Genomic DNA, 57,671 nt, shown 5'->3' on the forward strand with positions numbered 1-57,671 from the left:
TTTCTGTGATAACTTTAATGTTCTTACCGTTAACGCTACTGTCAGAAAATAAAGCGGTTTTTACTTTTGATGTTAACCAAATATCATTTGTTTGCGTAGTTACCGAGGTAATGCTGCCAATACGAATTTGATTATGCACACGCACAACACCTTCAACTTCGTTAATGATTTTGATTGCTTGGTCTTTAAGATAAGTGGTTGGCGCTTGGCCAATAATTAATACTGAGCCGTTAACACTTGTAAGATGTAAATTTGTATTGTCGCTTAAGGCTTTATTTTTAGCTATGCGATTATAAGCATCCACTTGAATAGTTTGATCATCAATTTGATTACCTATGCTACGGCGATCCGTTGCCATGCTTGCACCCGCTGTAATAGCGACCACAGTGACAGCAGCACACCCTTGTAAAATACTTAATAGGATAAGTACGCTAGCAATTTTTGCCGGTTGATTTTTTGTGATTTTAGATAAAATAGCCATGGTCAATCAAAACTCCGATTGTGGGAATAGGGTTGTATCGATTATCTCGCACAAACAGTGCAGCACAATGAGATGAACTTCATTGATGCGAGCAGTTCTAGATGAAGGTACTCTAATTTCAACATCACCTTCACCCAACAAACCTGCGATATCACCACCGTCGTGCCCTGTTAATGCAATGATAGGCATATCCCTAGATACCGCACTTTCAACAGCTTTAATCACGTTCTGAGAGTTTCCGCTGGTTGAAATAGCAATTAAAATGTCCCCGTTATTACCTATTGCACGAATTTGTTTGGAGAATACTTCATTATATTGCCCGTCGTTGGCGATAGATGTTATTACTACACTACCTGACACGAGTGATATAGCAGGCAAACTTGGTCGCTCTGCTTCAAAACGATTTAATAATTGAGAACAAAAGTGTTGAGCATGCCCAGCCGAGCCACCATTACCACAGGCGAGCATTTTATTACCCGCTAATAAGCATTGCACCATCATCATGCCAGCTTGCTCTATAGCGCTAGAAATAGCCTCTGTTGCTGCTATTTGGGTTTGAATGCTTTCGGTAAAATTATTTTGGATCTGTTCTAACATGTGGGCTAAATAACTCCAATATTTTGGTATTGCTTAAACACGACTAAAAAGCATTCTTCAGCCAAGTAACTTGTGGTTGATTAATATCACCTTCTAAGGCAACAACGTCAAACCTACAAGGGGTATTATATTCATTTAAGTTGGCTTTATGCAGAAAAAATGCAACACAATGTTTAATTTTTTGTTGTTTTGACTGGGAAACGGCCGAAATAGCACCGCCATAATAGTTGTTTTTACGATATTTTACTTCAACAAAGACGAGTGTATCACCATCTTTCATAATAAGATCTATTTCTCCCTGTCGGGAGTGAACGTTTTTATCTATAAAAAGCAAACCTTGTTGGATTAAATACTGTTGAGCAAATGCTTCTGTTGCTTTGCCCTTACTTTGACTTGTTGGCGCTTTATTCCATGCCAATTTGTGTCACCATGTTATTTTTATACTGTCCCCAAATTAGGCTGCGGGTAATTATGTTTTCATTGTTTAATGTAAGTTCACCTGTTTGACCAAAATGACGAATATAAGGTGCTTGTTTCATTAGCGGTATTTTAGTTAAGAGTTGATAACTATCAAATCCCATAGCAAAGATTCTAGATAAACTATCAGAACGTTTAGGCCATAATGTATCGCTAAGTTGACTTAGTGTTTTATCTTGTTCATTTGAGGTTAATAGCCAAGGTATTTGAGTAAAAGTAAGGCCATGTAGATCATTAGTGCTGCTAGCATTATATTTGTCATTAAAATTACTATGGCTTCTAGAGCTTGCATATACAGGGATAATTTCAGCAAATGGACTTATATTTACATCTATATAAGGTTTAATTAAACGGGTTTGAGCTGCACTACCAATAAGGTAAATCATGTCAATATCACGACGATTTCTAGCTTCTGATTTTATGCTGTTTTTCAGGCTGCTACTTAATTGCTTTATACGATCCTGACTGGCATTAATGTCTAGGTTTTCTTTAAGACTTGCCTGCATTTGTTTACCTTGAGTAAAGTAAACTATAGCTAATGATTTTCCTGTGGAGGTTAACCATTGCTGTCTAAAGGCGTGAGCGATACGTTTTGAAACTCTATCATTATGGCTTAATATCATTGGGTTATGATAATCTTGTTGGCTAAGTGTTGCAGCTGCTTGAATTGCTTCATCTTCTGGGCGCATTGATAAGGCTACTTGCACTTCAGATAGTTGATGTTCAGAAGGTAAATTCAATAATAGCGTAGGAACTTGCAGTACCGGGTGTTGTGTACTTAGTTCTAAGAACAGTTCAACATTTGGCTTTAGTAAAGGGCCAATAACTTGATTGATATTGTGTTCAGAAAATTGTGCCGCTAAGCTTTCCCAGTCAACTTTGTTAGTGTCAATGAAGTAAATATTACTTTCTATATTACTTTCTATATTACTTTCTATATTACTTTCTATATTACTTTCATAAGCCGCTAATATACCTTGTTGGGCAGCTAAGCCTGCTTTTTGTTGACTACCACTAAGCGGTAATAAAATCGCGATATTCTTACTCTTATCAGTAATAACTTCATCTGTTTTTTCATATAAATTTTCATATAAATTTTCAGATGACTTTTCATTATTACCTTCAAAATCACCTCTAGATAAGCCTTCAATGCTATTTTCAATTGTGTTTATCGGGTTATGTATTGCTAAATTTGTTTCTTTTAATTTTTCTATTATGTTTACCGCAGGATGATCAGGGTTCTGTTGTTGCCATAAATTTAAATAACGAGAAAATTGTTCTGCATTAGCGCCAAATTGATGGCTATAATTTAGTAATGTTGCCCAGCCTTTAATTAAAGGAGGTTTATTATTAATAAGTTGTTTTAATTGCCATTGTGGTAAAACTTCAAGGTTATGCCAAATGGCTTGAATATCATCATTGGAAGGTATTGTGTTTAAAGAAAAAGCATTCAACTGTGCAGTAAGCGCTGATACATTATGTCCTTTTTGCGCTAATATTTGACTTAAGACTTGATGGTATTCGAAGGACAGCTGAAGTGATGTGATTTTGCTTTCACTAATGGTGTAGTCCACTAATTCATTAGCCAGTTGTAATTGTTGCAGAGCTTCTGGTAAATAGTTTAATCCGAATAAGCTACGTGCCTTTATTACTAATAATGTGTAAGTGTTTTGATAGTCTTCTTGGTAAAACGTTGTAATTTCATTTGCTAATAAAAGCGCCTTAGTATAATTCTGCTGCTGAACAAAAAGCTCACTTGCTTCAATTAATAATTTATTAACGGTTGCTTGTTGTGCAAGTAATGATTGTTCATCACGTGGTGATTTAGCATTTAGTGATTTTGCCTCAGCGAGTTTTTCTTCCGCTGTTTCCGTTATTTTGACTTCGCTAGGCGTAGCTTTGTTGATCGGTGTGCTTTCTTTTTGGGTTGTAGGTTTAGAGCTACAAGCAGAAATAAATAACGTTATCAATATCAATAGTATAAAAGATACATTGGCGTGCTTTTGTTTAAATAAATTAAACACTAGAAAATTAGTTTGACTCAAGTGGAAAAATCCATGCATTTTTAACTCTGTGTAGGGTTATAATAAACGCCATTGCAGTGAGTCTCAACTAAATCCTGCACCTTAATAAGTATCAATGAAAGAAGTAAGTTGAAATGAGTGAAAACATAATAAATCCCGGTACTTTGTATATAGTGGCTACACCTATTGGAAACTTAGGTGATATCAGTTCAAGAGCGTTATCGGTATTAACTCAAGTTGATATTATTGCCTGTGAAGATACCCGACATACACAAAGACTATTGTCTGCTCATGCTATTAAGAATAAAACATTATCAATGCATGATCATAACGAACGCCAACGACAAGATTATATCGCGCAGTTATTGCAAGAAGGAAAAAGTATTGCTTTAGTGTCTGATGCGGGAACGCCGTTAATTAGTGATCCAGGCTTCCATTTAGTACGACATTGTCGCAGCTTGAATTTACCTGTGTCTCCCATTCCTGGAGCTTGTGCTGCTATTGCTGCGTTAAGTGTTGCTGGACTACCTACGGATAGATTTTCGTTTGAAGGTTTTTTACCTTCAAAGGCAGGTGCAAGACAAAGTACGTTATTATCATTAATTAATGAACCTAGAACGATGGTTTTTTATGATGCCCCTAGGCGTGCTATTGATACAGTAAAAGACATAGTGGCTACTTTAGGTGGCGAACGTTATGTGGTTATTGCTCGAGAATTAACAAAAACTTTTGAAACTATCCATTCAGATACCGCTGAGAATTTTCTTGCTTGGCTTGAGCAAGACGCTAACCAACTTAAAGGTGAAATGGTTTTAATTATTGAAGGTTATAAGGCTGATCCGGATGAGATTTCTGCAGAAGTCATTAAAACCCTAAAGCTATTGTTAGTTGAAATGAAGCCGAAAAAAGCCTGTGCCATTGTTGCTGAAATTTATGGTGTAAAAAAGAATGCACTTTATGATATTGCGCTAAGCTTAAAAGTATAGAGCATCACATCGTTGCTTTGAGTGTTCATTATTATACTTCTTTACCGTTATCAGTGTGTTTAGAGAAACAGATCCTTGCTCATTAGAATACTAACAGGTAAAATGCGCTCGAGTTGACTAGACAATCGCTGCTTGCTGAATTTATTTAGTGGGGGGAGGAAAGTCCGGGCTCCGATGAGCAGGGTGCCAGGTAACGCCTGGGCGGCGCAAGCCGACGACAAGTGCAGCAGAGAGAAGACCGCCGATGGCTATCTTAATTTATTAATATAGAACAGGTAAGGCTGAAAGGGTGCGGTAAGAGCGCACCGGATTGCTGGTAACAGTAATTGCAGGGTAAACTCCACCTGGAGCAAGACCAAATAGGGTTTCATGATTATTAAAACGCAAGTTTTGGTAATATAAGCGTGGCTCGCGTGGAAACCGGGTAGGTTGCTTGAGCCTTAGAGCGATTTAAGGCCTAGACGAATGATTGTCACTTCCTATGGAAGATACAAAACCCGGCTTATGTGTCATCTCACAAATTTAGTAGCCGCTTGATTTATTTATAATAATTCAAGCGGTTTTCTAAAACTCTTCTTTATATTATTATTCTCAATCAAAATGGTACACGGTTAGCTACACAGTACTCATTTATATAGTCATCATTTATATATTCAGAACTTCTATACTCAGAATTTCAATCTGACATTTCACTCAATTTCTTATTGAGAAATATATTGCCGCTAAAATATCCTGTTTTCTATCTATTGTAATTACTTTGCATATTAATACCAATCTCACTAGCTATGTGATCATTTCTACTTGCTAAAATCACCAACTACATCTTTATTTATTTAATAATTAGAACAAATAGTTATTGAAATAAAAGCCTTGTATTTGGCAATTTTTTCTACGTATTTAATTGTTCACTTAATTAATGAAACTGGTATAAGCGCTAAACTATAAGTAGATTTATGGAGCTTTAATTAAGTTGATGGACTTGAATCTAGCAGTATATTTACTAATCCCCTCTTTTTAGGTAGGGGATAATATCAAAGCTGAGTTAATGCTAATTTTATGGTGGGAGATAGTTGTGCACCATCATTAGCAGCATACTTTAGTATGTTTTCTTTCATTGATCGTGCCCAAAACCTTTTTACATGATTAGCTACGACTTTTGCCGTTTCTTCATCTGTTTTTTTGTAATTATTATTATTAGCAATTTGGTTAAGCATACTAACTAGGTTTTCAATTTGAGAACTACTCATGACTATATCTTCCTATTTTTTAGCTATTTATTTATCAAATTTGGTATAAAAAGTGTGTCTACCTGGGCGAGCAAAGCCAATCAAGTTAAGATTAGCTTGGTTTGCTAAGGTAATGGCTAACCCTGTTGGTGCCGAAACTGCTACCAAGGTAGCTATATTGACACTTGTCACTTTTTGTACCATTTCATAACTTGCTCTGCTTGAAATCACAACAAAGCCACTTTGGGTATTGATTTTACGTAGTGCTAAACTACCAATTAACTTGTCTAAAGCATTGTGTCGACCCACATCTTCACATAATAAAGTTATTTTCCCCGCTGCGTCACACCAGGCTGCACCATGAACTGCGCCAGTTAGCGCTTGTAGTTTTTGATGTTCACTTAATTGTGACAGGGCATATTGAATAACTTGGGAAGAAGGTAACGGTTGTGGTGTTACACTCTTAATAGGCCGAATAGCTGTTTCCAGTGATTCACTCCCACATAAACCGCAGCCTGTTCGGCCGGTAAGATTACGTCGGTGTGATTTCAAAGACATCATACGTTCAGAACTAATTTCAATACGTACTTCTATCCCTTTTTCACTGGTTACAAGCTCAATATCATACATTTCTGCTACGTTATTGATAATGCCTTCAGATAAGCTAAAACCTAAAGAAAATTCATGTAAATTAGCAGGCGAGGCCATCATAACTGCGTGAGAAATTCCATTGTAAACCATTGCAATAGGGACTTCTTCGGCGATACAGTCAAGATTTACTTGCTCTTGCCCACTACCTTGCTTCCAATAAGTTACCGGTAGTGTTAAATAGCTCGCTTGTAATTTTGGTTCATCTTCCAGTGTCACACTTAACTTCCTATGCTAGCTTTTTGTTTTTTAGGTGAACGTTTAAAGTGCTCTTTTTGTTGGGCACTAAACTTTTTGTAACGCGTCTGCCAATCTGATGGAGAGGTGACTTTTTCAACCTGTACAGGGGTAACTTTATATTCAGGACAATTTGTTGCCCAATCTGAACTGTCGGTGGTAATAACGTTAGCGCCACTTATTGGGTGATGGAAAGTAGTGAATACTACACCACTTTGCATACGTTCACTGACTTTAGCTCTTAATACAGTATCACCAGCGCGACTAGTAATACCTAACCAGTCACCGTCATTAATACCTCTTTCTTCGGCATCATTAGGGTGTATTTCGAGTACATCTTCTTTGTGCCATGTTTGATTGGCGGTACGTCGTGTTTGTGCACCTACATTATACTGACTGAGTATTCTCCCAGTAGTGAGTAATAGCGGGAATCGTTTATTAGCACGGTCTTCGCTGGCAAGGTATGGCGTGATCGCAAAACGTCCTTTCCCAATTGGAAAGTTGTCCACATGCATGATGGGTGAGCCATCAGGAAACTCTTCGTTACAAGGCCATTGAATGCTACCTTGCTCGTCCAGTTTCTCATAACTAACCTTACTGAACGTAGGTACTAATGATGCGATTTCATCCATTATTTCAGAAGGATGTTGATAATTCATCGGGTAACCTAATGCATTAGATAGCTTTTGAGTGACTTCCCAGTCAGCAAATTCAGCCAATGGCTTCATTACTTTACGCACTCGATTGATACGTCGTTCTGCATTGGTAAAAGTACCATCTTTTTCTAAAAATGAAGAGCCAGGTAAAAATACATGAGCATATAATGCTGTTTCATTTAGGAAAATATCTTGAACAATTAAGCACTCTAATGATGATAATGCGGCTTGTACATGTTGAGTATTAGGATCTGATTGTAAAATATCTTCCCCTTGTACATACATAGCTTTGAAGGTTCCTTCAATGGCTGCATCAAACATGTTTGGGATACGAAAGCCGGGTTCGTTATCTAAGGTTACTCCCCAACTTTTCTCAAATTTTGCGCGTAATACATCATCACTAACATGCTGATAACCTGGCAACTCTTGTGGGAATGACCCCATATCACAAGAGCCTTGAACATTATTTTGACCACGTAAAGGGTTAATACCCACGCCTTCTCGGCCGATATTGCCCGTAGCTAATGCTAAGTTCGCAATGCCCATTACCATGGTTGAACCTTGGCTGTGTTCAGTAACACCTAAACCATAATAGATAGCACCATTTTTTGCCTTCGCAAAAGCACGAGCGGCAATGCGAATTTGTTCAGCACTTACGGTGGTAATACTTTCCATTGCTTCGGGAGAATTGATCTCATCAAGAATAAATTCACGCCACTCGTTATATTCATCGGTACGTTGTTCAATGAAGTTTTTGTCTTCTAAACCTTCACTAAGTATTACGTGTGCTATGGCATTGATCATGGCAACGTTTGTACCTGGTTTTAGCGGCAGGTGATGATTAGCACTTATGTGAGCGGTATTAAGTAAATCAATTGTTCTTGGGTCTACTACAATTAACTCGGCTCCTTGGCGTAAACGTTTACGTAGTTGTGAAGCAAATACTGGATGGGCGTCAGTTGGATTTGCGCCAATAACCATGACAACATCAGACTTCATCACTGAATCAAAGGTTTGTGTTCCCGCTGCTTCACCAATGGTTGCTTTTAATCCATAACCGGTAGGTGAATGACAAACACGTGCGCAGGTGTCGGTATTATTATTACCAAAAGCAGCGCGAATAAGCTTTTGTACTAAATAGGTTTCTTCATTGGTACAGCGTGATGAAGTAATACCGCCAACACTTTCGCGGCCATATTTAGTTTGAATGTTTTTAATTTTATTAGCTGAAAACGCTAAAGCTTCGTCCCAGCTAACAACTTTCCAAGGTTGATCAATGCTGTCACGGATCATAGGTTCGGTGACGCGATCTTTATGCGTAGCGTAACCAAAAGCAAAACGACCTTTCACACAAGAATGACCTTGGTTAGCTTTACCGCCTTTGTAGGGCACCATGCGTATAACTTCTTCGCCTTTCATTTCAGCTTTAAATGAACAACCAACACCACAATATGCACATGTTGTAATAATGCTATGTTCTGGCTGGCCTTTTTCAATAACTGATTTTTCTGTGAGTGTGGCAGTAGGGCAAGCTTGTACACAGGCACCACAAGAGACACAATCAGAAGACAAGAAGTCGTTTTCGCTAGTACCAGCACTCACTTTTGAAGCAAAACCTCGACCTTCAATAGTTAAGGCAAAGGTACCCTGGACTTCTTCACAGGCTCTAACGCAACGAGAACAGGTGATACATTTACTCGGTTCGAAAGTGAAATAAGGGTTCGACTCATCAATTTTAGCGTCAAGATGATTATCACCATCAAAGCCATAACGTACCTCACGTAAGCCGACCGCTCCGGCCATATCTTGTAATTCACAATCTCCATTACTTGAGCAGGTTAAGCAGTCAAGTGGGTGATCAGATATGTATAGCTCCATAATGTTACGTCGCAGTTTAGCAATGTCATTATTTTCAGTAGACACTACCATGCCTTCTTTTACTGGTGTTGTACAAGATGTTGGGTAGCCTCGCATACCTTCAATTTGTACGGCACATAAACGACATGAGCCAAACGCTTCAATGTTATCTGTAGCACAAAGTTTAGGAATATTAATATCAGCCATTGCCGCAGCACGCATAACTGAAGTACCAGCAGGTACTGTTATTGTTACCCCATCAATTTCGATAGACACTTTTTGAGTTGAAGTGCTGGCAGGAGTGCCATAATCTTTATTAAAATCGATTGGCTTATTAGATGTTGTGTTTGTTGCCGGATCAAAATAATTAATCATGATTGTTTACCTGTGTCGTTAAATAGAAATCTTGAGGGAAATCAGTGAAAGCACTACGTACTGGTATTGGAGTCATACTGCCCATTGCACATAAAGATCCATCAACCATGGTGTCGCAAAGGTCGTTAAGTAAAGCCATATTCTCAGCGCGGCGCTCATCGTTTTTTATACGATCAATGACTTCTACACCACGGGTTGAACCAATTCTACAAGGGGTACATTTGCCACAAGATTCAACAACACAAAACTCCATTGAAAAACGGGCTTGCTCTAGCATATCAACGCTGTCATCAAAGACCACAATACCGCCATGTCCTAGCACTGCAGATGCTTTCGAGAATGCTTCATAATCAAGTGGGATATCTAATTTATTCGTTGGTAAATAGGCGCCTAATGGTCCACCTACTTGAATGGCTTTTATTGGACGATTGCTGGCGGTGCCACCAGAAAAATCATCAATAAGGTCTTTTAAACTTGAACCAAAAGGTAACTCAATTAATCCACCTTGCTTAACATTACCTGCTAGTTGGAAAGGTAAGGTACCTCGTGAACGATTGGTGCCATATTGTTGATATGAATGGCTACCTTCACTCATGATAAAAGGAACTGCCGCCAACGACAGTACATTATTTACAATAGTTGGCTTACCAAATAGCCCTTCTAAAGCAGGTAGTGGTGGCTTGAAGCGTACTAGGCCTCTTTTACCTTCTATGGATTCTAAAAGTGCGGTTTCTTCCCCACAAATATAGGCTTCTGCGCCTAACCTTACTTCTAAATTAAACGTTTTGCCGCTGTTACAAATGTTACTACCTAAATAACCTGCTTTATAAGCAGTCTCTATTGTGTTTTGTAATATCTCATCGGCGATAAGGTATTCTGAACGTAAATAAATATATCCTTGATCAGCGCCCACAGCCAACCCAGCTATAATCATTCCTTCAATAAGCATGAATGGGTCACATTCCATCACTAATTTGTCGGCAAAAGTACCTGAATCTCCTTCATCTGCATTACATACGATATATTTTTGCTCAGCACCCGCATCTCTTACCGTTTGCCATTTTATACCTGTAGGAAAAGCAGCGCCTCCTCTGCCACGAAGACCTGAATCTACAATTGTTGTCACAATTTCTTGAGTAGATAGTTCTAGTGATTTTTGTAAGCCTTTGAAGCCATCTAAAGCAAGATAATCAGCTAGAGAAGTTGGGTCAATAATACCTGCTCGAGCAAATGTTATACGCGTTTGTTTTTTGAGATAGGGAATGTTTTCTGTTAGACCGAGTGCTAACGAGTGAAAAGGTTGTTTTTCATGAAGGATATTATTGGTGATGTCTTCGATAATTCCTGCAACATCTGATGATTCTACTGGGCCATATGCCATTCGCCCTTGTGGTGTTTCTACTTCAATCATCGGCTCTAACCAATATAAACCACGGGAGCCATTTCTTACTATGTTGATGTCAATATTGTGTTGTGATGAATAATCGGTAAATGCCTGAGCAACATCATGTGCTCCTAATGAGATCGCGGTACTTTCTCGTGGAATAAAAATTTTCATAGTCTGTCTCACTTCAGTTGGCTGTCTAAATTAGAAACAATCTTGTTAAATTTCTCATTAGAAATTCGGCCATGAAGTTCATCATTAATTCTAATGTTAGGACCTGTTGCACAGTTACCGAGGCAATAAACGCTATCCAAACTGAATTTTTTATCACTTGTCATTTCGTGATAATCAATATTTAGAAAGTCTTTGGCATGTTCTTCAAGTTGTCGACCTCCTCGAGATTGGCAAGCTTCTGCTCGGCAAATCTGAATTTGATAGTCACTTGGAGGAGCGACACGAAATTGATGATAAAAACTAATAACACCGTGAATTTCTGCTGGTGTTTGTTTTAACTTTGTTGCTATTCGTTCTATTGCTTGAGGTGCTATATAACCCACTTCTTTTTGAATGGCATGTAATATAGGAAGCAAAGAGCCTTTTTTATTTTTTAAAGAATCAATGATGTTTTCCACATTGGACAATGGGGAGGATAATTCTATTCGCATACAAACTCCTGATGGTTGTGACAAAATACATATATGAAATTAATTACATATTTGTTATTGTCTATAGTTCTTTTTATACGCTGACTATATCACCATTGGTTTGGTATAAGAATATGAATAATAGTTCATAAATGTGTCTTTTTTTTATTCGATCCAGGTGTTTGATTTATTTGCTAAATATAAAAAAATAGACTAATTACTCAAATATTTATCTACGGTTAAAGCCATTAAAATTTACATTAAAATAATAATTAGGTGCAAAAATGACTGATAAAATAGCGTTATCTAAGAGAATTCACATTAAACCAGCATGGTCGTTTTATGATGAAAAGGGTGAGTATGTGGATCCTCGACTTTTTGTTTTGCTCAGTGCTATACATAATTCTGGAAAATTGACGATAGCGGCGACAGAATTGGGGATGTCTTATCGACACGTCTGGAATGTATTAAAAAAATGGACTGAATTTTTTGGCTCTGATCTAGTCGCATTAAAAAAAGGAAGAGGGGCGCTGTTAACGCCGTTGGGAGAAAAATTACTTTGGGCTGAACAAAGAGCTCAAGCACGATTTGAACCTCAATTAATCAGTATTGCATCAGAATTGAATTTAGAAATACAAAAACATTTAATGGTCAAAGAACCCTTGTTAAAAATTGCAGCAAGCTATGGGTATGCTATTGCTTTGCTACCTAATTTCACTAATAAATTTAAATTAGATCTACAATATCGGAGTTATGAAGAATCATTTGATGCTTTAAGCAAAGGGGAGTGCAATATAGCGGCATTTCATTTACCTACTGATATTGTTAGCCAAAGGTTAATTGATATTTATAGTAAATACTTTAAAGCGAATACCTATAAAGTGATTCGCTTTGTTACACGTAAACAAGGCTTGATAGTTCAAAAAGATAACCCGAAAAATATTACTAAAATGACAGATTTACAGAAGAGTGGTATTAAATTTATTAATCGGCAAAAACACTCAGGCACACGATTATTAATAGATGAATTATTAGCAAGGTCATCGATTGATTCTAAAAGTGTCATTGGCTTTGATAGGTTTGAATTTACACATTCTGCTATAGCTGCTTATGTCGCGTCAGGTATGGCCGATGTCGGGATTGGTATTGAAACTGCAGCACGTCAATTTGGTTTAGATTTTATTCCCTTAACGACAGAGCATTATGTATTAGTTTGTCATCATAAAACCCTAAAGGAACTCTCTGTGCAGCGTTTAATTAAGGAAATAAAAAGTGATAAGTTTCATGAAGAAGTGTCAAGGTTAGCAGGGTATGAATCTACCTCTTGTGGTGATATTGATGATTTAGAAGAGATGATACCTTGGGACATCTAAGGGTATCCTTTACAGAGTAGAAATGATCACATAGTTAGTGAGATTATTATTATTATTTTAACCATAGTTATAAATAAAAAACCGCTTTAAATTAATTTAAAGCGGTTTAGATAGTTAATTGTATAGTTGAAAACTATTAACTATTAACTATTAACTATTTACCATGTGTGTTTTCAACATGATGTTTAGCGTCTACAGGGCGAATGGTTAAGTTAGCAAAGAAAGCAATAACTAATAAACCGGCCATAGCATACATAGTTGTATTGTATAAGCTTGGTGTGGGATCAATAGTACCTGCTGGAACTAATTCCATTAACTTACTTACTGTTACTGTTTTTGCGGCAACAAGCTCATTCAATTGACTAACGGCAGAACCAAACTTAGCTTGGAATACCGCCGGATCTATTTTCGACACTAAGTCGGCTATAGCGTCATTTACAGACATATTTCTCAGGTATGTAATAGCGAATGGACCAAGAACACCTGCTGTTGCCCATGCTGTAAGTAAACGACCATGTATTCCGCCAACATGTAAAGTACCAAATATATCAGCTAAGTAAGCCGGAATCGTTGCAAAACCACCACCATACATAGTGAAGATAACCATTGTGGCAGCGTAGAACATAATTAACCATACTGTAGATGGATCTGCACTCACTTGAGAGGCCGCATAAGGTATCGACAAGTAGAGCATAGTTCCTAATACGAAGAAGAAATGATAAGTGTTTTTTCTGCCAATAAAGTCGGAAATTGATGCCCAGAAAAATCTACCGCACATATTAAATACCGAAATCATGAGTACATAAGTACCAGCAAAGGTCGCGGTAGCTACATCAGGTAAAGTTGATCCAAAGATATCAACCATCATGGTTTTAGCTACACCAATTACACCAATACCTGCTGTTACGTTGAAACAAAGAACAACCCATAATTTCCAGAATTGTGGTGTTTTCAGTGCTTGATCAATATGTACATTGTTATGAGTAATCATGCTCTTTGCAGATGCATCTTTATCCGGTGGAGTCCAACCTTCAGGAGTCCAGCCTTCAGGTGGAACACGATACGAGAGTGAGGCAATAATCATTACTATAAAGTACACAATACCTAATGTTAAAAATGTGCCAGCAGCACCAGTATCACCAGTGCCAACAACATAAACACCGGCGTCACCAGGGAAGGCCATTTCTGCAGCTTCATGCGCTGTTGCAACAATAACTTCTACCGTACCAGAGGCTGTTTCTGCAAAACGTTTACCCGCTTCAGTTATCAATTTTACTGTACTTTCAGTACCTAGATAAGTAGGTGCTACAGCATGGAATTTTAATAGAGAAGAAATTAAAGGAGCGCCGATCATTGCACCACCACCAAACCCCATAATAGCCATACCGGTAGCCATTCCGCGTTTATCAGGGAACCAACGGAGCAAAGTGGAAACTGGGGAAACATAGCCTAAGCCTAAGCCACACCCCCCAAGGGCGCCATAACCTAAGTAAACAAGCCATAATTGATGGGTAGATATACCAAAACTACCAATGATAAAGCCACCACCCCAAAGAAATGCGGCTGTAACACCAACACAACGAGGACCAACTTCTTCTAGCCACTTTCCAGCGACTGCAGCAGATAAACCAAGAAAAACAATAGCAACAGAGAATATCCAAACGACATTACTTAAAGACCAATCGCCAGATGAGCTAGTAACGACTCCTAACTCTTTAATTAGCGCAGGATTAAATATACTCCATGCGTAAACAGAACCAATACATAAATGAATTGCAATAGATGCTGGCGGGACTAGCCAGCGATTAAACCCCGATTTAGCAATTATTTTATCTTTCATTAAGAAAGAAAAAAAGCCCCCACTTTTATTCGACATTATTTAATACCTTATAGCTACAGCCTGATATAAATATTTATACTTAAGCAGCTAGAACACCTATGAATGATAATGACAGTATATATTTATTTAAGAACAAATATTATTTTGTTCATCAAAATATATAATGCTTACCGTTATTCTTTGTTCTAAATTATTCATAGTGAAGCGGCATTAAATATAAAAAGAGAATAATTAAGTTGAATTTTTATTTTTATAAAATCTTATAACTAAGGATAATTATAATTATTATATTTTTTTATTAATCAATTTAATCACTTTAGTTTCACTAATATGAGAGATATGAATTTAATTTCATATCTGTCTTTTTATTAGTCAAAAAAGTATAGCACTGGAATATTACCATTAAAATATGAACAAACTTTCATATTCTAATGCTTGGTTTTTAGCTGGCGTTGACTTAAAGATAGGGAGGGTAAGGACTTAAATAATTCATAAAAAATGGGCAATAAATGCAGTGTGATTCGTTACTCATTTGGAACGAAATAAAGCACATATAAAGGTTATAACAAAAATCATGTGAATTACTAGAGTCAACGACGCAAAGCTTTGAGCAAATTGCTCATAGTATGGGTTATGATGATGTAAATAGCCTTCGTAAGGTATTTATTAAAATAATAGGGTTAACACCTACAGCTTTTAGAGCCAGATTTGTTTAGGTGCTATGAAATAGAACTTAATATAGCAGCCAGTATTTTTAACTTTAGCATTATTCAAGTAAGCATCATAAGCAAATATTATTAACTTAAGGTTACTTAGCATTAAGTGTGGCAAGTGATTTTCTAACGTTCGATGAGAGTGGGTACTTTATGAAAATATAAAGTTTAATTATTTTCATTGTGTAGGGAACTTTAAGCCGAATAAGTACTCTTACTATATGAAGATACTTATTCCCTTAGTGTTTCATGTTTTTATAATACGTTTACTTGATTTCAGGTGAACGTTTTTTTTTGCCTGATTTTCAAACTAATGATTAACGACAACACTGTTAAGTAATTGAAAAATAATATCTATATAAGAAGGTTGAGTTTAAGTGGTATGCTTACTATTGACTAGTTTTCTATGTTGATAATGAAAAATAACGCGAAATAATCAGCATTGTGGTTTACACCAATATATTGTTTTTTGTCATAGCACATTCAAAAAATCGTCACACTTCTGTAAGAAACCTTTATTAGCCTTACCTATAATGACTCATTATGGGAATTATCATGTCAAAAGCGCATTATAAAACTGTTTGGTTGTCTGATATTCACTTAGGCTGCAAAGACTGTAAGGCTGAGTATTTACTAGATTTTCTTGATCATAGTCAAATAGACACCTTATATCTTGTGGGCGATATTGTTGATATTTGGGCAATGTCCAAACAATTTCGTTGGCCGAAAGCACATAATAACTTATTTCATAAACTACTCTCTCTACCTTCTGATGGCACTCGAGTTATTTATTTACCTGGAAATCATGACGAACCCCTTCAAAAGTATAATGGGATGAATTTTGGTGATATCGAGATTCATAGAAGCTATACACATATAACAGCTCAAGGTAAAAAACTTTTGGTGTTACATGGTGACCAGTTTGACCAACAAGTTTGTTTTGGCCCTGTGCATTCATGGGTTGGGGATGTATTGTATGATTTTTTGTTGTTTTTAAATCGTTGGTATAACTGGACGCGAGTAAAATCAGGCCAGCCTTATTGGTCATTAGCTAGTTATATTAAGGGAAAATTGACAGGGGCTGGTAAGGCAATAGCGCGATATAGAAAAGCGTGTTGCGATACTGCAAAAAAACAAGGTTTTGATGGTGTTGTCTGTGGGCATATTCATCACCCTGAAATCGTTGAAGAAGGGGGTGTTCTATATCTAAATGATGGTGACTGGATTGAAAACTGCTCAGCCTTAGTGGAGTCTAATAGGGGGGACTTATCACTTGTTTATTGGGCTAAAATTAATAATGTTAGTAACCTTATTAATATTGACCCTGAAAAAAACATCCCCAAAGGGCGTAAGATTGCATAACTTAAATAGTTAATGTTTTTTGATATTAGTATTAACGATAATGCTAGAGCGGACGTCACGCTTTTCTGATGTTTAATCACTTATCAAGATGTCACAAAGTTGTCATTTAAACGTCAAATATTAGCCATAAAAGTACTATATTCTGGGTAATCAGTGAATAGCTGATTATGGCGGAATTAATATGTTCAATGTCGACCAAGTTGTTAATGACAGTCTACCGAAAATGAATCATCAGTCATTGATGAGCAAAAGTATCAGAAACATTTTACGTTATCTTTTGCATGAAAAAGCCTTACTGACTATCGAGAAACAATATCCATATGCCAAAGGATTAGACTTTGCCGAAGCAATGCTCGATCACTTTGATTTTGGCTATTGTGTCAGTGATAAAGATAGAGAAAAAATTCCGGCAACCGGTAAAGTTATTATCATCGCGAATCATCCTATTGGCACTTTAGATGGCGCAGTATTAATAAAGATGATCAGTGAAGTTAGGCCAGACTTTAAGGTAGTTGCTAACGACTTATTAATGAATGTTAAACCATTACACTCCCTATTATTACCAGTGAATAATATGGGTAATAAAACACCGAAAAAAAACCTTGAAGCAATTTATCAGCACCTGAATAACGAGGGCGCTGTGATTATTTTCCCTGCTGGAGAGGTCTCTCGTATGGGAGCTAGTGGGATACGTGATGGTAGTTGGCATAAGGGGTTTCTTAATTTCGCTACCGCTACGCAATCACCTATTCTTCCTGTTTATATGGATGCACGAAACTCTGCTTTTTTCTATGCAATATCAGCAGTGTACAAACCATTATCTACGTTACTATTGATTAAGGAAATGTTCAAACAAGCGCACAAACGCATGAATATTAAAATTGGTGATGTCATCCCATTTGAATATTTTGACTCTCTTGATGTGCCGCAAATCAGTAAAGTAAAATTGTTTAAAAAGCATTTATACAATATTGCTCGAAATAAAGCTGAAATATTAAAAACAGAAAAAGCCATTGCTCATCCAGAGAATCGCGCAGAGCTTAGAGCAGCTATTCGCAACTGTGAACTATTGGGGAATACTGCAGACGGCAAGAAAATATTACTTTATCGTCAGCAAGGCAGCTCACCTATTATGCGTGAAATTGGTCGGCTCAGGGAGGTTGCTTTTCGTTTAGTGGGAGAAGGAACAGGAAAACGTCGAGATATTGATGGGTATGATCTAGATTATTTACATTTGATTTTATGGGACGACGATGACTTAGAAGTAGTAGGTGCCTATCGCTTTGCTGAAACTCAGAAGTTAATCGATAATCCACAATCTCAGGGAATATATACTAATACGTTATTTGATTATCAACCTAGTATGACACCAATATTTACCAAAGGCTTAGAGTTGGGCCGTAGTTTTGTTCAACCAAAATATTGGGGGAAACGAAGTTTAGACTATTTATGGGTAGGAATAGGGGCGTTTGTAGCTAAAAATCCGCAATATCGTTATTTGTTTGGGCCTGTCAGTATTAGTAATGCTTTACCAACACCGGCCAAAAATTTACTTGTACATTACTACCAGCATTATTTTCCGAGTGAAGAAATGATAGCGAAAGCGAAAATACCTTTTCAACTTGACGATATGGAAAAAGGTGAACTGCTTGCAGCATTTGATGGTGCTGATAAAGAAAAAGATTTTGTAACCTTGAAGCATTTATTGGCGAATTGTGGTGTAAGTGTACCAACACTTTATAAGCAATATTCTTCTTTATGTGAAGAGGGCGGTGTCAGTTTTTCAGCATTTAATATTGATCCAGATTTTAATGATTGTGTTGATGGTTTAGTGGTGGTTGATCTTGATAAATTGCTCACTAAAAAACGCATTCGTTATATTGAAAAGCATCAATAATTCTAGTGTGATTCGCTTGATTGCTAGATAAACCCTCTTTAAAGAGAGCAGTATTCAACTACCACATATAACAAAGAAACTAGAGGAAATGGCTATGCTTAATGACATTTATCAATATGATCTTCGTGTATTATTATGGTGTAGAAAATCTCGATTTTATCCTCAGTTTATTGCCATGGTTCGTATTATTTCTCGAACGGGTGATGGTTATATACAGTTTCTACTGCCATTATGCTATTGGCTAATAAGTCCTCAAGAAGGAAAGCACTTTGTTATTATATTGCTTTGGGCTTGTGCTATAGAGCGGTTATTATATTTTGTGTTAAAAAATAGCTTAAAGCGTAGGCGCCCACCTGAAATAGTGACAGGCTTCACCAGTGTAATTGAAGCCTCAGATCAGTTTAGTTTTCCTTCTGGACATACCATGGCAGCATTTCTCTTAGCTAACTTATGTGTGCTTGAGTTAGGGATAATTGCATCACCACTTTATTTTTGGGCAACGAGTGTTGCAATATCACGGGTAATACTTGGTGTTCATTTTCCAACAGATACGCTGGTAGGTGCTACTTTAGGAAGTAGTATTGCTTATGTTGTGGTGATGGTGTGAAAATATTATATGGTGTTCAAGCTACAGGGAATGGTCATATAGCTCGAAGTCGAATTATGGCTAAGCAATTAAAAGAAAATGGTGTCGAGGTGACTTTTCTTTTTTCTGGCCGCCCTAAAGATAAACTCTTTGATATGGAGCTCTTTGGTGACTTTATCTATAAACAAGGGCTTACTTTTATTGTTCAAAATGGCAAAGTTAATTATTTATCAACCGCATTCAATAATAATTTTTTACGATTTATTTATGATGTTCATACGTTAGCGATTGACGATTATGATTTAATTATTACCGATTTTGAACCTGTGACCGCTTGGGCTGCAAAGCTAAAGAAAAAGCTAGTGCTTGGTATTGGGCATCAATATGCTTTTGGTCGTAATACACCTCGAGCCGGAAAAAATTTACTAGCTGAATTCGTGATGAATTACTTTGCACCGGCAAAGGATTCAATCGGGCTACATTGGGCACCTTTTGATCAATCTATTTTGCCACCAATCATTGATGTAAACCTTGTTGGAAAAGCGGAAGTAAATGTGGTTATAGTTTATCTTCCTTTTGAAAATCAGAGTAAAGTAACTCGGTTATTACAACAATTCCCAGATAAACATTTTATCCAATATTCTCCGGATGTTGATAATGCTGAGAAGAAAAATGTATCGATAAGAACCACTTGTTATGCAGGGTTTAAGCAAGACTTGTGTCGTGGTAGCGCTGTTATATCAAATAGTGGTTTTGAATTAATCAGTGAATGTTTGCACTTAGGACTGCCTTTACTCGTTAAGCCGTTACAAGGCCAAATGGAGCAAGAATCAAATGCACTTGCATTACATGAGCTTAAATTTGCCAAGGTAATGCGGACATTAGATGAAGATATTGTCGCTAGTTGGTTAGTAAAGTGTAAGCCTAGAATATATAAAAAAACACCTGATGTAGCTTTTGAAATAGTAAGGTGGTTACTTAGCGATAAAAAATTGCCAATTCACAAAGTAGCGGCTTCTTTATGGCATCAATATAAATAGAATGGGGATAAAAGCCCATAGTTGAATTGCAAAGAAAGCTATTACCTTTGATAGAGTAATAGTGTTTTTCAAGGAAGATCATTATTGCATAAACAGTCTTTAAACTAAGCTTATGAACGTATGGAACTAAGCTTTAATATTAATATTTTGTCCGATGCTGGCGGTTGTATTACTTGAACTAGCAGCTGGGGCTGCACTTTGAATTAATTGCAATGCCATTTCTCCTTCTGCTTCTGCTATCTCTTTTGCTTTAACGGCAACAGATAAAATTGTTCCGTTACCACCATTTTCGGGGGCGAAACTTGGTGTATTAGTAATATTGATAGACATAGCGCTACTCCAGAATGAATTAATAATTATGCTTAATAACTGTATATCGGCTTATTCACAAAAAACTTTACCTAAATTATAGCAAAGTTTAACAAGATAGTGTTTATTAGCTTTTTGGTTCTTTTATAATGTCTCGTTAACTCTTACTCATCGTGCTTTAATCATAGTTTGACTATATAATACTGCTTACATGTCGTTTTAAATTGAGTCTAAAATATGACGGAACAATTACCCATTTCGATTTCTGTTTGTGATGATTTAGTACAGCAATTTACTAAAATAAGATCTGTATGTAATAAGCTTGAAGCACAATTCAATTTTCAAACGATGACGGCTAATTGGTATGGTAATGAAGAGGTTGTGCTTAGCGTTAAACTATTTATAGAAACAGCGAACAGCTTTGATATACATAAACACGCCCAAGAGCAAGCTCAATCAGAAACAAAAAATTATAGCGATGATGTTTTTAGTTATTACTATAACAGTGAAAAAACTCAAACACTAAATTGCTATATTGCTATTACTGACTCAGAGCTTGCTATGCTAAATCAGCAGCATAAAATACTGGCTGGGTTGCTTCATATTAAGCTGCAAAAAGTACTTAATTTAATTGCGAAGCAGTTAGCGTTAGGTGCTATTTAATCTCATCAAATTAACTTCTTTAATTTAGTAACTATATTATGTCTATAAATCGTGCTCGTCTAGATCGCTTTATTAGTGAAACCTGTCAAATTAATCGGAAAAAAGTACGCTTATTATTAGCACAGAAAAGAGTAACTGTAGATGGGGTGATCGCGACAGATATTGCCTTACCTATTTATAAATTCTCTGTAATTTCATTGGATAATAAGGTTCTTCAGCAACACCAAGCTTTATACGTTATGTTGCATAAACCTATCGGGGTTGTGTGCGCTACCAAAGATGACAAACACAGAACCGTTATAGATTTATTAGGTGAACTATTATCGGCTGAAGAAAAAGCGAGTTTACATATTGTTGGACGCTTAGATTTAAATACATCAGGTTTGGTTCTATTAACCAATGATAGTCGTTGGTCTGAAAAGTTAACATCCCCAAAAAGCAAAGTAGCTAAACATTATTTAGTTACGTTGCAAAACCCGTTAACCCAAGAATATATTGCAGCTTTTTCAGCAGGTATGTACTTTGCTTATGAAAATATCACAACTCTGCCAGTTGTCTTGACTATTACTAGCCAATATCAGGCGGAAGTTGTGTTAACAGAAGGGCGTTACCACCAAATAAAAAGAATGTTTGGTCGCTTTAATAATCCTGTTATTGCTTTACATCGAACATCCATCGGTAAATACGTTTTAGAGGAGAGTTTGAACCTAGGAGAAAGTAAGCTAATTAACGTTAGTATCTAATCCTTTATTTACTAACGTTATTATTGATATTTTACAATTTACTTATTCAACGTTCAGTTTACTTAACACCTAGTTCGCGTAAGCGTTCAAGTAAATAACTGGCTTGAGTATGTTCTTCTGACAATTTTACATCACTACAAGGGTGTAAGAAAAGCGGCAGTGAAATACGTGATTTTGTGCTAGCTTTACCTGTAGGATTAATGACTCGGTGAGTAGTTGAAGGAAAGTATCCGCCGGATGCTTCTTGTAACATGTCACCTATATTAATAATTAAATTACCAAAATCACTAGGGACATTTATCCAGCTGCCATCTTGGCACTGTACTTGTAAACCGGGTTCATTTGCTGCTGGTAATATAGTTAATAAATTAATATCTTCGTGAGCAGCAGCTCTTATTGCGCCAGCTTCTTCATCGCCTGTTAATGGTGGGTAATGCAATATGCGTAATAGCGTATTCGGCGTATCTTTAATCATACTCGACAATGGTTGAGAATAGTTTTTTGCTACGTCTTCAGGACTATAGGCTTCCACCCAGTCTAATAGCTCACTGGCTAAGTTAGACGCCAATTGATAATAGTTGAGTATTTCATCTTTTAATGAATCAGGAATACGACCCCATGGATAAACATGAAAATACTCTTTAATATCTTTTTGAGTATGACCTTTTGCTACTTCTGAAATCTCAGAAGAAAAATAGCCATCTTGTTTTTCAACATCAAAAGCAAACTCTTGTTTACCGTGATTATTAAAAAACTCTTGCCAATTATGATAAATAGATTCAACTAAAGATTGTTGAATAGGATGGTTTTTTAATACCCCAAATCCAGTTTCTCTCAAACTTTTCACAAATAGCTCAGGTGCATTCTTGTCTGTGTAATCAACAACGGATAGTGTCATTTTTTTCTCTTTAAGGTAAAGTATGAGCCAATTGTAAACCGATATTAGTTATCATCAAGCATATAAATAAATAATAACGATTTTTTCATGCTTTGCTATATAATGTAATTAACAATAAATTTGTAATATAAATAAGTGAAACACAACATGAAGTTATCTTTTTTTTCAGTTATATTTTCGGTTCTTTTTTTAGCTGCTTGCTCTAGTAATAATGAAACTTGTGAAGATATCACGTTAGCATCAGAGCAGATTCAACAATGCCAAGTATTACATCGTCAAATAGTGAATGCCAAGGGTCAGCCTTTAATTCGTACAGAGCTTGAACGCAGATATCAGCAGGATTGTATTGATATTCGGTATTATCGTGATGAAAAGCAACTTGCTATTTGTGGTAACAAACATAAAACAAAAGAAATCGTAACAAATATGAATAAAGAAGCGAGTAATAAATAATACCTTTATCATTAACCCATTTTAACCCAGTATAAAGTGAATTTTTTTATAGAGACATCATGCTTATATGAAAAGTTTATAGAATTAAATTGCAAATAATAGTAGTAGCAAATGGTGAATTTTATTTATGTCTAATGGATCTTTAAAAAACAATATGGACACTGCTAAACCTAAAAAAGAAGTAGAGGAACAAGCACTTCTGACTTTGCAAGCAGAGCATCAAGATTTACAATTACGTTATAATGCTTTGTTTAATTTGAATAAATTATCTCAAGAATGTGAAGATTTAAACCACTTCTATCCTAAGGTTCATAAAACTATAGCCTCATTAATGACGGCTGAAAATTTCTATATTGTTACTTATGATCAAACTTTTAGCACACTTGAGTTTGTTTATCATGTAGATGAGAAAGATGAAAGACCTGAAGGGGTTATAGATTATGATGTCCTAGCAGGCTCTTTTACACACTTAGTTATTGAATCATTACAACCTTTATTAGTAAGCCCCTCATTAGAAAAACAGCTATGTGCAAATGGTAAAATAACCCAACATGGTTCAACAGGAACCGACTGGGTAGGCGTGCCACTACTACACAATGATTTAGTTATTGGGGTGATGGTAGTTCAAAGTTACAATGAAAAAGTTAGGTATTCTGAGCAAGACTTAAATATGCTGACTTTTACTGGACAGCATGTAGTTAGTGCGATGATTCGCTTACAGGATAAAGAGCGCTTAACCAGTGCTGTTAATGCACGTACGCAAGAATTAATGGCACAAATTCGCGAACGAGAAAAATCTGAATTATTACAAGAATCCTTATATCGAATTTCAGAGTTAGCTAATGATGCTAGTTTTGATATCGATGTTTTCTATTCTAAAGTACATAATATTGTTGGTCAGTTGATTAACGCAACCAATTTTTTTATTGCTAAATATGATGAAGAAAGTGACACGATAGAATATGTTTATGTGGTTGATGAAGATTCGAGCCATGAGAGAAGTTTTTTCAAAAAAAGAAAGCTCTCAAATCATTATTCTGAACTCGTTATTCGTCAGCAGAAAACGGTTCTTTTATCTAAGCAAGATATGCAAGATTTGTGTGAGAGTGGTCAAACCCGAAAGCCCACCTCGGATGAACATTCTTGGCTAGGTGTTCCTTTGCTCTATGTTGGAAAGCTATTAGGTGTAATGGTGATTCAAAGCTATTCTGCTCGTACTATTTATAGCGAGCAAGATGCAGAATTACTTAATTTTGTTTCTAATCATGTGTCTTCTGCGATTAAACGCCGAGAAACATCGGAAATAGAAAGGCAAAATCATGAGCTATTAGAGGAGCAGGTTAAGCTAAGAACCTTAGCCCTTGAAGAAGAGATTTTACAACGTAAGCAGGCTGAAAAAAGATTAAAGCACACGGCTTCGCATGATAGTCTAACTGGATTACCTAATAGAGCTGTATTTCTTGACCTATTAAATCATGCTATTGCCTGCAACAAACGAAAGCCTGACTTATCTTTTGCGGTATTATTTTTAGACTTAGATCGCTTTAAGGTCGTTAATGATAGTTTAGGCCACCAAGCAGGAGATACCTTATTAAAGCTTATAGCCTATGAACTTTCTTCCATTTTACGTGGTAAAGATACTGTTGCTAGACTCGGTGGTGATGAATTTGTGATTTTAATTGAAGATCTTGATTCAGACCAAAAAGCTTTCGATATTGCCCAACGAATCACTGAATTCCTTACTGAACCATTCATTATTAATAACCAATTAGTTTTTACAGGAACAAGTATTGGTATTTTGTTTAGTGATGAGCGCTATAACGATGCAGATACCATGTTGCGAGATGCAGATACAGCAATGTACCATGCTAAAGGCAATGGAAAAGGGCGTTATGAGGTCTTTGATGCAAGTATGCATCAAAGAGTGCAAAATGCATTATCTCTTGAGGCAGATATTAGAGAGGCAATAGAGTGGGACGAATTTATTCCTTACTATCAACCTATAATAGAATTAGAGAATAAAGAAATAAAAGGCTTTGAAGCCTTAGCTCGCTGGCCAAGTAATAAGCGTGGCTTTGTTTACCCTGATGAATTCATCCCGCTAGCCGAAGAAACAAATTTAGTGCAAGCTATTGATTTTCAAATATTAAAAAAATCTTGTCAACAGCTAAAACGTTGGCAAGAAACTTTATCACGTAATGATCTGTATGTGAGTTGTAATCTATTTTGTAACCAGTTTTTTAGTGCTACATTACCTGATGATATTGAACGTATATTGATAGAGACAGGTTTGAAGCCTAAAAATCTAAGAGTAGAGCTAACAGAGCGAGCGCTTTTGGAAAATACAGACATTGTGTTATCTAATATGAAAGCGCTTAAAAAGTTGGGTGTAAAAATATTACTTGATGATTTTGGAACAGGATATTCGAGTTTAAGTTATTTACATCAATTTCCTATTGATGTCTTAAAAATAGATCGTTCTTTTATTAATAATTGTCATGAGCAGAACAATAGTAGAGCTATTATCAAAACCATTATTGATTTAGCAACAAGTCTTGGTATGGCGACTATTGGTGAGGGAATTGAAAGTCTCGAAAATGCAGAGTTACTTCAAAAAATGGACTGTTTATACGGGCAAGGATTTTATTACGCTAAACCTATGCCCGCGGATGAAATGGAACAATATATTATTAACCATTAACCATTAACCATTAACCATTAACCATTAACCATTAACGAGTAAAATGCTTCTCTGTGTTAATTAATTATTAAATTCAGCAATGGTTATACTTGTTTCGATAATCTTTCCTTGACGGTAAAGTTTAAATATTAATGTTGTATTAGGCTTTGTTTCCGCAACTATATCTAATGCTTGTACAATACTATTAATAGGTTTCTCATCTATTTGGTACATAATATCCCCAACTTGAATATCACCTATTTTTGCGGGGCTATTTGGACTTACTTCTTCAACTACAATTCCTTTCGCATCAGTAGAATACTGAGTAGCAGAAATTCCCAACCAGCCACGAACTACACGACCATTTTCAATGATTTGTTGCATTATTTTAGCTGCTAATTCATAAGGTACAGCAAAAAATATTCCTTGAATATTGAGTTGAGGATTTGATTGGGTGAATTTTCTTGAATTAATACCTACTAAAACACCATTACTATTAACTAAAGCACCGCCAGAGTTCCCTTCATTAATAGCAGCGTCCATTTGTAAGAAATTTAAGTAGCTGGTATTACTTAGACCACTACGACCTGTAGCGCTAATGATACCTTGAGTCACTGTTTGTCCTAGGTTTAAAGGGTTTCCTATCGCGAGCACGATATCACCGGCGAGTGACTGCTGATTATATTTTTGCGGGATAGTAGGCAAGTTACTCGCGTTAACTTTTAACACAGCTAGGTCAGTAATTTTATCAAAACCAATTATTTGAGCAGGAAATTGTTGGCCACTTTGTAATACCACATGAATCAAATCTGCATTTTGAATAACATGTAAATTAGTTAGGATATAACCATTACTATCCATGATCACACCTGAGCCTAATGTCGTTGTTTTACGGGCAGCTTGACCATAAACAGAACTTGGCATAATGTCTTCAGAATAAATATTTACTACAGCAGGGCTCGCAACACTGACTGCCTTAGCGTAGGAAAGAGGGCGGGATTCTTTCTTTTCTGTGCTAAATAATTGCTTTATAAATGTATTTTCATTTAAGTTTGGCTTTAAGAGAAGTAAAGCAACGGCAAATAATACGCCATAACTAATAGAGTTTATAATGTACTTTAATGCAGGTTTTAATTTCAAAGGATAGTGCCCAGTATAATAGTTATCATTGCGATAATCATTTTTGTTATATTTTTTGAGTTTAGCATAAAATATTGGGCTAATAGAAAAATAAAAAAGGCTAGTTTTCACTAGCCTTGCTTTCAATTATGGAATTGTTATCGAATCATTAAATATTGAGCGTAATTATCACGAATGATGTTTAATGCAAAAACACCTTCCTTATCTTTTAAATAACTACGTAAATCACCAACATTACTAATACGTGTGCGATTTATTGCGGTAATCAAGTCACCTGTTTTTAAACCAACTAATGCCGCAGGGGAATTTTCTTCAACATTTTTGATAATGACACCATTATTATTACTGTTGTTTTCTAATTCTGCGCCTTCAAACATAGGGTGTATAGTAGCAGCAGCAACATTATTACTTTGAGATTGCTTTAAAGTAACGTCGAGATTCTTTTCTTTACCATTACGTACAATGGTTAGTTCGATTGTTTTTCCTGCACCGATAGAGCCTATTTTTCCACGTAATTCATTAAAGGTTTTTATCAGCTTTCCATTTATTTTAGTGATTACATCACCTGGTTCAATACCTGCTTCATCGGCTGCAGAATCTGGCATTACTTGCTCAATGAAACCACCTTGGTTAGTTTCTAATTCCATCGCTTTTGCAATATCACTGTTAAGACTGCGACCTGAAACGCCTAGTACGCCACGATGTACTTCGCCAAACTCTATAATTTGTTTGGTCAAGTTATTCATCATATTACTAGGAATAGCAAAGCCGATACCTATATTACCGCCATTAGGACCAAGAATAGCTGTGTTAATACCTATTAACTCACCACGTAGATTAATTAAGGCACCACCAGAGTTACCACTGTTAATGGCAGCATCTGTTTGAATGAAATCTTCATAGTCTTCAATATTTAGTCCACTGCGTCCTAATGCACTAACAATACCTGACGTTACTGTTTGACCTAAGCCAAAAGGACTGCCAATAGCGATAGCAAAATCACCAACACGTAGCTTATCTGAGTCGGCTATTTTTATTTCAGTTAAATTCTCTGCATCAATTTGTAATAAGGCTATGTCTGAATCAGCATCAGATCCTATTTTCTTTGCTTCAATTTGACGACCATCTTTCAGTGTTATTAATATTTCATCTGCTTTTTCAATAACATGATTATTAGTAACAATATAACCTTCCTTAGCATCAATAATAACCCCTGAGCCTAAACCACGAAATGGGCGCTGCTGTGCTTGATTAGGGTTTTGATTGGGATTACCAAAAAATCTAAAAATATTAGGTACACTTTGTTTGACTTCGTGAGTACCTTTGACTGCAATACTGACTACAGCAGGAGTCGACTTCTCTAGCATTGGCGCAAGGCTAGGCATTTCTTGGCCTTCAACATTGCTTGGCCAAATAGAGTACGCTTGGGCAGTAAGTGGAATAAGGGAGCTGGAAAGCAATGCTGCGCCAAGCACAGCAGATAAGGAAATAATTGACAATTTTTTCATATGGATGAATTCTCCTAAACTTAATTGAATCAACTTTATTTTAAGTTGATCTACCTCCAAATAGACTGAATAAAATAGGTTTAGTTCAGAAATGCATTTTGTACATTTGTAACACTATGTTTCTGAAGGATATAATAAATAAGTTAGATGTATACCAACTTATTAGGTGTTTTTTTGTTTTTGGTCGATAAATAAGCCACTTGCTTCATTAGAGTAATCTAACGGTGCTTCTGTACTTGAGTCATCTTGTTGAGTACTACGTTTTTCATGTCGTAAGCCCGCAGTCTGAGCTAACTGTTCTTGTGTTTCTTGTGAGAAAAAAGGCATTCCTTCAGTATCAGTAGTTGTTACACGTTGTAATAACTGTGTGCTTTCTTTCATTTGTTTCATTGCGGTTTGGCAAGTATTGTTCATTTGATCTAATAAACTAGCTGAGCTTGCAAGATGCTCGGCAACATCTAATTTATATTGAGATAAAGCGGCTTCACTGTTACTTACTTGTTCAGATAATTTACGTTGTTCTTGGTTTGAAGATGACAAAAAATGATTGGCAATAAAACCAACAATTGCACCAACTACAAAAATGATCAATGCGCTTAATACTGTCATAGGATTACCTTAAAATGTATGGATATAAAATTTGTGATAAATTAACGCTGTTATAGTTTACAATAATACCAAATTAATTAAATTTGTCTCTAAGTAAGGTGTTATCTGTTTAGTATAATATAGTGCGAGCATTATTTTGTGTAGCGATAACTTAACTTATTGATTAAATATGTTGGTAATTTTTTCTTTTTCAAGTAAGTTTTCTTCATTAAGTAAATAACAACAAATTCAACATGGTTCATTCATGATTAAACTCTCTCCCATTGATAAATATAAGCAAGACTTAAAAAAAGATGATTTCCTTTTTGATGCGGCTCAAGAAAATGCAGTAAAGCATTTACAACGGTTATATGAAGATTTACAAACCAAACCGGTAGAAATCTCTAGCTTTAAAAAAGTTTTAAATAGCTGGAAAAAAGTCTATAAAAAACAAAATGAAAAATCCATAAAAGGACTATATTTTTGGGGTGGGGTAGGCCGAGGTAAAACATACTTAGTTGATACTTTTTATGATTGCTTGCCATTTGATAATAAGATGCGCGTACATTTTCATCGTTTTATGCATCGTGTTCATCAAGAGCTCAAAGAATTAACAGGACAATCAGATCCGTTAAAAATTATAGCGAAAAAGTTTGCCAAAGAAACACGAATAATTTGTTTCGATGAGTTTTTTGTATCCGATATTACCGATGCTATGATTTTAGGATCTTTATTTGAAGAACTCTTTGCTCATAATGTTATTTTAGTCGCAACTTCAAATATTGTTCCTGATGAACTTTATCGCAATGGTTTACAACGTGAACGTTTCTTACCGGCGATTAAATTGATTAATGAAAATACTGAGATTGTAAACGTTGATAGCGGTGTCGATTATAGACTTCGTACTTTAGAGCAAGCTGAAATTTACCATTACCCACTCGATCAAAAAGCCACTGATAATTTACATTATTATTTCAAGCAACTTTCATCTGAGGCGATTGAAGCAGGGGTAGACATTGAAATAAATAACAGACAACTTCCGACTGTGCTTGTGTCTGACGGTATTGTGTATTTTGATTTTTCTGTATTGTGTGAAAGTGCTCGTAGTCAAGGTGATTACATGAAAATCAGTCAAATATATCACACTGTATTAATGGCAAATGTTAAGCAAATGGGACGAGAAAGTGATGATAGTACTCGACGTTTCATTGCATTAGTTGATGAATTTTATGAGCGGAATGTAAAACTAATTATGTCGGCAGAAATGCCTTTAAAAGAGTTATATAGCGGTGGAAATTTAGCCTTTGAATTTAAACGCTGTTTAAGCCGCTTGCAGGAAATGCAGTCACATGATTATTTGGCGAGTGAACATTTACCTTAACTGTCCCTCTATTCGTGGCAAAATTTAATTCCGAAGAGATCATTAATCTCTTCGGGGTGTTCAATTTAGCTATTTACCGTTAGTTTTTTAATATAAAAGTGTATATAACTTACGGCGGTATTTAGTGGCGATAGCATCACCATCAGGTAGGGCTTTTAATACATCTAAGAAGAGTGTTTTGCTTTTATCTTTAGTATTAACTTCACCCGCTTGAACTAAACGAAATAATATTTTCAGAGCGTCTTCATGGCGGTTTACTTGGCTATATTGACTAGCAAGTTGATGCTGAATACTAATGTCATTTGGATTATTTGCTAAATCTGCTTCTAAAACTTGAATTTCCGGCGAATTAGCCGCTTGATTTGCTAGTTCTAGTTTAGCTAATAACGCTTGATAATAACTATCTTGATCAACCATCTTTATGGTGTCTAATAACGTTTGAGCCGCTTCTATCTTTCCTGTTTGTATATTGATATCAATTAACGTTAATTTGATATCAGCGCGTAGCTCATCAAGTTGATAGGCCTGGGTAATTAAACTTTGTGCTTCAATGATATTATTTTCGGTTAACGCCGATTTTGCTTGAGCGAGTAATATATCTTCTGGTTTTGGCAGGTGCTTATCTAAAAAAGTTGCAATAGCCTCGTCTGTTTGTGGTCCTGAAACGCCATCAATAGGTTGACCATTTTGCACTAGAATAGCGGTAGGCAAACCTTGAATACCAAATTGTTGCGCTATTTGTTGTTGTGTTTCACAGTCGACTGTCGCCATTAGTATTTGATCTATAAATGGAGCAGTTTTCGCGGCTAACTTGTTTTTTAATTCAACGCTTTCAGGGATTTGTTGCGCCCAAAAAGCAACGAGTACTAATTTATTTTTAGATTCGTCTAATACTATTTGTTGAAAGTTTTCTAAAGTAATTGCAATCATATTTGAATTCGCTATGTGTTCTGTTTAAATTATTTATTTTTGACAAATGATGTTAAAGCACGCTATTTCTAACCTAACAAAAACCATAATAGGCCAAAGCCTAAAATTAAACGATAAATGACAAAAGGCATCATACCAAGTTTATTTAATAAAATAAGGAAGTAATGAATGCAAGCATAGGCGCTAATAAAAGCGAGAAAACTTCCAAGGGCTATTGCTTGCCAGTCAACATCCTCTGTTGATAATATTAATTTAAGGGTTAGATAGCTACCAGCCATTGCAATGGCTGGGATTGATAATAAAAATGAAAAACGGGCTGCATTATCTCTAGATAAACCGAGCATTAATCCGATTGTCATCGTAATACCTGAACGAGAAGTGCCTGGAATAAGCGCGATAGCTTGTGCTAAACCAATTAACATTGCGCCTTTAAAGCCTAATTTTTCCAGTGGCTTATGAACTTTTCTATTACCGGCTCTTACATCGGCAAAACCTAATAAAAAGCCAAATAATATTGTGGTAAGTGCAATAATGAGTGCCGAGCGTAAATGTTCTTCTATTAAATCTTTACCTAGTAAACCAAATAAGCCGGCTGGCACAGTGGCAAAAAGAATCCACCAAGCAAGTTTTCCTTCAAATTTAATATGACTATCTGTATTACTTTTAGCCGGGCCTATATTCAATGTACCCAGCCAGGCAACAGACATTGTTCCTAATTCTTTACGAAAGTAGAGCATTACTGCTAATAAAGTGCCTACGTGCACAGCAACATCAAATGCTAGTCCTTGATCTTGCCAACCTAAAATTTGAGAGGGTAATATTAAATGAGCAGAGCTGGAAATGGGTAAAAACTCTGTTAAGCCTTGCAGTAAAGCTAAAATAATAATTTCTAAAGTAGTCATAATATTCTATTTTGCCTTTTTTATTTAGGTGATTACCAACAATTTTTAACGATTTTTAGGTGTTGGCTAGTCTTATTATAATTTTTCCAAAGTCTTTGATAGCTGAGCTTTAATAGAGGATGAATAAGCGTTGGCGCTATTTCACTTAATGGCCAAAGTACAAACGCATTTTTATCTATTTCTTCTCTAGGTAATTGTGCTGGAGTGTCAATTATTAAGTCGTCGTAGAGTAATAAATCAAGATCTAAGGTTCTAGGACTAAACTTTTTCGCATCAAGTGTTCGTCCATAATCAATTTCAATATTACGTAACTTACTTGCTACTTGCTCTACACTACATTGAGTTTTTATACCGATAACCATATTGTAAAATGCGTTACCACTAAAACCGATAGCTTCACTTTCAAATAAAGATGATAATGACAGTTGTGAAAAAGGAATATTAAAAGCGATAGCAAGTGCTTCAAGGCCATGTTTAACATGGTATTCACGCTCAATATTACTACCTAAAGAAATATAAATATCAGCCATTATTTTGTAGTTTCATTATGAAATTTAGTTTGTTCAAGCGTACCACGTTCAATCTCTACACCCACAGTAATAGCATTATGTACTGCACCGGGTTTACCAATAGCGAGTCGTAACCAAGGGATGTGAAACTGTGACATTAAATAACTTGCCATACGCTCAGCTAAAGTCTCTAATAAATCGACAGGGTTTTCATTAGCAAATACTGCTATTGCTGTAGATATTTCTGCATAATCTAACGTTTTTTCAAGTTCATCATTTTCAGCTGCTTTTGCTGTATCCCAAGCCATATCTACATCAATAACTAAGGTTTGTTTAATTTCTTTTTCCCATTGAAAAAAACCAATGGTGGTTTGAATAGCCAACCCTTTGATAAAAACCTTGTCCATTTGTTACCCATTGAATAATTTTTACAAAATAAAAAGCGAGTTTACCTGTGCAAGTGTAGAAAAACTAGCAGATAACAAGATAGAATAAAGAAAATTGTTATATTTGTGATAATTCTTATTATTATGTTGCTATTAACCTTTGCCATGATCATTGTTGCTTATTTATTAGGCTCCATTTCAAGTGCTATTCTAGTGTGTAGAGTGCTTGGTTTGCCTGATCCTAGAACTACGGGTTCAAATAACCCTGGTGCAACAAATGTTTTAAGGATAAGTAATAAATTAACGGCTGCTACTGTATTGTTTTTGGATATATTAAAAGGCACTTTACCCGTATGGAGTGCCTATTTTTTGAAGGTCGAACCTTTAGATTTGGGGATTATTGGTGTGGCAGCTTGCTTAGGCCATATGTATCCCATATTTTTTAATTTTCGAGGGGGTAAAGCCGTTGCTACTGCTTTAGGTACTTTATTACCTATTGGTTTAGGCTTAGGTTTTTTATTAATTATTACTTGGTTAACAGTGGCAAAATTAACTAAATATTCAAGTTTAGCCGCTATTGTTACTGTTTCTTTAGCACCACTGTATATTTTCATATTAAAGCCGCTTTATGTTTATCCTGCTTTAATGTTGAGTGCGTTAATTATATTACGTCATAAAGATAATATTGTGCGCTTACTAAAGGGCACAGAAAGTAAAATCTCTACAAAAATAAACTAGTCGGTTTAACTTATTGCCTATCACGGTATGGCTTTAAACTGCAGGTAAGCTATCTAACGACCAACGAGGGCTCGCTTTAAAAGTTAGATCTGCGTGTGTTCCCGCTTTTAATCTTTGTAAGCCTGCATAAGCAATCATAGCGCCATTATCAGTACAAAATTCAGGCCTAGGATAAAATACACTACCGCCAAGTTTTTTAGTTGTAATGGCCAGTTTTTCTCGTAGTGCGGTGTTTGCACTAACACCACCAGCAATGACTAATCGATTTAAATCTTCTTGCTGTAAAGCGCGTTTACATTTTATTGCTAAGGTATCAACTACTGCTTGTTGAAAAGCATTAGCAATCTCTGCATGGGTTTGTTTAAGTATATCGTCTGCTAAACTTTTACCATCTGAAGAGAAACACTCTTTTCGAACTAACGTACCGGCTGCCGTTTTTAAACCGCTAAAACTAAAATCTAACCCGGGTCTGTCTGTCATAGGACGAGGTAATTTGAATCTACCAGCAACACCTGATTCGGCCATTTTTGATAACGCAGGGCCGCCTGGGTAGTCTAGCCCTAACAATTTCGCTGTTTTATCAAAAGCTTCACCTGCAGCATCATCAACAGATTCACCTAGTAATTTATATTGGCCAATGCCGTCAACACGTACCAGCATAGTGTGGCCGCCTGAAACGAGTAGCGCAACAAATGGAAATTCAGGGACATCATCTTCTAGCATAGGGGCTAATAAATGACCTTCCATATGATGGACAGGTACCGCTGGTAAGTCCCAACCATAAGCTAAACTTCTACCAATTGAACAGCCAACTAATAATGCGCCAACAAGCCCAGGGCCTGCAGTGTAAGCTACGCCGTCTAGATCTTGAGGTGTTAAGTTAGCTTCTTTTAATACGGCTTTAATTAAAGGTATTGTTTTGCGAACATGATCACGAGAAGCCAGTTCAGGCACAACACCACCGTAATCAGCATGCACAGCAATTTGACTATAAAGCTGATGGGCTAATATACCTTCAGGACGATCGCCTTGCCCGTCATCGTAAATAGCAATACCTGTTTCGTCGCAAGAAGTTTCAATACCTAAAATTCGCATAAAATTATTTTTGATTCACTTAAAAGAGGGGATTTTACCTGTACTAGTGACATTTCGCCAGTATATTTAATGCTGACGTGATATTAACCTTTACATCACTAATCACTTAGCAGTAGAATATGGCACCCATTTTTGATAGAGCGGGTGTAAACAAGATCGAGTTTATTTTTTAAGTATAAAGAATAAACTGAAGAATCGAAGTTAAACACCGATTTATATAGATATAATACTAAGGTAAAAAAGTACATGCCAGTAATTAAAGTAAGAGAAAACGAACCATTTGACGTAGCATTACGTCGTTTTAAACGTTCATGTGAAAAAGCAGGAATCCTTTCTGAAGTTCGTCGTCGCGAATCTTATGAAAAGCCGACTTGGGAACGTAAACGTAAAAAAGCAGCTGCTGTTAAACGCGCAGCGAAAAAAGTTTCTCGTGAGAACGCACGCCACGTTCGCATGTACTAAACATTCTTTTTTAGAATGTCCTTAGTAGCCTTTGGAGAATGTTAGATGTCACTTCTAATTCAACTTCAAGATGAAATGAAAAATGCCATGCGTGCCAAAGACAAATTACGTCTTGGCGTTATTCGTATGGCACTATCTGCAATTAAACTTGCTGAAATTGATCATAATACCGAAGCAACTGATGAGAACGTTATTGCGGTTTTAACCAAAATGGTTAAGCAGCGTAAAGAATCTATCAAGATGTTTACTGACGGTGGTCGTGATGAATTAGCAGCCAAAGAAGCCGAAGAAGTGAGTGCATTAGAGTTCTTTCTTCCTCAGCCTTTAACTAATGCAGAAATTAACGATTTAATTAATCAAGCTATTACAAATACTGGTGCCGCCTCAATGGCTGACATGGGTAAGGTAATGGCAACATTAAAGCCTTTGATGCAAGGTAGAGCCGATATGGGCGCTGTAAGTGGGCAAATAAAAGCCGCTTTAAACTAGCGTACTATGCGGAAATAAAAGCGTAGCAAGGGTAAATAGTTTATAAAAAGCCGTAATAACTTTAGTTATTACGGCTTTTTTATTGAGTTTTTATTTTTTAAATGTTGACCAATATTCAGCTTTTAAAATTCCACGCTCAATCATTCCGCCAATGCCTTGCATACCGCCAGTATGTAATAAAATAATACGCTCGCCTTTAGCAAAATATCCTTGCTCAAGTAAATCAAGAAAAGCTAGTACCATCTTTCCTGAATAAACCGGTTCAAAGTCAACACCAGTTATGCGATTAAATTCAAGTATACGGTTGGCGTCTAAAGGTGTAAATTTTGCATAGCCACCACGGTGAAAATTAGTGAGTAATTGCCAGTTGTTATGTTTTTTTACTGGCTCAGGGAGTAATTGTTGTATTGTGTTTTTCAGATACTCAGCTTCTTTTAATACAGCAACTCCTAGCAATTTATGTAAGTTAGCATTTGAGTTGAGGTCCCCCGTGATAAGACCCGCTAAAGTGCCACCACTACCTACTGGCGTGATTAATGTGTCGTACTCAGTTTGTTTATTTAATTCTGTGATTATTTCTGCAACACCTTTAATTGCTAGTGTGTTACTGCCACCCTCGGGTACTATAAAGTAATTAGGGTACTGTCGTTGTAATTCGGTTAAATAATCAGTGTCGTGCCTGCGACGGTAAGTTTTTCGATCAACAAAGTGTAGCTTCATTCCCCAATGCTTAGCCCATGTTAATGTGCAATTACTGGCATAATGTTGTTCACCACGAATTAAGCCTATACAAGGGATGTTTCTTTGAAAACAAGCAAATGCTAACGCATGTATGTGGTTTGAATAACTGCCTCCAAAACTAAGTACTCCATTAATATTATTACTTTGCAATACATGTTCTAGGTTGTACTTAAGTTTTCGCCACTTATTACCTGAAATAGTTGGATGAATGTTATCATCACGTTTTACTTGAATTAATACTTCATGTTTTGTAAATAGTGGATGATGTAAGGGTTGCAGCTTGGATAAAGTGGTCATGGTAGATAAGTAATATTGTTGTAACTATTAATGGTTTGTGTAAAATACAATCAAATGATGAGAATATAGTGTATGAGTGCTAAGCTATATAGGAAGTATACATTGAATGTTAAAACGAGAGTTAGATAATATTTTATGTCATGTTTTTTAACAGTCAAGACAAAAATAAATGCTATTATTTTCTTTGTTACTGATATTTAATGAGTTTTATTTGTTGGCATTGTATTTGCTTTATCTATTGTAATGAAATCTATACCGTTTTATAGAATCCAATTGTTGACCCTCGTCAGGGTTTAAGGAAAGTAGTATGAGTTCTAAAATTATAAATGTTGTTTTGGTTTGTTTGTTTACTCTTTGTATTGCAGGAAAAGCGAATGCAGGGTTAATTGTTGGTGATTTATATGCTGATGACGCTGGAGTTCAATGGGAGTATGTAGGCTCTTACGACTTAATTCCTTCAGAAATTGAATTTACACTACCTACAGATGTCGAAATCTTAAACGGTGCTAATACTGAAATATCTAACTTTAATGGTATTGAAGCTGCAATATATAACTTTGGTACTCTTATGGGTGATCAAGAGTACGCTATAAGCACTATTGATATTAATATCTTTGTCATGCTTGGTTTAGATATTTCCGAATATACCGTGAACCATGAGGCTTGGTATGATATTTATGGAGGAGCAGTCAATGGGGTTAACGTTGGAGTAGTATCAAAAGATGAGTCTTATGTTGAGCCTAATGATTTCTATAATGTTGATGGTGCATTCTCAGCTTATATTGGTGATCGCGCAGTTGTTGGGGCTAATATAAATTATGTTTTTAAATCTGTTACTACATCAGTTCCTGAGCCTTCAACACTTGCTATTTTTACACTGGCTTTAATTGGATTAACCGCTCGTCGTTTTAAAAATAAATAGTACTTTACGTACTTAATTGTAGCGGTGTCGCTCGACATCGCTATTTATCATTATTAATCTAGTAAAATCGTCTTATTTAGCCCTCATCTAAACACTTAATATTAAAACTAATCATTAAGATCAAACTTATAGCAAATAATCTTTATTATTCTGATGGACTCCATTGACTTTATGGCTAAACTAGTCGATAAAAGGTAGTTAACACAAATTTTATTTAAATAATATTAGTTCAGTTTAATTTATAGTATTTTATTATTAGCCATTCATTGAGTATTGTTAAATACTTTTCAAGGTATGGTAAGCCAAATTATTAGGAAGGTTGTCTATGGAAAATTATACTAACCCAGCAAATGCAAAAGTAACCAATGTTATAGGTGAAGTGCATACTGATTTGGCTGAAAATACTATATTACAAGTTGGTGATATTATTCAATCAGGCTCGACTGTTAACTTAACAGATGGCAGTGAACTTATATTAACTTTTGCTAATGGTAGCCAGCATAGAGTGTCTAACTCTGAAGGAGAGTTAATAGACGAAGTGATTGTAGATATAGCTGCTACTGAAAGCGTTACTGAAGTTGTTGACAGTACTGATATAGATAATCTTCAAAATGAAATAGATTCAATTCAGGAGCTAATTGCTTCTGGAGATGATGCTGATCTTCCTGAAACAGCTGCTGGTATAGTAGGAAATGAAGGAACAGGTTTCGTTACTGTGAGTAGAACGGGTGATGAAACTTTAGCACAAGCGGGATACGATACTGTAGAACAAGCTACAGCAATTCCTTTACCTGTCAATTTTGAAGCAGATACTACTAATGAACAAGTTCCTGTTGTAGATCCTGAACCACCAGTAGCTGAGCCAGAACCTGAACCAGAACCAGAACCTGAGCCAGAGCCAGAGCCAGAACCTGAGCCAGAACCAGAACCTGAGCCAGAGCCAGAACCAGAACCTGAGCCAGAACCTGAGCCAGAGCCAGAACCTGAGCCAGAACCAGAACCTGAGCCTGAGCCAGAGCCAGAACCTGAGCCAGAACCAGAACCTGAGCCAGAACCAGAACCTGAGCCAGAGCCAGAACCAGAACCTGAGCCAGAACCAGAACCTGAGCCAGAACCAGAACCTGAGCCAGAGCCAGAGCCAGAACCACCGGTATCGGATCTGGTTGATGGTGATGAAAGTGTCACCACGTTAGAAGATACACCGGTGTCTGGTAACTTACTGCTCAACGCTGCCAGTACTGATGGTCCGTTAAGTGTGGTTGATTTTACTATCAATGGCACCGTCTACACGGTAGGCGATACAGCAACGTTCACCGAAGGCACCCTAACCGTTAGCGGTGATGGCGCGTATACCTTTAGGCCAAGTGATGATTATCATGGCGCAGTGCCAGCGGTTACCTACACGGTCAAAGATGGCTTGGATGATATTGATACCTCGACGTTGACCATTGAGGTCACGCCGGTAACAGATCTGGTTGATGGTGATGAAAGTGTCACCACGTTAGAAGATACACCGGTGTCTGGTAACTTACTGCTCAACGCTGGCAGCACTGATGGTCCGTTAAGTGTGGTTGATTTTACTATCAATGGCACCGTCTACACGGTAGGCGATACAGCAACGTTCACCGAAGGCACCCTAACCGTTAGCGGTGATGGCGCGTATACCTTTACGCCAAGTGATGATTATCATGGCGCAGTGCCAGCGGTTACCTACACGGTCAAAGATGGCGTGGATGATATTGATACCTCGACGTTGACCATTGAGGTCACGCCGGTAACAGATCTGGTTGATGGTGATGAAAGTGTCACCACGTTAGAAGATACACCGGTGTCTGGTAACTTACTGCTCAACGCTGCCAGCACTGATGGTCCGTTAAGTGTGGTTGATTTTACTATCAATGGCACCGTCTACACGGTAGGCGATACAGCAACGTTCACCGAAGGCACCCTAACCGTTAGCGGTGATGGCGCGTATACCTTTACGCCAAGTGATGATTATCATGGAGCAGTGCCAGCGGTTACCTACACGGTCAAAGATGGCGTGGATGATATTGATACCTCGACGTTGACCATTGAGGTCACGCCGGTAACAGATCTGGTTGATGGTGATGAAAGTGTCACCACGTTAGAAGATACACCGGTGTCTGGTAACTTACTGCTCAACGCTGCCAGCACTGATGGTCCGTTAAGTGTGGTTGATTTTACTATCAATGGCACCGTCTACACGGTAGGCGATACAGCAACGTTCACGGAAGGCACCCTAACCGTTAGCGGTGATGGCGCGTATACCTTTACGCCAAGTGATGATTATCATGGGGCAGTGCCAGCGGTTACCTACACGGTCAAAGATGGCTTGGATGATATTGATACCTCGACGTTGACCATTGAGGTCACGCCGGTAACAGATCTGGTTGATGGTGATGAAAGTGTCACCACGTTAGAAGATACACCGGTGTCTGGTAACTTACTGCTCAACGCTGCCAGCACTGATGGTCCGTTAAGTGTGGTTGATTTTACTATCAATGGCACCGTCTACACGGTAGGCGATACAGCAACGTTCACGGAAGGCACCCTAACCGTTAGCGGTGATGGCGCGTATACCTTTACGCCAAGTGATGATTATCATGGCGCAGTGCCAGCGGTTACCTACACCGTCAAAGATGGCTTGGATGATATTGATATCTCGACGCTGACCATTGCCGTGACGCCAGTCTCTGATCTGGTTGATGGTGATGAAAGCGTCACGACGTTAGAAGATACACCCGTGTCAGGTAACGTACTGGCCAATGGTGCCAGCACCGATGGTCCGTTAAGTGTGGTTGATTTTACCATCAATGGCACAGTTTACACGGTGGGTGATACCGCGAATTTAACCGAAGGCACGCTCACCATTGGCGCAGATGGCGCGTATACCTTCACGCCAAGTGATGATTATCATGGGGCAGTGCCGGTTGTCACGTACACCGTCAAAGATGGCTTGGATGATATTGATACCTCGACGTTGACCATTGCCGTGACGCCAGTTTCTGATCTGGTTGATGGTGATGAAAGCGTCACGACGTTAGAAGATACGCCCGTGTCAGGTAACGTACTGGCCAATGGTGCCAGCACCGATGGTCCATTAAGTGTGGTTGATTTTACCATCAATGGCACAGTTTACACGGTGGGTGATACCGCCAACTTAACCGAAGGCACGCTTACCATTGGCGCAGATGGCGCGTATACCTTCACGCCAAGTGATGATTATCATGGGGCAGTGCCGGTTGTCACGTACACCGTCAAAGATGGCTTGGATGATATTGATACCTCGACGCTGACCATTGCCGTTATTCCTGCAGAGAATATTCCGCCAGTTGCTACGGATGATGGTTTTATTATAGATCAAGGGGGAAGTGTCACTGGTAATGTCATATCACATGATGATGGTGATGGAGAAAGTGATCATGACGGTGGTGATGGTTCGATACTTGTTTTAACGCAAGTTAACGGTGATGATTTAGTGTTTGGTGCTGATGGTACTGCCAGTGTTATGGTTGATGGTGGAACATTAACTATAAATTCAGCGGGTGATTTTACTTATCATAATAGTGAAGGGTATGTTCTAGGTGCTGATTATCCAAGTTTTGATTACACGTTAAGTGATGGAACTGATACAGATACTGCTACCGTCACAATTGATATTATTGATTCTGCTCCAGTTGCTGTGAATGATTATAATTATCTAAGTTTTACTGATTTAAGTGATTTTGGTAGAAGTGATATTACAGGTAGTTCAAGTATTGGTGGTAATGTTATAACCGGTAGAACTTCAGACGATCATATGGATACTTCTGATGATGGATTGGCCACGATCGTTAAGTTTAATTATAATGGTTCAGATTATACCTTTAATGATGATGTAACCTCTCATACTATTGTAACTACTTTTGGTACTTTCATAATGGATAACACAGGAGAGTATTCTTTTGAGTTACCAATAGGCACAGAAGTTTCTGAAATACCTGATAACATTAATATTGTTTATACAATAGAGGATAGCGATACAAATAATCCTGAAACAGATGATGCAACACTAGAAATAAACTTTATATATACAAATGAGGTGACTAGCTCATCTCGGACTTCTTCAGAAGAGAATCTGATAGAGATACCTGATGTTATTGACGTCCAAGGTAAAGAAGCGACGGTTCAATCAACTAATTATGATATGAGTGAACTTCTTAGTGGAGTAAATAATGAAAGTATCGAAAATTATATGCAGTTTGACGGTTTAGTTGAAAATAGCGACTTAGCTAAAACAGAAGAAAATGATGGGCAGTCTAATAAAGATGAACTGACATTAGAAACAGAAATTCAAGATGTAGCTAAAGAGGCTGAAGCTGAAACATTAGTGACAAACGGCTTCTTACAAGAAGGGGCTATATTGATAAGTGATGCATCTCCAGAAAATGTACCACAACAAATTGAACTTGACTCTAACGAGAATATATAATCATCTGATAATATAAGTAAATGATATAAAAAAGATCTAATGGTGTAGTATGTCTGAATAACATCATTAGGTCTTTAGCCGAGTTCAGGTTAATTAGATAGTAAATTTATTTTAAGGGATAAAATACTTCGTGCAATCAACAGTGCAACCGTCATCAGAATGGTCAATCAATGCTTCGCAAAAGTTAAGTTCAGATCCCTTATTAGATAGTTTAGTGCTCCTCACTGAGCATTTTGGGAATCCTTGCTCTGCTGATGCGCTTTCAGCTGGCTTACCCTTAACAGAAACAAATTTAACACCTGAACTATTACCTCAAGCAGCTTCTAGAGCGGGCTTAAGTGCAAAGCTTGTGCGCAAAGGCTTAAACGAACTTCCTTCAATGTTATTGCCTTGTATTTTAATGCTTAAAGATAAAAAAGCGATAGTATTACAAGAACTTGATATTGAAAATAATAAGGCGATAGTTTCTTTACCTGAAACAGGTGGAGAAGAACAATTAAGTATTGAAGAGCTCGAATCAAGCTTTGTTGGATATTTGTTTTTAATAAAACAACAATATCGTGGGGATAGAAATTTCGATGTTCATCATGATAATTCTAAAGAACATTGGCTATGGGAAAAAATTAAAAATACTTCATCTATTTACCGTGATGTCATAATAGCCTCAATAATGGTAAATATTTTTGCATTAGTTTCACCGCTGTTTGTGATGAATGTGTATGACAAGGTTGTTCCTAATTTAGCCTTTGAATCTCTTTGGGTTTTAGCTATCGGTGCAGGTATCGCTTATATATTTGATTTAGTACTAAAACAATTACGTGGTTATTTGATTGATGTTGCGGGTAAAAAAATTGATATAGAAGTTTCTTCTAAACTGTTTGCAAAAGCAATAGGTATGCCACTTGAAAAGCGCTCACCCAGTGTTGGTGGTATGGCTAAGCAAATAGGTGAGTTTGATAATGTTAGAGAATTCTTATCGTCAGCCACCATTAGTGCTGTGGTTGATTTACCTTTCGCACTGCTCTTTATGTTCTGTATCTGGCTTGTCGCTGGTGATTTGGTAATGTTTCCTATTATCGGCTCTTTCCTTATTATTGGTTATACCTTGTTAAATCAGTCGAAACTAAAAGCGGCGATTGAAGAAACTAATAAATTTTCAAGTTTACGACATGGTCATTTAATTGAATGTTTGAGTACATTAGAATCTATTAAGGCGAATGGTGCAGAAGGTGTTGTTCAAAATGCATGGCAACAAATGATAGGTCATACTTCTACTTGGTTGCTTAAATCCAAAATAATTACTAATTCAGTGTTAAACTTTGCCAGTTTTATCGTGCAAATATCGGTTGTTGCAGTAGTTGTTTTAGGTGTATATCGTGTATCAGAAAACTTAATATCAATGGGCGGAATTATTGCTGCTGTGATGTTAACAGGCAGAGCTATATCACCTGTCGCTAAACTTGCAGGCTTAATGACTCGCTCTAATCAAACCTTAAGTGCATTAAAACAACTTGATATTTTAATGGATCAGGAAGGTGAGTTTGAAGATAAAGCGCATTTAGTGAGCAGAAATAAGCTAGCGGGTAATATCAATGCTGAAAATGTGAGTTTTAAATACCCTAATTCAGACATTCCCTCTTTACAACCAATGTCTGTAAAGATAAAGCAAGGTGAAAGAATCGCAATTGTTGGACATAATGGTTCAGGTAAAACCACATTAGCTAAATTATTACTTGGACTCTATCAACCAAGTCAAGGATCCATACAGTTTGACGGTTTGAATTATCAACAAATACACCCAAGTGATTTACGCAAGAATATTGGTTATCTACCACAAGATATTGTGTTATTTCACGGTACTATTAGAGATAATATCCTCTTTGGTACTAGACAGGTTACTGAATACCAATTGATTCGGGCGGTGCAGCTTTCTGGTGTCAATATTTTTACCGATCATAATAGCCAAGGACTTGATCAACAAGTTGGTGAGAGTGGGAACGCACTGTCACGTGGGCAAAGGCAGTCTATTGTGCTAGCAAGAGCAATCTTAAATTCACCTCAAATATTACTATTAGATGAGCCAACTGCTAGTCTTGATGCTCGCGCTGAAAAGCAATTTATTAAATCAATACATGCGACGGCTAGAGATCGTACCATGCTATTAATCACGCATAAAATGGACTTGTTAAAACTGGTTGATAGAATCCTTGTTTTGGACAAAGGTAAACTAATAATAGATGGCCCAAAGGATGAGGTACTAGCAAAACTAAAAGGCAATCAATTAAATCAAGAGACAAGCGCATGAAGGTGAGTCAACAAGATTTAGAGATGGCTGATGATGTCTATGGGGCAATGTTAACTGAAGTGCCAAGTTTACATCGACTAACTATTTGGGCTATGGCTAGTTTACTTTTGTGTTTTCTTGTGTGGGCCTATTTTGCCGCACTACAGCAAGTCACATCGGGCATAGGTAAAATTATCCCTTCAACACAAGTTCAAATTGTTCAAAGTTTAGATGGTGGCGTATTACAAGAGCTATTTGTACAAGAAGGTATGCAAGTTGTGAAGGGGCAACCTATAGCAAGAATTGATGATACCCGTTTTAGATCAGATTTTGCAGAACAAAAACAAGAGGTTAGCAGTTTGCGTGCTAATGTAATTAGGCTTAGAGCTGAACTTTCAAGTATATTAATTGGCCATAATGAGCAATGGCAGCGTCAAATAGACATTGATAAAAAAATACCTATTTATCCTGATGATCTTGTCGAAAATGCTAAATTTATGGTTGAAAGACAAAAAGAAGAATACTCAGGAAGGTTAGACAATTTAATAAATCAACTAGCGATTCAAGAGCAACAAATTCAACAAAGAGAACAAGAAATTGCTGAATTAGATTCTAAAATCAACACTTTGAAAATAAGCTATCAAATAGCAAGTAAAGAGCTTGATCTTACTCGACCGCTTGCCGAAAAAAATATAGTTTCTAAAATAGAATTATATAAATTAGAACGCAGTGTTAATGAGCTTAAAGGGGAATTAAGTGCCGTACGCTTATTATCACCTAAATTAAAGTCTTCATTACAAGAGTCAATATTAAATCGTCGTGAAACGGCACTTGCTTATCGATCAGAAGCAAGAGCAAAGCTTAATGATATGCAAAATAAATTATCCCGGATTAATGAATCACAAGTGGGCGCTCAAGATAAAGTCACTAAAGCCTTAATATTGTCTCCAGTTGTTGGTACGATTAAAACAATTCATATCAATACATTAGGAGGAGTAGTAAAGCCAGGAGAAACAATTGCTGAAATCGTACCAACAGAAGATAAATTGATGGTAGAGGCAAAAATAAAACCAAGAGATATTGCTTTTATTTATCCGGGATTACCTGCAGTTGTTAAAATTACAGCCTATGACTTTACTCGATATGGTGGGTTGAAGGGTAAGGTCGAGCATATAAGTGCAGATACGACACAAGATGAGGAAGGTAATAGTTTTTACCTTATTAGAGTTCGTACTGATGCTTCAAGTATAAAGAATAAGAAAGGTGAAGCGATGCCAATCATTCCAGGGATGTTAACGGAAGTTGATGTCATCACTGGCAAGCGAACTATTTTAGAATATATTTTAAACCCCATCTTACGCGCGAACGAAGCTGCACTTAGGGAACGATAGCACTTAACTAAAATTAAGAATAAAAAAATAATACAAACAGGGAATATTTATGAATAATGTTGTTTTTAACTTGAATAAAATAGCAATACTTAGTGTTATAGGTTTATCGACATTGTGGTCTATTAGTAGTAATGCTCAAAGTTTAGAGCAAGCGGTTGCAGAAGCACTTGATACTCATCCTGATATTCGTCAGTCTTTTGCTCGATTTAAATCTAAAGAAGAAGATGTTAACCGTGCTTCAGCAGGGTATTTTCCTACTGTTGATTTAACCGCTGGTTATGGTTATGAATATACAGATACGCCAAGTAATAGAAGGAGCGACCTTAATAATAGTAACGGTCAAACTGAATTGGCGCGTGGTGAATTTGGCATTAGTATCAAACAAATACTTTTTGATGGCATGTTTACTAGTAATGAAATCGATAGAACTAAATTTGAAGCAAGTGCAGAGCAATGGACTCTAATTTCTAATGCTGAAGATCTCGCTTTACAAGTTGCTAAAGCATATTTAAATTTTATTAAAACAGAGCAACTCATTGAACTAGCGAAAACAAATATTGAGTCACATGAAATAATTTATCAACAAATAAAAGAACGTACTGATTCTGGATTAGGTAATATTGCTGATTTTTCTCAAGTTACTGGACGATTAGCTCGGGCACAATCAAATATGATATCGGCGCGTAATAATCACCTTGATGCAAGAACACAGTTTATTCGTTTAACAAACACATTACCTGAAAATTTAGTGATACCAGTACCTGATGCTGATATGTTACCTAAAGATAAAGAAAGAGGCTTAGATTTAGCGATCAAGCGTCATCCAGTCATTAAATCTGCTAAACAAGATATAAGGGCAGCACGTTCATTTAAAAGCGCCGTAAAATCAAGTTACTATCCAACATTATCGTTAGAGTTGGCAGCTAATTCTGATAATGATATCGGAGGCGAGAGTGGATTGAATCAGTTTGGGGCTGACGTTGGTGGTCACCGCAATGATGCCTCAGCAATGTTACGTCTGCGCTATAACTTTTATTCTGGTGGTAAAGATATTGCTAGTGAAAGAAGTGCAGCCTATAAAGTGTCAGAAGCACAAGATATTAATGCGAGTGCTCATAGGCAAGTAACAGAAAGTTTTGGTTTGGCTTGGAATGCCTTTAAAATGTTAGCTTTACAAAAAAAATATATAAAGCAACATGTTATAACCTCTAAAGATACGCAAGTAGCCTACAAGCAGCAATTTGATATTGGTCAACGAAATTTACTTGATCTACTTGATACTGAAAATGAACTGTTTCAAGCTCGTCAAGATTATTTAGATGCAGACTTTAATGAATTAAGTGCTAAATACCGTATATTAAATGCTACAGGACAATTACTAGACTCGTTAAGAGTGACTAAGTCAAACGCATGGAAGGGAGAGCACGAATATGAAGAAGGAGCATATAATGAATAAATTTTTACGGAACATAAGTAAATATATTCCAATATATTTAACTATTATAGTGACGAGTATACTGCTTAGTGCATGTGCTGATACACGTATTGTTGCCTTAGAGGATTCGGTTGAACAACAGTTCAATTTAACTGATGATGATAGTGATGGTGTAATAAAAGCGCGAGAGAAATGTGATGGAACTACCATTGGAGCTTCTGTCGATAATTACGGCTGTGGCACTAAGATATCTACTATAAAACCTTTGCAAATAAATATTAAATTTGAACGTAATTCTTCGGAAATACCTGCTGCCGCTTATGCTGAAATTAGTAAGTTAGCAGACATTTTGGGAAAAAATTCTGCAATTAATGTATTAATTGAAGGTCATACCAGTAAAATTGGTACTACTGCGTTGAATAAAACGCTTTCTAATGCTCGCGCCGAGGCTGTAGCTTTGGTGTTAGAGAATGACTTTGCAATTAATAAAAGTCGAATTTCTACTATTGGTTATGGTTTTGAGCGTTTAGAAGTCATGGGTGATACGGAGCAAGATCATGCAGTTAATCGTCGTATAATGGCCGAGATTTCAAATATAGAAAATATTGATGAACTCAAATGGACCATTTATACGGTAGACCAAGCTAATTAATTATAATGAGTAGTATTAAGAGCGATATTCTTTTTAAAAGTATTGGAATTAAATCTGTTCAAGTACTACTGATTATTATTTTTTCACCAGCTATTCTTGCTAAATCTATCTTGCCACTTGATGAAGAAAAAATCATATCATCGTTAACACAAAGCTATGGTGAAAGGGCGGGTAAACGAGGTAAGACTTGGTTTAAGTTAATGCAGCAGAAGTCAGGTATCTCTGAGTTTGAAAGACTAGAAGAAGTGAACCGTTTTTTTAATCTTTTTAGGTTTATTGACGATAAAATACTTTGGGGTGTAAGTAACTATTGGGCAACACCTATTGAGTTTATTGGTGTTAATGGCGGAGATTGTGAAGACTATTCAATAGCTAAATATTTTACATTATTAGAGCTTGGTATTGCGGATGAAAAAATGAGGATCACCATGGTAAAAGCGGTAAAACTGAATCAATATCATATGGTGCTTGCTTATTATGATACACCTAATGCCATGCCGTTAATATTAGACAATATTGACGGTGTTATTAAGCCGGCAAGTCAGCGAAACGATTTAATCCCAATATATAGTTTTAATGCTAGTCAACTATGGCTAAACAAAGAGAAGGGGCGTGGTGTGATTAGCGGAAAATCATCAAAACTGAAACTTTGGCGCGATTTACGAGAACGTATAACTACCTCAAAACTTAAACAACCCAAGCTAAAAATGGAGTTTTAAGATCATGACCTTATTTAGAGAAATAAACTCATTACTATTCGGACTGTTTTTATTAGTCATGACAAGTTTGGTTTATTTTCAATTTACCCAAACGCGTGATTTTATGAGTCAGCAAATGGAATCAGATTTAAATAATACAATTACTTCATTAGGACTAATGTTAAAGCCTCATCTTGAAACAGGAGATGTTGTTACCGCTGAAACCTTAGTGAATGTTATCTTTGAAGGTGGGTTTTATCGTAAAGTTACACTTAAATGGTTAGCTAATGATAAGGTGCAAGTTTGGGAGAATCCTATTCTTATCGAAGGGGTACCTCAATGGTTTATTAACTTAGATTTATTTAAATCTCAGAAAAAAGAAACATTAATTACTTCAGGTTGGATGCAGTTAGCAACTCTTGAAATAGAAGGGCACCCAGCGTTTGGCTATAAAGAGTTATGGCGTGTAATGAATGATACTGTGATGGTTTTATCGTTATTATTTATACTCTCTATTATTGTACTATGGTTTAAACTTAATCGTATTTTAAAGCCGTTAAACAATATTGCTATTCAAGCAAAGCAAATTTCAGAGCGTAAATTCAGTCATGATATTGAGTTACCAAAAACTACGGAGTTAAAAGATGTTGTTGGTGCCATAAACTCAATGTCAGGGCAATTAAAGCAAATATTTTCCACGTTAGATAAAGAAGTTAATGAACTCAAAGAAGATAAATTAATCGACCATGTTTCACAATTGCCTAATCGTCAATATTTGTCAGCACAAATCAATAATTGGTTAAATGAACCTGGTTTTGGTGGCCTTATATTAGCAAAATTTGACTGGCTAGAAGATATTTATACCAAGTATGGTTTTCAAGGACGAGATGAGATTATTAAGGTTGTTTCACAAAGAATGCAAACAGAGCTGCCTGAAATTGCGGATAGTGTGATCGCCCGCATTGCTAACACTGAGTTTGCTTTTTTAATTACTAAAGCAGAAAAAAGTACGATCGAATTATATTTACAGTCGTTAATCAGAATCATTAATCAAGAAATTACTAAAGCTGGCTGTACTTCTAATACGCGTTTTTCTCTAGGTATTAGCCAACGTATTGAGAACATGAATGCTTCTGATTTATTAGCGCAGTCAGATAATGCCTTACAACAAGCACAACAAACTAATAAAATAAGCTGTTGGATAGATTCTGAGCAACCGCAGAAATATAGTAGAGAACAATGGCGTAGTAAATTAGTCGACTCTATTAATAACAACTTTTTTATATTTCAATGGCAAGCTATTGTAAGTATATCGACACAAGAAATAATTCATCGGGAAATATATTGTCGATTAACCATTGATGAAAAAATAGTAACGGCGTCAGAATTTATGCCTTTTATTGAGTTGATGTCACTAGGTGCTCAACTCGATCAATGCTTATTAGAGTCAATTGAACAACAAAATATTTTAGCGAAAGCAGAAAAGGGTATCGCGATTAACCTTACTCATGATAGCTTACAAAACGCTGAATTTATTCAATGGTTAAGCGCATTTCTTACACGAACAATGTATGCGGAACGTATTTCATTTGAAATCCCTGAATCGGCAGCCATCAATCTATTTGAGCAATGTGTTCATTTGGCTGAAATTACTCGAGCTGCGGGGGCTAAAATAGGGATAGATCAATGTGGACGTCAAATTGGATCTTTAGACTACTTACATAAGTTACAACCTGATTATATTAAATTAGATTTATCATTTGCCTATTATGATAAGTTAAATCAGAACAAAGAGCTTTGCAGAGCACTTGTTAATGTCGCTAAAGGTTTGCAAATTGATGTCATTATTACCGGTATTGAAGATAAAGAGCAGTTAACACATTTTGATGCATTGAAGGTACAAGGGTATCAAGGGTATATTTCTCCGGTTGAAGATATATGAAAAGAGGTTAGAAGTGACTAATTTATCAATGTGGGCTCAGTACTACTATATTGATATGTCTATTTTATCTGCTTGAATGATGATTTTTGTCATTTTTTTAGCGAAAAAAATATTTTTTTGCAATTTATACAAAACAAGCAACACAAATTGGTAATACTGAGGTATCATTGTTCGATCTGTTATTCTAAAGTAATAACACGCTCTAATTAACTCGCATTTTCACAGGACATTTCGAGCTTATGTTTAAAAAATTACGCGGTATGTTTTCTAACGATTTATCAATTGACTTAGGTACAGCCAACACCCTTATTTATGTTAAAGATCAAGGTATCGTATTAGATGAGCCTTCAGTGGTTGCTATTCGTCAAGACCGTACCGGTGGCTCAAAAAGTGTTGCTGCTGTTGGTACTGCTGCAAAGCTGATGCTTGGCCGTACACCGGGTAATATTGAAGCGATACGCCCAATGAAAGATGGCGTTATAGCTAACTTTTTTGTTACTGAAAAAATGTTACAGCACTTTATAAAACAAGTGCATAGTAATAACTTCTTACGTCCTAGTCCTAGAGTCTTGGTCTGTGTTCCATGTGGTTCAACGCAAGTAGAGCGTCGTGCCATTCGTGAATCAGCGATGGGTGCAGGTTCTCGAGAAGTTCATTTAATTGATGAGCCTATGGCAGCAGCAATAGGTGCAGGTATGCCTGTATCTGAAGCAACGGGATCTATGGTAGTTGATATAGGCGGTGGTACTACAGAAGTCGGTATTATTTCTTTAAATGGTATCGTTTATTCGTCATCAGTGCGCATCGGTGGTGATAAGTTTGATGAAGCTATTATTAACTATGTACGTCGTAACTTTGGCAGTTTAATTGGCGAAGCTACTGCAGAGCGAATCAAGCATGAAATCGGCTCAGCTTATCCAGGTGATGAGTTAATTGAAATTGAAGTTCGTGGTCGTAACCTAGCTGAAGGTGTACCACGTAGCTTTACCTTAAATAACAATGAAATACTTGAAGCTTTACAAGAACCTCTAACAGGTATTGTTAGTGCTATTATGGTTGCCTTAGAACAGTCTCCACCTGAATTAGCTTCAGATATTTCAGAACGTGGAATGGTGCTTACTGGTGGTGGTGCATTATTAAAAGATATAGACCGTTTATTAATGGAAGAAACCGGTATTCCTGTTGTTGTGGCAGAAGATCCACTTACTTGTGTGGCAAGAGGTGGTGGTAAAGCACTCGAAATGATAGATATGCATGGTGGCGACCTTTTCTCCTATGAGTAAATGTAGTTAGTGCTTATTGCGCTTTAATTTAATTATTGTGGTCAAGGTATGTAGTGGCTGTTGTCACTCTGTACTTTTTCCTTTTACTTAAATTAAGGTATGCAAAAATTCAACTAGGTTAAATATTTTCTTTCTATGGTTTAAAAGTCATAAGTATTAATTTGTAATTAGAAGTTCGCAATTCATAACTGGTTTTCTATGAACCCAATTTTTAAACATGGTCCATCCCCACAGCACCGACTTGTCTTGGTGCTGTTTTGTTCTGCTCTATTAGTTTTTTTTGATCATAAAATGGCCAGTTTTGAATCATTGCGTGGTTATTTACAGTCTATGATCAGCCCTTTGCAATACCTTGCTAATTCACCGAAAGTTACAATGACATGGATATCAACTAATGTCACCACACGTCAACAATTGATGAATGAGAATCAACATTTTCGACTAAATGAGCTGGTATTTCATGAACAAGCGATGCAACTTGATATTTTAAAACAAGAAAATGAACGTTTACGTACTTTACTTGCTTCCCCATTGCGTAGTGAACTGAAGAAAATGGTGGCGGAAATTCTATCTGTAGATAGTGATCCTTATAGTCATCAACTGGTTATTAATCGTGGTGCAAGAGATGGTGTGTATGAAGGCCAACCCGTACTCGATGCATTAGGTATTGTTGGACAAATATTACACGTTGGTCAAACAACTTCTCGGATTATTCTTATTACCGACACTTCCCATGCCGTACCTGTTCGGGTTAAGCGTAATGGGTTAAGGTTACTCGCGTCGGGAAGCGGGCAAATAGATAGATTAAATCATAATTTTGTACCACAAAGTGCTGACGTTAAAATAGGCGATATGCTGGTTACTTCTGGTTTAGGAGGGAAATACCCCGAAGGTTATCCTGTTGCTACCATTTCGTATATAAGTAACGATGAATCTAGAGAGTTTTTAAGGGTATACAGTAAACCTATCGCACAAATTGACCGCCTGCGTTATTTGTTATTATTATCAGATGAAGATCCTATCAGTATTTTTGCACCAAAAACCGAAACTAAGGCTGTGAATTAATGTCTGCTCATAACGGTGTAATAATACTACTGACTTTATTAATCGCTATCATCGCGAGTATAATGCCATTACCATTAAGTGTTGATGCTTTTCGACCTGATTGGGTGCTTATTGTACTCATATATTGGTGTATGGCCTTACCCGATCGAGTGAACATTATTACTGCTTGGATTATGGGGTTTTTACTTGATGTTATTCTTGGTTCTGTTTTAGGCGTTCATGCCGCAGCAATGGCTATTTCAGTTTATATTGTTGCAGAAAATTTTCAGAAAATACGTAATTTCTCTATCTGGCAGCAAGCTCTTATTACGGGTGTATTAGCAGCTTTATATCACTTAGTCGTTTTTTGGTTACAACGTTTTTTAATTGATGTTGCTTTTCTTACTAGCTACTTATATCCGGTTATAACTACAATTGTTTTGTGGCCATGGGTGTTTTATTTGTTACGTAAAGTGCGCCGACATTTTTCTATTAAATAGCAATTTTACTTGAGTATGTATGAAGCAACTTATTTTGGCGTCTCAATCGCCTAGAAGAAAATCACTTTTAGCGCAATTAGGTTACCAATTTATTACCTTGCCTGCGAATATTGATGAATCTGTTTATTGTAATGAAAAACCTCAAGATTATGTGGTACGTTTGGCAAAAGAAAAAGCACAAACAATTTTTCTTGCTTTAACAGCAGAGCAACAAGACCAGACAATTGTTTTAGGCTCAGATACGAGTGTCGTTATTGATGGTGAAATCTTAGGGAAACCAATTGATGAAGCCGAATGTATAACCACCTTGATGCGGCTTGAAAATAAACAACATCAAGTATTAACTGCAATAGCGGTTATTTCTCAAGATCATAAAAAACCAAAACAACATTTTAATGCAATAACTAAACTTGTAGAAACTCAAGTTCATTTTAAACCGTTAACTGTTGACGAAATTAAGCGTTATTGGAATACGGGAGAGCCGTGTGATAAAGCTGGTTCTTATGCTATCCAGGGAATTGGTGGGCAATTTGTAACGACTATTAATGGCAGTTACTCAGCTGTTGTTGGATTACCTTTATATGAAACAGCACAATTGTTAGCTCAAGTAGCTTTGCCATCAAGCATTAACAAGGGATTAATATCAAATGAGTAGTGAATTATTAATCAATGTAACACCGAGCGAAACGCGAGTAGCGTTAATTGAGCATGGTTCTTTGCAGGAAGTTCATATTGAGCGAGAAGCGAAACGTGGCATTGTTTCAAATATATATTTAGGGAAAGTCATTCGAGTTTTACCTGGTATGCAAGCAGCTTTTATCGATATAGGTTTAGATAAGGCAGCATTCTTACATGCATCAGACATTAACTCTAAACTTATTTTAAATGAAGAAACTGAACAGGTACCTGATATTCGAGCTTTGGTTCATGAAGGTCAACTTTTAATGGTACAAGTGGTAAAAGATCCACTTGGTTCAAAAGGTGCTCGTTTAACCACAGATATTACTATCGCATCTCGCTATTTAGTCTTAATGCCGCATTCAAGTCATGCTGGCATATCTCAACGTATTGAAGATATAGGTGAACGTAAGCGGTTGAAAAGCATTGTAAGCCCTTATTGTGATGAGGAACAAGGCTTTATAGTTCGCACCGCAGGAGAAGGGGCTGGTGAGGAAGAATTAAAACATGATGCTGAGTTTTTGCGAAGAGTTTGGAAAAAAGTTCAAGAACGAAAAAAACGTAAGCAGGTAGATCTTCCCCTCTACCAAGATCTGTCTTTATCGTTACGAGTATTAAGAGATTTTGTCGGTGTTAAATTTGAACGAATTCGCGTTGATTCTAAATTAACATACGAGCAACTTAGAAGTTTTACTGAAGAGTTTATTCCTGAGTTAACACAAGTAATGGAATATTACCCGGGTGAAAGACCTATTTTTGATTTGTTTTCTGTTGAAGTAGAAATACAGCGCGCTTTACATCGTAAAATTGAATTAAAGTCAGGTGGACATTTAGTTATTGATCAAACAGAAGCAATGACTACCATTGATATCAATACTGGTGCCTTTGTTGGACATCGAAATCTTGAAGATACTATTTTTAGTACAAACATTGAAGCTACACAAGCGATTGCACGCCAATTAAGGTTGAGAAACCTTGGCGGGATAATTATTGTTGATTTCATTGATATGCATAACGAAGATCATAAGCGTCGGGTGTTAAATAGTTTAGAAATGGCGATGGCAAAAGATAACGTTAAATTTAGTGTTCATGGCTTTTCTTCACTAGGGCTGGTGGAAATGACACGTAAGCGCACTAGAGAAAGTTTAGAGCATGTTTTATGTGGAGAATGCCCTGTTTGTACTGGACGTGGTAATCTAAAAACTGTTGAAACAGTATGTTTTGAAATTTTACGTGAAATAGTACGAGTAAACCGTGCTCATGATGCAGATAAGTTTATTGTTTATGCTTCTTCTGCTGTTAGTGATTTTCTTGTTAATGATGAATTCCATATTTTGGCCGAAGTTGAAGTTTTTATTGGAAAGTCCATTAAAGTTCAAACTGAAGCTATGTATTCTCAAGAACAATTTGATGTTGTAATGATGTAGTGTCAGCGCTGCTTATATCAAACAACAGATCTGATTAGAGGAAGAGTTATTAATGTCGATTGCAAGCGTATCTAACCGTTGGCTTAACCGTCTTTATAAAATATTGGCTATTATGCTGGTATTGTTAGCGGTATTGATTAGCGCGTTTCGCTTGTTCCTCCCTTATGTTGAAAATTATAAGCAAGATTTTCAAGACTACATAAATACAAAAAACCAAACCAACATTGTTATTGGTGGCTTAGGAATGAGCTGGCAACTATCTGGACCAACATTAATCGCCAATAACGTTACTTTAGTCGAAACTAACGGTGCTTATGTTTATGTTGACCATTTAGAAGTTGAAATTGATTTTTGGGCAACATTAACCAAACGAAACTTGATATCAAATAATTTAATACTTGATGGTGCTATTGTTACATTACAAAAAAACATTTGGCGTACACAAGAAAAAGATATAAATGATAAGCCACTTGATGGTTTTGAACGAATTGCTGATATTTTTTTAAATCAGATTAATCGTTTTTCTCTAAAAAACAGTGATATAGCAATAGAGAGTGATTCACTGAAACAGAAGTTTAGAGTGAATAATTTAGATTGGTTAAATCTTGGCGATCGTCATCAAGCGCAAGGTAATATTATTGTTGATGAATTAAGTTCAAACAATTTAAGCCTGAAAATAGATATTAATGGGCATTCAATTGATGAGTTGGAAGGTATTATTTATGTTGATGCAAATCATCTAGATATTACACCTTGGCTTGATAATATTTTAACCATTGATAATGATCAAATTAAAACTGATATTGGGTTTTCAGCTTGGTTGCAAGTAAATAATGGCGGCGTTGAACGTTTACAATTATCGTTAAATGATAACTTTATTAGTTGGCAAGAAAACGCCCAAAATGATGGTGAAGTAGAACAAAAATCTCATTTACTAAAGTTAAGTGCTGGTCAGTTATTACTTGTTGAAGGGAAGGATCCTGAAAGCTTTAAGCTGTATAGCACACCTATGTTATTGCAACTAGATGTAGACGCAGTAGAAGAATACACAGTGCAAATGACTAAAACTGCTCAAGATTATTATATTTACCTCTCCTATTTAGATTTATCTTTAATTAGTCACCTATCACCCTTATTTATTGAGTCTCCAAGTAAACAAGCATTGATGTCTAACTTAAATATTAGCGGTCAAGCAAGTGATGCTTTTTTCAAAAAAACATCACTCGATATTCAAGCTGTTGCTAATTTTAGCGATGTGTCGACTAAGTATAGTCAAGGAATACCCGGTGTTGATCATGTTTCAGGTTCGCTTAGTTATAATCAACAGCACTTAAATGTAAATTTTGCTGCAGAGCAAGGGGCTTTAGATTTTAATAAACATCTTGTTGCACCTGTCCCTTATGATTCATTGAAAGCAATAATTGACTTATCAATGATGGAAACTGGTTGGCAATTGAAGATTAATAATGTTGAGCTCTATTCTACAGAATTAGTATTAGCTGCCGATTTAACTATAAACTCCCCCACCAATGATGCAATGACTATGTCGTTATTAGCGAATATAACGGAGGGGGACGCTAGTAAAACTGGGCATTATTATCCGCTAAC

General features: G+C 36.5%; 49 protein-coding genes, 1 other RNA gene and 1 pseudogene (2 of these 51 running past the window's edge). 30 read left to right on the forward strand and 21 right to left on the reverse strand.

Going from position 1 to position 57,671, the window contains the following annotated elements; translation table 11 throughout:
* The 4 genes in view from GQS55_RS01965 to GQS55_RS01980 are tightly spaced (at most 43 nt apart) and all read right to left on the reverse strand, a layout consistent with a single transcriptional unit that may run on beyond the window.
* Nucleotides 1–481 carry the 5' portion of a BON domain-containing protein gene (locus GQS55_RS01965; protein ID WP_159817448.1) on the reverse strand. Its footprint begins 116 nt before the window's first position, so only the first 481 of its 597 coding nucleotides appear in the window; the start codon lies at nucleotides 479–481; the stop codon falls past the left edge of the window.
* Nucleotides 482–487: 6 nt separating this feature from the next.
* Nucleotides 488–1,078, reverse strand: a complete 591-nt coding sequence (locus GQS55_RS01970; protein ID WP_159817450.1) for a phosphoheptose isomerase — start codon at nucleotides 1,076–1,078, stop codon at nucleotides 488–490.
* Between the two features lie 43 nt (nucleotides 1,079–1,121).
* Entirely contained in the window at nucleotides 1,122–1,496 is a 375-nt protein-coding gene (locus GQS55_RS01975; protein WP_159817452.1) for a YraN family protein, read from the reverse strand.
* Nucleotides 1,483–3,600 (reverse strand): penicillin-binding protein activator, encoded by a 2,118-nt coding sequence (locus GQS55_RS01980; protein ID WP_159817454.1) that lies wholly within the window; start codon nucleotides 3,598–3,600, stop codon nucleotides 1,483–1,485. Before GQS55_RS01980 ends, GQS55_RS01975 begins: the two co-directional genes overlap by 14 nt.
* A 113-nt stretch (nucleotides 3,601–3,713) precedes the next feature.
* On the opposite strand from GQS55_RS01980, the gene rsmI reads away from it, so the two are divergent.
* A complete protein-coding gene (rsmI, locus tag GQS55_RS01985; RefSeq protein ID WP_159817457.1) occupies nucleotides 3,714–4,565 on the forward strand; it encodes a 16S rRNA (cytidine(1402)-2'-O)-methyltransferase in 852 nt (283 codons plus the stop codon).
* Between the two features lie 109 nt (nucleotides 4,566–4,674).
* Nucleotides 4,675–5,086: RNase P RNA component class A (rnpB, locus tag GQS55_RS01990), an RNA gene on the forward strand.
* Nucleotides 5,087–5,596: 510 nt separating this feature from the next.
* Here the strand turns inward: rnpB and GQS55_RS01995 are convergent.
* From GQS55_RS01995 to GQS55_RS02015, 5 genes are read right to left on the reverse strand one after another with little or no spacing between them, the layout of a single operon-like run.
* Complete coding sequence (locus tag GQS55_RS01995) at nucleotides 5,597–5,812, reverse strand: formate dehydrogenase subunit delta (protein WP_159817459.1); 216 nt, start codon at nucleotides 5,810–5,812, stop codon at nucleotides 5,597–5,599.
* Nucleotides 5,813–5,839: 27 nt separating this feature from the next.
* Nucleotides 5,840–6,658: a formate dehydrogenase accessory sulfurtransferase FdhD gene (gene fdhD, locus GQS55_RS02000; protein ID WP_159817461.1), complete on the reverse strand. Its 819-nt coding sequence runs from the start codon at nucleotides 6,656–6,658 to the stop codon at nucleotides 5,840–5,842.
* Between the two features lie 2 nt (nucleotides 6,659–6,660).
* Nucleotides 6,661–9,564, reverse strand: a complete 2,904-nt coding sequence (gene fdhF / locus GQS55_RS02005; protein ID WP_159817463.1) for a formate dehydrogenase subunit alpha — start codon at nucleotides 9,562–9,564, stop codon at nucleotides 6,661–6,663.
* Nucleotides 9,557–11,122, reverse strand: coding sequence for a formate dehydrogenase beta subunit (locus tag GQS55_RS02010; protein ID WP_159817465.1), 1,566 nt, complete (start codon nucleotides 11,120–11,122; stop codon nucleotides 9,557–9,559). Before GQS55_RS02010 ends, fdhF begins: the two co-directional genes overlap by 8 nt.
* An 8-nt stretch (nucleotides 11,123–11,130) precedes the next feature.
* On the reverse strand, nucleotides 11,131–11,613 hold the full coding sequence (locus GQS55_RS02015; RefSeq protein ID WP_159817467.1) for an NAD(P)H-dependent oxidoreductase subunit E: 483 nt from the start codon (nucleotides 11,611–11,613) through the stop codon (nucleotides 11,131–11,133).
* A gap of 263 nt (nucleotides 11,614–11,876) precedes the next feature.
* Here GQS55_RS02015 and GQS55_RS02020 point away from each other — a divergent pair, with 263 nt between their 5' ends.
* On the forward strand, nucleotides 11,877–12,965 hold the full coding sequence (locus tag GQS55_RS02020; RefSeq protein ID WP_159817469.1) for a substrate-binding domain-containing protein: 1,089 nt from the start codon (nucleotides 11,877–11,879) through the stop codon (nucleotides 12,963–12,965).
* A 154-nt stretch (nucleotides 12,966–13,119) separates the two neighbouring features.
* Here the strand turns inward: GQS55_RS02020 and GQS55_RS02025 are convergent, their stop codons facing one another.
* Entirely contained in the window at nucleotides 13,120–14,841 is a 1,722-nt protein-coding gene (locus GQS55_RS02025) for an OFA family MFS transporter (protein WP_159817471.1), read from the reverse strand.
* 551 nt (nucleotides 14,842–15,392) lie between these two features.
* Between GQS55_RS02025 and GQS55_RS19940 the strand changes: the two are divergent.
* From GQS55_RS19940 to GQS55_RS02050, 5 genes and pseudogenes are all read left to right on the forward strand, one after another.
* A pseudogene (locus GQS55_RS19940) lies at nucleotides 15,393–15,521 on the forward strand (AraC family transcriptional regulator); the annotation flags it as partial.
* A gap of 552 nt (nucleotides 15,522–16,073) precedes the next feature.
* The gene (locus GQS55_RS02035) at nucleotides 16,074–16,880 is read left to right on the forward strand and encodes a UDP-2,3-diacylglucosamine diphosphatase (RefSeq protein ID WP_201294552.1); all 807 of its coding nucleotides are present in this window, start codon (nucleotides 16,074–16,076) and stop codon (nucleotides 16,878–16,880) included.
* 181 nt (nucleotides 16,881–17,061) lie between these two features.
* Complete coding sequence (locus GQS55_RS02040; protein WP_159817473.1) at nucleotides 17,062–18,777, forward strand: GNAT family N-acyltransferase; 1,716 nt, start codon at nucleotides 17,062–17,064, stop codon at nucleotides 18,775–18,777.
* Between the two features lie 94 nt (nucleotides 18,778–18,871).
* On the forward strand, nucleotides 18,872–19,384 hold the full coding sequence (locus GQS55_RS02045; RefSeq protein WP_236559735.1) for a phosphatase PAP2 family protein: 513 nt from the start codon (nucleotides 18,872–18,874) through the stop codon (nucleotides 19,382–19,384).
* Nucleotides 19,381–20,403, forward strand: coding sequence for an MJ1255/VC2487 family glycosyltransferase (locus tag GQS55_RS02050; protein ID WP_159817477.1), 1,023 nt, complete (start codon nucleotides 19,381–19,383; stop codon nucleotides 20,401–20,403). The genes GQS55_RS02045 and GQS55_RS02050 overlap by 4 nt, the downstream gene beginning before the upstream one ends.
* 126 nt (nucleotides 20,404–20,529) lie before the next feature.
* Here GQS55_RS02050 and GQS55_RS02055 read toward each other — a convergent pair whose 3' ends face one another.
* The gene (locus GQS55_RS02055) at nucleotides 20,530–20,733 is read right to left on the reverse strand and encodes a cytoplasmic protein (RefSeq protein ID WP_159817479.1); all 204 of its coding nucleotides are present in this window, start codon (nucleotides 20,731–20,733) and stop codon (nucleotides 20,530–20,532) included.
* A gap of 216 nt (nucleotides 20,734–20,949) precedes the next feature.
* Between GQS55_RS02055 and GQS55_RS02060 the strand changes: the two genes are divergently transcribed.
* Both GQS55_RS02060 and GQS55_RS02065 read left to right on the forward strand, forming a co-directional pair.
* A complete protein-coding gene (locus tag GQS55_RS02060) occupies nucleotides 20,950–21,375 on the forward strand; it encodes a hypothetical protein (protein WP_159817481.1) in 426 nt (141 codons plus the stop codon).
* Between the two features lie 38 nt (nucleotides 21,376–21,413).
* On the forward strand, nucleotides 21,414–22,118 hold the full coding sequence (locus GQS55_RS02065) for a pseudouridine synthase (protein ID WP_159817484.1): 705 nt from the start codon (nucleotides 21,414–21,416) through the stop codon (nucleotides 22,116–22,118).
* A 58-nt stretch (nucleotides 22,119–22,176) separates the two neighbouring features.
* On the opposite strand, the gene GQS55_RS02070 is transcribed toward GQS55_RS02065, so the two are convergent.
* The gene (locus GQS55_RS02070) at nucleotides 22,177–23,016 is read right to left on the reverse strand and encodes a 2OG-Fe(II) oxygenase family protein (RefSeq protein ID WP_159817486.1); all 840 of its coding nucleotides are present in this window, start codon (nucleotides 23,014–23,016) and stop codon (nucleotides 22,177–22,179) included.
* Between the two features lie 147 nt (nucleotides 23,017–23,163).
* On the opposite strand from GQS55_RS02070, the gene GQS55_RS02075 reads away from it, so the two are divergent.
* Complete coding sequence (locus GQS55_RS02075; RefSeq protein WP_159817488.1) at nucleotides 23,164–23,469, forward strand: hypothetical protein; 306 nt, start codon at nucleotides 23,164–23,166, stop codon at nucleotides 23,467–23,469.
* 127 nt (nucleotides 23,470–23,596) lie between these two features.
* The gene (locus GQS55_RS02080; RefSeq protein ID WP_236559736.1) at nucleotides 23,597–26,170 is read left to right on the forward strand and encodes a bifunctional diguanylate cyclase/phosphodiesterase; all 2,574 of its coding nucleotides are present in this window, start codon (nucleotides 23,597–23,599) and stop codon (nucleotides 26,168–26,170) included.
* 60 nt (nucleotides 26,171–26,230) lie between these two features.
* Here GQS55_RS02080 and GQS55_RS02085 read toward each other — a convergent pair whose 3' ends face one another.
* From GQS55_RS02085 to GQS55_RS02095, 3 genes are all read right to left on the reverse strand, one after another.
* Complete coding sequence (locus tag GQS55_RS02085; RefSeq protein ID WP_159817490.1) at nucleotides 26,231–27,289, reverse strand: trypsin-like peptidase domain-containing protein; 1,059 nt, start codon at nucleotides 27,287–27,289, stop codon at nucleotides 26,231–26,233.
* Nucleotides 27,290–27,426: 137 nt separating this feature from the next.
* Entirely contained in the window at nucleotides 27,427–28,797 is a 1,371-nt protein-coding gene (locus GQS55_RS02090) for a Do family serine endopeptidase (protein WP_159817492.1), read from the reverse strand.
* 162 nt (nucleotides 28,798–28,959) lie between these two features.
* Nucleotides 28,960–29,406, reverse strand: coding sequence for a YhcB family protein (locus GQS55_RS02095; RefSeq protein WP_159817494.1), 447 nt, complete (start codon nucleotides 29,404–29,406; stop codon nucleotides 28,960–28,962).
* A gap of 244 nt (nucleotides 29,407–29,650) precedes the next feature.
* Between GQS55_RS02095 and zapE the strand changes: the two genes are divergently transcribed.
* Nucleotides 29,651–30,766, forward strand: a complete 1,116-nt coding sequence (zapE, locus tag GQS55_RS02100; protein WP_159817496.1) for a cell division protein ZapE — start codon at nucleotides 29,651–29,653, stop codon at nucleotides 30,764–30,766.
* An 87-nt stretch (nucleotides 30,767–30,853) separates the two neighbouring features.
* On the opposite strand, the gene GQS55_RS02105 is transcribed toward zapE, so the two are convergent.
* From GQS55_RS02105 to folB, 4 genes are all read right to left on the reverse strand, one after another.
* Nucleotides 30,854–31,696 carry a tetratricopeptide repeat protein gene (locus tag GQS55_RS02105; protein WP_159817498.1) on the reverse strand — a complete coding sequence of 281 codons (843 nt, stop codon included), beginning with the start codon at nucleotides 31,694–31,696 and terminating at the stop codon, nucleotides 30,854–30,856.
* A 68-nt stretch (nucleotides 31,697–31,764) separates the two neighbouring features.
* On the reverse strand, nucleotides 31,765–32,598 hold the full coding sequence (locus GQS55_RS02110; RefSeq protein ID WP_159817500.1) for an undecaprenyl-diphosphate phosphatase: 834 nt from the start codon (nucleotides 32,596–32,598) through the stop codon (nucleotides 31,765–31,767).
* 32 nt (nucleotides 32,599–32,630) lie between these two features.
* Entirely contained in the window at nucleotides 32,631–33,128 is a 498-nt protein-coding gene (gene folK, locus GQS55_RS02115; protein WP_159817502.1) for a 2-amino-4-hydroxy-6-hydroxymethyldihydropteridine diphosphokinase, read from the reverse strand.
* Entirely contained in the window at nucleotides 33,128–33,514 is a 387-nt protein-coding gene (gene folB, locus GQS55_RS02120) for a dihydroneopterin aldolase (protein WP_159817504.1), read from the reverse strand. Before folB ends, folK begins: the two co-directional genes overlap by 1 nt.
* A 123-nt stretch (nucleotides 33,515–33,637) precedes the next feature.
* Between folB and plsY the strand changes: the two genes are divergently transcribed.
* Nucleotides 33,638–34,231, forward strand: coding sequence for a glycerol-3-phosphate 1-O-acyltransferase PlsY (plsY, locus tag GQS55_RS02125; RefSeq protein WP_159822489.1), 594 nt, complete (start codon nucleotides 33,638–33,640; stop codon nucleotides 34,229–34,231).
* Nucleotides 34,232–34,264: 33 nt separating this feature from the next.
* Here plsY and tsaD read toward each other — a convergent pair whose 3' ends face one another.
* A complete protein-coding gene (gene tsaD / locus GQS55_RS02130; protein WP_159817506.1) occupies nucleotides 34,265–35,326 on the reverse strand; it encodes a tRNA (adenosine(37)-N6)-threonylcarbamoyltransferase complex transferase subunit TsaD in 1,062 nt (353 codons plus the stop codon).
* Nucleotides 35,327–35,572: 246 nt separating this feature from the next.
* Here tsaD and rpsU point away from each other — a divergent pair, with 246 nt between their 5' ends.
* Nucleotides 35,573–35,788, forward strand: a complete 216-nt coding sequence (gene rpsU / locus GQS55_RS02135; RefSeq protein ID WP_159817508.1) for a 30S ribosomal protein S21 — start codon at nucleotides 35,573–35,575, stop codon at nucleotides 35,786–35,788.
* Between the two features lie 45 nt (nucleotides 35,789–35,833).
* On the forward strand, nucleotides 35,834–36,277 hold the full coding sequence (locus tag GQS55_RS02140) for a GatB/YqeY domain-containing protein (RefSeq protein WP_159817510.1): 444 nt from the start codon (nucleotides 35,834–35,836) through the stop codon (nucleotides 36,275–36,277).
* 90 nt (nucleotides 36,278–36,367) lie between these two features.
* Here the strand turns inward: GQS55_RS02140 and GQS55_RS02145 are convergent, their stop codons facing one another.
* Nucleotides 36,368–37,315 (reverse strand): 1-aminocyclopropane-1-carboxylate deaminase/D-cysteine desulfhydrase, encoded by a 948-nt coding sequence (locus GQS55_RS02145; RefSeq protein ID WP_159817512.1) that lies wholly within the window; start codon nucleotides 37,313–37,315, stop codon nucleotides 36,368–36,370.
* A gap of 307 nt (nucleotides 37,316–37,622) precedes the next feature.
* Here GQS55_RS02145 and GQS55_RS02150 point away from each other — a divergent pair, with 307 nt between their 5' ends.
* The 14 genes from GQS55_RS02150 to GQS55_RS02215 form a co-directional block, all read left to right on the forward strand.
* Complete coding sequence (locus GQS55_RS02150; protein ID WP_159817514.1) at nucleotides 37,623–38,237, forward strand: PEP-CTERM sorting domain-containing protein; 615 nt, start codon at nucleotides 37,623–37,625, stop codon at nucleotides 38,235–38,237.
* Nucleotides 38,238–38,562: 325 nt separating this feature from the next.
* Nucleotides 38,563–42,729, forward strand: coding sequence for a retention module-containing protein (locus GQS55_RS02155; RefSeq protein WP_159817516.1), 4,167 nt, complete (start codon nucleotides 38,563–38,565; stop codon nucleotides 42,727–42,729).
* Between the two features lie 130 nt (nucleotides 42,730–42,859).
* Nucleotides 42,860–45,034 (forward strand): type I secretion system permease/ATPase, encoded by a 2,175-nt coding sequence (locus GQS55_RS02160; RefSeq protein ID WP_159817534.1) that lies wholly within the window; start codon nucleotides 42,860–42,862, stop codon nucleotides 45,032–45,034.
* Nucleotides 45,031–46,404, forward strand: coding sequence for an HlyD family type I secretion periplasmic adaptor subunit (locus GQS55_RS02165; protein WP_159817536.1), 1,374 nt, complete (start codon nucleotides 45,031–45,033; stop codon nucleotides 46,402–46,404). The genes GQS55_RS02160 and GQS55_RS02165 overlap by 4 nt, the downstream gene beginning before the upstream one ends.
* 49 nt (nucleotides 46,405–46,453) lie before the next feature.
* Complete coding sequence (locus GQS55_RS02170) at nucleotides 46,454–47,860, forward strand: TolC family outer membrane protein (RefSeq protein ID WP_159817538.1); 1,407 nt, start codon at nucleotides 46,454–46,456, stop codon at nucleotides 47,858–47,860.
* On the forward strand, nucleotides 47,853–48,491 hold the full coding sequence (locus GQS55_RS02175) for an OmpA family protein (RefSeq protein WP_236559737.1): 639 nt from the start codon (nucleotides 47,853–47,855) through the stop codon (nucleotides 48,489–48,491). The genes GQS55_RS02170 and GQS55_RS02175 overlap by 8 nt, the downstream gene beginning before the upstream one ends.
* A 5-nt stretch (nucleotides 48,492–48,496) precedes the next feature.
* Nucleotides 48,497–49,210: a transglutaminase-like cysteine peptidase gene (locus tag GQS55_RS02180; RefSeq protein WP_159817542.1), complete on the forward strand. Its 714-nt coding sequence runs from the start codon at nucleotides 48,497–48,499 to the stop codon at nucleotides 49,208–49,210.
* A 4-nt stretch (nucleotides 49,211–49,214) separates the two neighbouring features.
* Complete coding sequence (locus GQS55_RS02185) at nucleotides 49,215–51,131, forward strand: bifunctional diguanylate cyclase/phosphodiesterase (RefSeq protein ID WP_159817544.1); 1,917 nt, start codon at nucleotides 49,215–49,217, stop codon at nucleotides 51,129–51,131.
* 239 nt (nucleotides 51,132–51,370) lie between these two features.
* Nucleotides 51,371–52,414, forward strand: coding sequence for a rod shape-determining protein (locus GQS55_RS02190; protein WP_159817546.1), 1,044 nt, complete (start codon nucleotides 51,371–51,373; stop codon nucleotides 52,412–52,414).
* A 198-nt stretch (nucleotides 52,415–52,612) separates the two neighbouring features.
* Nucleotides 52,613–53,479: a rod shape-determining protein MreC gene (mreC, locus tag GQS55_RS02195; protein WP_159817548.1), complete on the forward strand. Its 867-nt coding sequence runs from the start codon at nucleotides 52,613–52,615 to the stop codon at nucleotides 53,477–53,479.
* On the forward strand, nucleotides 53,479–53,958 hold the full coding sequence (gene mreD / locus GQS55_RS02200) for a rod shape-determining protein MreD (protein WP_159817550.1): 480 nt from the start codon (nucleotides 53,479–53,481) through the stop codon (nucleotides 53,956–53,958). Before mreC ends, mreD begins: the two co-directional genes overlap by 1 nt.
* Before the next feature lie 19 nt (nucleotides 53,959–53,977).
* The gene (locus GQS55_RS02205; protein WP_159817552.1) at nucleotides 53,978–54,613 is read left to right on the forward strand and encodes a Maf family protein; all 636 of its coding nucleotides are present in this window, start codon (nucleotides 53,978–53,980) and stop codon (nucleotides 54,611–54,613) included.
* Nucleotides 54,606–56,063 carry a ribonuclease G gene (gene rng, locus GQS55_RS02210; protein ID WP_159817554.1) on the forward strand — a complete coding sequence of 486 codons (1,458 nt, stop codon included), beginning with the start codon at nucleotides 54,606–54,608 and terminating at the stop codon, nucleotides 56,061–56,063. Before GQS55_RS02205 ends, rng begins: the two co-directional genes overlap by 8 nt.
* A gap of 52 nt (nucleotides 56,064–56,115) precedes the next feature.
* Nucleotides 56,116–57,671: the 5' end (the start) of a YhdP family protein gene (locus tag GQS55_RS02215; RefSeq protein WP_159817556.1), read on the forward strand. The gene runs 2,482 nt beyond the window's last position; the window shows 1,556 of its 4,038 coding nt (coding positions 1–1,556); its start codon is at nucleotides 56,116–56,118; the stop codon falls past the right edge of the window.

It is taken from the genome of Colwellia sp. 20A7, assembly GCF_009832865.1.
In the GTDB taxonomy this organism is placed as follows: Bacteria; Pseudomonadota; Gammaproteobacteria; order Enterobacterales; family Alteromonadaceae; genus Colwellia.

What these genes read in the sequence shown, in the direction of transcription:
- GQS55_RS01970 (WP_159817450.1), bottom strand. Translation starts at nt 1,078, where the DNA reads ATGTTAGAACAGATCCAAAATAATTTTACCGAAAGCATTCAAACCCAA.
- rsmI (WP_159817457.1), top strand. Translation starts at nt 3,714, where the DNA reads ATGAGTGAAAACATAATAAATCCCGGTACTTTGTATATAGTGGCTACA.
- GQS55_RS01995 (WP_159817459.1), bottom strand. Translation starts at nt 5,812, where the DNA reads ATGAGTAGTTCTCAAATTGAAAACCTAGTTAGTATGCTTAACCAAATT.
- fdhF (WP_159817463.1), bottom strand. Translation starts at nt 9,564, where the DNA reads ATGATTAATTATTTTGATCCGGCAACAAACACAACATCTAATAAGCCA.
- GQS55_RS02010 (WP_159817465.1), bottom strand. Translation starts at nt 11,122, where the DNA reads ATGAAAATTTTTATTCCACGAGAAAGTACCGCGATCTCATTAGGAGCA.
- GQS55_RS02015 (WP_159817467.1), bottom strand. Translation starts at nt 11,613, where the DNA reads ATGCGAATAGAATTATCCTCCCCATTGTCCAATGTGGAAAACATCATT.
- GQS55_RS02020 (WP_159817469.1), top strand. Translation starts at nt 11,877, where the DNA reads ATGACTGATAAAATAGCGTTATCTAAGAGAATTCACATTAAACCAGCA.
- GQS55_RS02025 (WP_159817471.1), bottom strand. Translation starts at nt 14,841, where the DNA reads ATGTCGAATAAAAGTGGGGGCTTTTTTTCTTTCTTAATGAAAGATAAA.
- GQS55_RS02035 (WP_201294552.1), top strand. Translation starts at nt 16,074, where the DNA reads ATGTCAAAAGCGCATTATAAAACTGTTTGGTTGTCTGATATTCACTTA.
- GQS55_RS02040 (WP_159817473.1), top strand. Translation starts at nt 17,062, where the DNA reads ATGTTCAATGTCGACCAAGTTGTTAATGACAGTCTACCGAAAATGAAT.
- GQS55_RS02045 (WP_236559735.1), top strand. Translation starts at nt 18,872, where the DNA reads ATGCTTAATGACATTTATCAATATGATCTTCGTGTATTATTATGGTGT.
- GQS55_RS02055 (WP_159817479.1), bottom strand. Translation starts at nt 20,733, where the DNA reads ATGTCTATCAATATTACTAATACACCAAGTTTCGCCCCCGAAAATGGT.
- GQS55_RS02060 (WP_159817481.1), top strand. Translation starts at nt 20,950, where the DNA reads ATGACGGAACAATTACCCATTTCGATTTCTGTTTGTGATGATTTAGTA.
- GQS55_RS02065 (WP_159817484.1), top strand. Translation starts at nt 21,414, where the DNA reads ATGTCTATAAATCGTGCTCGTCTAGATCGCTTTATTAGTGAAACCTGT.
- GQS55_RS02070 (WP_159817486.1), bottom strand. Translation starts at nt 23,016, where the DNA reads ATGACACTATCCGTTGTTGATTACACAGACAAGAATGCACCTGAGCTA.
- GQS55_RS02075 (WP_159817488.1), top strand. Translation starts at nt 23,164, where the DNA reads ATGAAGTTATCTTTTTTTTCAGTTATATTTTCGGTTCTTTTTTTAGCT.
- GQS55_RS02080 (WP_236559736.1), top strand. Translation starts at nt 23,597, where the DNA reads ATGTCTAATGGATCTTTAAAAAACAATATGGACACTGCTAAACCTAAA.
- GQS55_RS02090 (WP_159817492.1), bottom strand. Translation starts at nt 28,797, where the DNA reads ATGAAAAAATTGTCAATTATTTCCTTATCTGCTGTGCTTGGCGCAGCA.
- GQS55_RS02095 (WP_159817494.1), bottom strand. Translation starts at nt 29,406, where the DNA reads ATGACAGTATTAAGCGCATTGATCATTTTTGTAGTTGGTGCAATTGTT.
- zapE (WP_159817496.1), top strand. Translation starts at nt 29,651, where the DNA reads ATGATTAAACTCTCTCCCATTGATAAATATAAGCAAGACTTAAAAAAA.
- GQS55_RS02105 (WP_159817498.1), bottom strand. Translation starts at nt 31,696, where the DNA reads ATGATTGCAATTACTTTAGAAAACTTTCAACAAATAGTATTAGACGAA.
- GQS55_RS02110 (WP_159817500.1), bottom strand. Translation starts at nt 32,598, where the DNA reads ATGACTACTTTAGAAATTATTATTTTAGCTTTACTGCAAGGCTTAACA.
- folK (WP_159817502.1), bottom strand. Translation starts at nt 33,128, where the DNA reads ATGGCTGATATTTATATTTCTTTAGGTAGTAATATTGAGCGTGAATAC.
- folB (WP_159817504.1), bottom strand. Translation starts at nt 33,514, where the DNA reads ATGGACAAGGTTTTTATCAAAGGGTTGGCTATTCAAACCACCATTGGT.
- plsY (WP_159822489.1), top strand. Translation starts at nt 33,638, where the DNA reads ATGTTGCTATTAACCTTTGCCATGATCATTGTTGCTTATTTATTAGGC.
- tsaD (WP_159817506.1), bottom strand. Translation starts at nt 35,326, where the DNA reads ATGCGAATTTTAGGTATTGAAACTTCTTGCGACGAAACAGGTATTGCT.
- rpsU (WP_159817508.1), top strand. Translation starts at nt 35,573, where the DNA reads ATGCCAGTAATTAAAGTAAGAGAAAACGAACCATTTGACGTAGCATTA.
- GQS55_RS02140 (WP_159817510.1), top strand. Translation starts at nt 35,834, where the DNA reads ATGTCACTTCTAATTCAACTTCAAGATGAAATGAAAAATGCCATGCGT.
- GQS55_RS02145 (WP_159817512.1), bottom strand. Translation starts at nt 37,315, where the DNA reads ATGACCACTTTATCCAAGCTGCAACCCTTACATCATCCACTATTTACA.
- GQS55_RS02150 (WP_159817514.1), top strand. Translation starts at nt 37,623, where the DNA reads ATGAGTTCTAAAATTATAAATGTTGTTTTGGTTTGTTTGTTTACTCTT.
- GQS55_RS02155 (WP_159817516.1), top strand. Translation starts at nt 38,563, where the DNA reads ATGGAAAATTATACTAACCCAGCAAATGCAAAAGTAACCAATGTTATA.
- GQS55_RS02165 (WP_159817536.1), top strand. Translation starts at nt 45,031, where the DNA reads ATGAAGGTGAGTCAACAAGATTTAGAGATGGCTGATGATGTCTATGGG.
- GQS55_RS02170 (WP_159817538.1), top strand. Translation starts at nt 46,454, where the DNA reads ATGAATAATGTTGTTTTTAACTTGAATAAAATAGCAATACTTAGTGTT.
- GQS55_RS02175 (WP_236559737.1), top strand. Translation starts at nt 47,853, where the DNA reads ATGAATAAATTTTTACGGAACATAAGTAAATATATTCCAATATATTTA.
- GQS55_RS02180 (WP_159817542.1), top strand. Translation starts at nt 48,497, where the DNA reads ATGAGTAGTATTAAGAGCGATATTCTTTTTAAAAGTATTGGAATTAAA.
- GQS55_RS02185 (WP_159817544.1), top strand. Translation starts at nt 49,215, where the DNA reads ATGACCTTATTTAGAGAAATAAACTCATTACTATTCGGACTGTTTTTA.
- GQS55_RS02190 (WP_159817546.1), top strand. Translation starts at nt 51,371, where the DNA reads ATGTTTAAAAAATTACGCGGTATGTTTTCTAACGATTTATCAATTGAC.
- mreC (WP_159817548.1), top strand. Translation starts at nt 52,613, where the DNA reads ATGAACCCAATTTTTAAACATGGTCCATCCCCACAGCACCGACTTGTC.
- mreD (WP_159817550.1), top strand. Translation starts at nt 53,479, where the DNA reads ATGTCTGCTCATAACGGTGTAATAATACTACTGACTTTATTAATCGCT.
- GQS55_RS02205 (WP_159817552.1), top strand. Translation starts at nt 53,978, where the DNA reads ATGAAGCAACTTATTTTGGCGTCTCAATCGCCTAGAAGAAAATCACTT.
- rng (WP_159817554.1), top strand. Translation starts at nt 54,606, where the DNA reads ATGAGTAGTGAATTATTAATCAATGTAACACCGAGCGAAACGCGAGTA.